Source organism: Ramlibacter sp. GS1-15 (genome assembly GCF_057785015.1).
Genome location: NZ_JBYNTU010000001.1, coordinates 2,199,779 through 2,253,895, shown reverse-complemented (window position 1 = coordinate 2,253,895; position 54,117 = coordinate 2,199,779). Strand labels below are relative to the sequence as shown.

The window sequence follows — 54,117 nt, the reverse complement described above, 5'->3', positions numbered from 1 at the left end:
GACAAGGCCTTCGACATTGTCTGGTGCCAGAACGTCACCATGAATATCTCCGACAAGGCGGGGTTTCTCGCGGAGGCTTTTCGAGTGCTCAGGCCGGGCGGATTGTTTACCTCTACCGAATTTTCGGTCGGTCCCGGTGGCGACATCCTCTACCCTTTGATGTGGGCTTATGACGCCTCAACCAATTTCCTCGTTTCCGAAGACGTTATGCGCGCCCAGTTTGAAACTGCGGGGTTCCGTATTCGCGACTGGACCAACTACAGTGACGTGGTGATCGAGCGAAGCAAGCTGGCGCGCGGAGCGCCGCCCAACAAGCTGGCCGACGAACTCGTCTTCGGCGAAGACGTGCCGGAACGCAAGCGCAACGGTCAACTCAATTTGACTGAAAGGCGGATCATCTACTGGATGATAACGGCCGAGCGCCCATGAACGATTGACTCACATGGGCCGATCTTCGCGGAGTGCGACACGTCGAGTACGTGTTGACCGAACAGGGAATGGCGCTGGCCACGCCCACTTCGACCCCGACAAAACGTGCCGCGATCCCGTGTGGCGCGGGGAAAGCCAGAATTCAAGGCCAACCGAGAACGGTTGCCCCTGAATTCTGGTGGCCTGGGGCGGAATCGAACCGCCGACGCGCGGATTTTCAATCACGAGTGACGCACAAAGCGAGCGTGCCCAGGTTCGCGGATGCCGGGTAGCCGGATCACGGAAGTAAAGGCGGAGCTCGCAAGGGCGGCGTAGGCCGGCCTTGCGGCGGGGGACATGGAGTGATCCGGCTATCCGGCGTCCGCGGACCCGCCCCGGGCTGACATAAATCAAGCGGGAGCAGCGGATGCTCCCGCAAGATGGGGAACGTGAAAGTCATCCCCATCGTCCCGATCGCCGCTGAAGCCGGCGAAACGCAGTCCCTCTACGAAGCGCAGAAGAAGATCTACCCGCGGGCCGTCACGGGCCGCTTCGCCCAATGGCGCTGGGCGTTCGTGTGGTTCACGCAAATCGTGTTCTACGGCCTGCCGTGGCTGCAGTGGGGCGAGCGGCAGGCCGTGCTGTTCGACCTGGCGTCGCGCCGGTTCTACATCTTCGGCTGGGTCCTGTACCCGCAGGATTTCATCTACCTCACGGGCCTGCTCGTGATCAGCGCCTTGTCACTGTTCCTCTTCACGGCGGTGGCGGGGCGCCTGTGGTGCGGCTTCTCGTGCCCGCAGACCGTGTACACGGAGATGTTCCTGTGGATCGAGCGCAAGGTCGAAGGCGACCGCACCGCGCGCATGAAGCTGGACGGCCAGCCGCTGTCGCTCGAAAAGCTCGTGAAGAAGTGGTTCAAGCACCTGCTGTGGGCGATGCTGGCGATGTGGACCGGCTTCTCCTTCGTCGGCTACTTCACGCCCATCCGCGACCTGATGTTCGAGTTCCTGCAGACGCGCATGGGCTCGTGGGAGGTGTTCTGGGTGTTCTTCTACGGCTTCGCCACCTACGGCAACGCGGGCTTCCTGCGCGAGCAGGTGTGCAAGTACATGTGCCCGTACGCGCGCTTCCAGAGTGCGATGTTCGACAAGGACACGCTGATCGTCAGCTACGACGCCGCCCGGGGCGACCCGCGCGGTTCGCGCTCGCGCCAGGCCGACTTCAAGGGCCTGGGCCTGGGCGAATGCGTGGACTGCAGCCTGTGCGTGCAGGTCTGTCCCACCGGCATCGACATCCGCAACGGCCTGCAGTACGAGTGCATCGGCTGCGCCGGCTGCATCGACGTGTGCAACGGCGTGATGGACAAGATGGGCTATCCGCGCGGGCTAATCCGCTTCACCACGCAGAACGCCATGAAGAAGGGCTGGGGCGAGCGCGAGATCCTTCGCCACATCCTGCGCCCGCGCGTGCTCATCTACACCACGGTGCTCGGTGCGCTGTGCTTCGCCGTCGCGTTGAGTCTCGCCCTGCGCACGCCGCTGAAAGTGGACGTGGTGCGCGACCGCGCCGCACTCTCGCGCATTGTCGAAGGCGGCAAGCTCGAGAACGTTTACCGGCTGCAGATCATGAATGCGACCGAGCGGAAGCAGGAATACCGCATCAGCGCGAGCGGCCTGCCGGGCCTGGAGGTCGCGTCCGACGACGAGGTCGAGGTCGGCCCCGCCGAATCGCGCTGGGTGCCGGTGCGCTTGCGCATCCCCTACGGATCGGCCGAGCCCGGCTCGCACACCATCCATTTCCGCGTCGCCGCCGAGCACGGCGGTGACCACGTCAGCGAGAAGTCGGCATTCCTCGTGCCGCGATGAAAGGAGAGAAGCGATGAAAGAGCAGATCGATGCGAAGCCGTGGTGGAAGCACGGCCACGTGTGGCTGCTGATCTCCGGGCCAGCCGCGGTGGTCGTCGCCGGCCTGGTGACGGCGTGGATCGCGGTCGTATCGCCCGACCCGGTGGTGGCGGAGGACTATTACCGCCGCGGCATCGAGATCAACAAGCAGCTCGCCCGCGAGCGCGCGCTGTTGCCGGCGCTGCAGGGCCGCAACCACGCGGCCACTCCCGTGCAACCGGGCAGGAACGCACCGTGAGGAGCACGCGATGTGGACCCAGCGCCTGATGGGTGTCGCCTGGCCGGCGTTCATGGCGGCGTGCCTGCTGGAAGTGATCGTGTTCGCGGTGGCCGACCCGCTGGAGCTGCACTGGGCCGGCCAGCCGCTCGGCTGGTCGCGCCAGGCGGTCTATACCGCTGCGTTCTTCGTCTTCTGGGCGGTGAGCTTCGCTGCCTGCGCCTTCACCATGCTGCTGCGCATGACGCCGGCAGAAATCAACGAATGTCCGTTCGACCCGGCCGAGCGGCCCGAAGGATGCCCGGGACGTTGAGGTAAATTCCCCCCAAGGAATTTACCGCCCGTGCCCACCCAGCTCACCCACGACCAGGTCACCACCGCACGACTGGCGGGTCTGCTCGACTCGGCGATGGACGCCATCATCACGGTGGATGAGGCGCAGCGCGTCGTGATGTACAACCGCGCGGCCGAGCGCATCTTCGGCTGGAGCCTGCAGGAAGTGCGCGGCCGGTCGCTGGACATGCTCCTGCCCGAGCGCTTCCGCGGCTCGCACGCCGATCACGTGCGCCGCTTCGGCGCCACGGGGGTCACCTCGCGCCGCATGAGCGGCAGCACCGTGGTGTTCGGGCTGCGCAAGAGCGGCGACGAGTTCCCGGTCGATGCGTCGATCTCGCAGCTCGACACGCCCGAGGGCAAGCTCTACACGGTGATCCTGCGCGACGTGACCGAGCGCGTGCGCGCCGAGAACGCGCAGGCGCGCCTGGCCGCGCGGCTGGCGGGGCTGCTCGATTCGGCGATGGACGGCATCATCACCGTGGACGAGGATCAGCGCGTCGTCATGTACAACCGCGCGGCCGAGAAGATCTTCGGCTGGCCGCAGCGGCAGGTGGTCGGCCAGCCGCTGGACATGCTGCTGCCGGCGCGCTTCCGGCCCGGCCACGGCAGCCACATGAAGCGCTTCGGCGCGACCGGCATCACCTCGCGGCGCATGGGCAGCGACATGGTGATCCGCGGGCTGCGCCGCAGCGGCGAGGAGTTCCCCATGGAGGCGTCGATCTCGCAGATCGCGACACCGGAGGAGGGCAAGCTCTACACGGTGATCCTGCGCGACGTGACCGAGCGGGTGCGCGCGCAGGAGGACCTCGCCGCCTTCGCCAAGCAGGCCAGCGCCATCCGCGAGCAGGAAAAGAGCCGCGTCGCGCGCGAGCTGCACGACGAGCTCGCGCAGTCGCTCACGGCGCTGAAGATGGACGCGATCTGGCTGAAGGACCAGCTCGCGGGCGATCCGCAGGGCGCGCGCGCGAAGATCGACGGCATGCTGGGCATGCTGGACGCCGCCGTCGCTTCGACCCGCCGCATCGCGGCCGACCTGCGCCCGCTGGTGCTGGACGACCTGGGCCTGATGCCCGCGATCGACTGGCTGGTACAGAACTTCCGGCAGCGCACCGGCATCGCCTGCACGCTCGATGCCGACGAGAATCTCGAGCTCGCCGAGCCGCACGCCACGGCCGTCTTCCGCATGGTGCAGGAATCGCTCGCGAACGTGGGCAAGCACGCGATGGCCCGTCAGGTCACGGTCTCGATCGCGCCCGTCGAGGGCGGGCTGCGCCTGAAGGTGCAGGACAACGGCATCGGCTTCGACGTGAATGCGGCGCGCAAGCCGGCGTCGATGGGCCTGGCGGGCCTGCGCGAGCGGGCGCAGCTGCTCAAGGGCAGCGTCGTCGTGCACAGCCAGCCGGGGCAGGGCACCACCATCGACGCCTTCATCCCCGTGCAAAAGGAGGGCGCATGATCCGGCTCGTGATCGCCGACGACCACGCGATCGTGCGTGAAGGCCTGAAGCGCATCGTCTCCGACGCACCGGGCCTGCAGGTCGAGGCCGAAGCGGCCGACGGGAGCGAGGTGATGAAGCTCGTGCGCGAGCGCGACTTCGACGTGCTGGTGCTCGATCTGTCGATGCCGGGCCGCAGCGGCATGGAGCTGATCAAGCTGGTGAAGGCCGAGAAGCCGAAGCTGCGCATCCTGGTCCTGTCGATGCACCAGGAGACGCAGTACGCGGTGCGCGCGATCAAGTCGGGCGCAAGCGGTTACCTCACGAAGGAAAGCGCGCCGGCGCAACTGGTGCAGGCGATCCAGAAGATCGCAGCCGGTGGGGCGTACATCAGTGCCGAAGTGGCGGAGCAACTCGCGCTGGGCGCCATGCCCGGCGGCGCCGCGGCGGCCCCGCACGAATCGCTGTCGGACCGCGAGTTCGAGGTGTTTCGCCAGCTCGTCGCGGGTTCTTCGGTGACCGAGATCGCCGCGGCGCTGAAGCTTTCGGTGAAGACCGTCAGCACGCACAAGGCGAACCTGATGCAAAAGCTGGGGATCGCGAACCAGAGCGAGCTGGTGCGCTATGCCATCCGCCACGGCCTGGCGGACGAAGACGTCTAGGAATATTCCTAGCCGCCAACCGGAGTCCACCGAGGGCCCGATTCAGCCGGCGCCGATGTCGCGGCGTCCGCGAAATTGCGACAGTTACGGCATGCCCAGCGCCGTATCCGCTCCCACCCTGAGGGTGTTCCTCGCCGACGACTCCGGCCCGATCCGGGCCCGCGTCGCCGGGATGCTCGCACCGGCCGCGACGGTGGTGGGCGAAGGCGAAACGCCGCAAGACTGCATAGCCGGCATCCTGGCCACGCATCCCGACGTCGTGGTGCTCGACGTGCAGCTCGACGGCGGCCAGGGCCTGCAGGTGTTGCGCGCCGTGCGATCGGCGCAGCCGGGCATCGCCTTCGTCGTGTTCTCCAACAACTCCCAGTCGGCCTACCGCAAGCGCTACATGGCCGCGGGCGCCAGCCGGTTCCTCGACAAGTCGACCGAGTTCGACCAGCTCGCCGCCGCCGTGCAGGCTGCGCCCCATGCCCTGAATCCCTGAAGACAAGGAAGAATCCCATGATCGCGACCGCCCAGCTTTCCGAGCGCACCATCCGCATCGCCCCGGTGCCGACGACCGCCCGCGCCACCGCGGTGGCGCCGCTGAAGACGCTGTGCTCCACCTGCCACCTGAAGGACCTGTGCCTGCCGTGCGGGCTGACGGGCTCCGAAGTCGAGCGCCTCGATGGCCTGATGTTCGGGCGGCGCAAGGTGGCGATGGGCGAGACGCTCTACCGTGAAGGCGACAAGTTCCAGTTCGTCTACGCGGTGCGCACCGGCACCTTCAAATCGTGCCTGACGCTGGCCGACGGCCGTGAACAGGTGACCGGCTTCCAGATCGCCGGCGAGCTGATGGGCCTGGACGGCGTCGCCGCCGGCAAGCACGCCAGCACGGCCGTCGCGCTCGAGGACACCGAGGTCTGCGCGATCCCCTATGCGCACCTGAACGAGCTGGCGCAGCACAGCGCCAACCTGCAGATGGTGATGGCGCGCCTGATGAGCCGCGAGATCGTGCGCGAGCACAGCCTGATGGTGCTCCTGGGCAGCATGAACGCCGACGAGCGCCTCGCGGCGTTCCTGCTGAACCTGTCGCAGCGCATGAAGGCGCGCGGCTACTCGGCCAACGAGTTCCACCTGCGCATGTCGCGCGCGGAGATCGGCAGCTACCTGGGCATGAAGCTCGAGACGGTGAGCCGCACCTTCTCCTCGTTCCAGCAGCAACGGCTGCTGGAAGTGGACAAGAAGCACATCCGCATCCTCGACCTCGACGGCCTCAAGCGGGTGTTCGATACCCCGATCCACTGACCGACAACGGAGGCGCCATGAAGCAGTCCGGGCACACCGCCCTGAAGACCATCGTCGAGGAACATGCCGCGCTCGCGGCCGTGCTGCGATCGTTGAAGCCGCTCGCCGAACAGGGCCCGGGTGACGAGCCGGAGCGCTTCTTCGACGTGCTGCGCGCGATGCTGTTCTACATCGACGAGTTTCCCGAGAAGCGGCACCACCCGAACGAGTCGAACCTGCTGTTCCCCAAGGTCGCGCGGCACGCGCCACAGGTGATGCCCGTCATCCGGCGGCTCGAGACGGAACACATGCACGGCGAAGCGCGCATCCGCGAGCTGCAGCACCAGCTGCTGGCGTGGGAGCTGCTCGGGGATTCGCGGCGCGACGATTTCCTCGCCAGCCTGCAGGACTACGTGCGCTTCTACCTGGAGCACATGCGCATCGAGGAGACCGAGGTGCTGCCCGTCGCAGCCGAAGTGCTGCACGAGGACGAGTGGATCGAGCTCGACCGTGCCTTCGAGGCCGAGCGCGACCCGCTCGCCGGCGGCCTGCGCCACCCGGCGTACGAGAGGCTCTTCACGCGCATCGTGCTCGCCGCGCCCGCGCCCATCGGGGTCGGCCCGGAGCTGCGCCACGCCGCCGAGGCCTAGGCGCCCCCGAGCGCGCGCTCGAGCCATTGGCGCTCGGACGCCCCGGCGCGGGACAGCCGGAAGCGGCACAGCTTGTAGGGCTCGATCTCGAGTCGCTCGAGCGTGCCGTCGGCATCCGCAAGCGTTCCGATGTAGAGGCAACCGACATCGCAGCGCAGGCTGCCGTGCCCGCCTATGCCTTCGTAGTCGTTCAGCAGGTCGCCGCAGCCGTAGAGGACAAGCTTGCCGCGATGCACCTCATACGGCAGCGGATGGTGCGACGAATGGCCATGGACCAGATCCACCAGGCCATCGTCGATCACGCCGTGCGCAAAGGCGCGGTGTTCGGCCGGGACCTGCAGTCCCCAGTTGCCGCCCCAATGGATCGAGAGCAGCACGATGTCGCCCGGCTGGCGATGCCGGGCGATTTCACGTTCGAGCGTGGCGCGCGCTGCCGCCGACAGATCGGGCAGTCGGGCGATGCCGGCGCGATCTTCGCCCGCGCCCCAGGCGGCGGGCACGCCGCTGCTGGCCAGCGCCACCGAGAAGACCAGCAGGCGCCGGTGCTTCGTCGTCGGCAGTTCGGCGGGACGCCAGGCCTGCGGCGCGTCCTGGCCCGCGCCCGCGGTGTGCAGCCCGGCCGCCTGCAGGGTGGTCAAGGTGTCGCGCAGGCCCGCGTGGCCCCAGTCGAGCACGTGGTTGTTCGCAAGCGCGCAGCAATCGATATGCGCCTGCGTGAGGCAATCGACGTTGGCCGGGTGCATGCGGTAGTTGATGCCCTTGCCGGGCCAGGCCTCGTCGCTGCAGGTCACGGCGGTTTCGAGATTGACGATGCGCCAGGCGATGTCCTCGCGCCTGAGCGTCGCGAGCGCGTCGCCCCAGGGGTACTCCGGTGCGACCGGCGCGGCGATCGGGCCGTTGGCCTGTTCGGCCAGGCGCACGTAATCGCGCGCGTCCTGCACGCACTGTTCGTACAGCCGCGGGTCGCACGGGTGCGGCAGCACCTGGTCGATGCCGCGGCCGGTCATCACGTCGCCGGCCAGCAGGATGCGCATGCGGCCATTCTCGCGCGCGGCGCGCGCCGGCGTTTCGCTTGAGCCAGGTCAAATGGCCAGCGGCTGCGCGGGTCCACCATGAACGCATGTTCAAGAACATCCTGCTTGCCACCGATGGATCCGCCGCGTCCGAGCAGGCGGCCCGGCTGGCCGTGTCGCTCGCCCGGCAGGGCGGCGCGCGGCTCACGGCCCTGTACGTCATCGATCCCTATCCCTACCTCGGCGTCGGCGAGGCCAGCGCCGTGGGCTTCCAGTCCTACATGGGCCACGCCTACGAACACGCCGCGCAGGCGCACGCCAGGATCACCGCCCTTTGCGCGAGCGCCGGCGGCAACGTCGACCTGCAGCTGCGCCGCGGGGAGGACGTCAGCGCTGCCGAGAGCATCGTGCGCACGGCGCTGGAGGAAGGCTCCGACCTGATCGTCGTCGGCTCGCACGGCCGCACCGGCATCTCGCGGCTGATGCTCGGCAGCGTCGCCGCGAAGGTCGTCGCCCAGTCGCCTCTGCCGGTGCTGGTCGCGCGCCAGCCCGCCTGAGGAAAGGCCTAGCGCTGCGGCGCCTTCACGCCGCGCCGTCCCGCCATGTCACGGCCCATCGCCGCCAGGCGCTCGGGCTGCATTGCGCCCTTCGCACGCGGGAAGGCGATCGATTCCTCGGCCTCCACATGGCCGGCGTAGACGTCGGCGAACGCATCGATCACCGCGTCGTCCGCTGCGTCGAACGATGATCGCTCGCCATTGGCGAGTTGTTCGAGCAGCGCCCGCGCGGGTTTCCAGCGCGCATCCATCTGGACATGATCCTGCTGCAGCCGCGCAACCAGCTCGGCGAGCTGCGGGTCCTGCAGGCCGGCCAGCGTGGGGAACACGTGCAGTTCCTCGTCGCGATGGTGCTGCGGCGCGGCCACGTCGAAGTAGCGCATCACGTCGCGCGCGGCCTGGCGCACCTGCTCGTCCGCCCCGTGCGCCCGCATCTGCTGGCGCAGCTTGCGCAGCAGCGCCAGCATCCGGCCGACGCGCTCGTGGCAGGCTTGCAGCATCTCGAAAGGCTCGTCGAAGCCCGGCCCGGGCGCGCCGCCGGGGGGTGTGATCTCGATGGGACGGCTCATGTTGTCTCCAGAACTTCCCGTGCGGTTCAACCGGGACGGCCATCCAGGCGCGGGCGTCCATACCAGCCACCATACCGCACGGCCCAGATGGTGAGCACGATTGCCCACAGCGCCGCCGCCGCGAGCGTCAGCCGCAGGGCGACGTCGGTCGGCGCCGCCGCGGCGATGCGGATCAGGACGGAGGCCTGCAGCACCCAAAACAGCACCCACACGAAGTTGTCCGCCACCAGCGGCCGGCCGCCATGGCCGCAGGACACGCGCGTGACCATGGCGACCATGAGCGAACCGAGGCAGCCCATTGTGACGGCATGCAGGCCGGCCAGCGGCAACCATTCCTCGCCCGTGAGCGCCTGCACGAGCTGCGACGCGCCCGACAACGCCAGGCCGACGCCCAGCCACGAGAAACCCAGGTGCAGCATCGACACGAGCCGCACCTTCAGGCTCTGCACGAGCCCCCATGCGAACGCGAGCCAGACGACCACGCCGCCGGCGGTGACTTCGATCGCGCCGCGGATGCCGTGCCAGGCGGGCGCATCGGTCACGAGCTCGATCCAGGGGCTCGCCGCCTCGAACACGCAGGCCGCGAGCAGCACGCGCAACACCCAGAACGGGCGCCACGCCTGCACCATCGGCAGCGCGCCCGAGGTGAAGAACGGGATCATGCGGTGCGCCACCACGACGTACACCGCGACGATGAAACCCCACAAGGCCGTGTGCACGAAGGTGCGGGCCGCCCCGGGATCGTCGGCCAGCACCGAACCGAGCACACCCGCGAGACTCGCCCAGCCCACGGCCAGCGCAGCGGCAATGCACTTCGCGTGGATGCGGTCCGGCACCGCGCTCGCGCGGACCAGGTGCCAGAAGCGGAGCGTGATCGACCCGAGACCCGCCAGCGGCAACAGCAGCGATGCGGCGGCGAGCATCGGGTGGACATGCGCGGCGATCGGCCACGCGAGCCAGCCCAGGGCGACGAGCAGCAGGGCGGGCCGCAACTCACGCGCCTGCGGAGCCGGCATGGCCAGCCATTTCGGCCCGGCGGTGAACAGGAAGCCGGCGAAGAACAGCGGCATGAAGCCGAAGGTCATCAGCGCCGCATGCACGACCGACGGCGACAGCTGGTACGGCAGCCCGAGGCCGACCACGCGGTCGGCCTGCAGCGTGGTCCACCACAGGCCGGACGCGACCAGCACCACCATCGCGAGGAAGAAGGCGAGGCGGTGCGGGGCTGCGTCGAGCCTGTCCCAGGACCAGCCGCCGGGCGGCTGCGGCGCGGGTCCGAGGGCGATCGACTTCATCCGCACGACCCGATGTGCCCGCAATTGGAGCACCAGTCGCAGCCGTCCTTGCGGATCAGCGCATGCGCACCGCATTCGGGGCACTTGCGCCCCGCCAGCACCTGCGGCGCGGTGCCCGTCGTCGCTTCCGGCATCGCGAGCTGCGCAACCGGCTCGCCCTTGCGGCGGGCGATGATGTTCTGGATCGCGTAGGCGATGGCGGATACCTCGGAGTCGTGCCACAGCGGCACCTGCGCGCCGTCGGCCTTCGTGTAGGTGCCCAGCCGAACCGGGCCGCGGTCCCACGCGACTTTGCGCATGTCGGCCAGCGCCCGCTCGAGGAAGCCGCCGCGCGCGGCCAGCGACAGCAGGCGCATGCTCGACGTGATCCACTGCTGCGATTCGCCGCTCTGGCCGACCGGCATGAAGAACTCGATCGCGCGCTCGCGCCCGTCCGCCAGCGGCAGGAACGAGACGACGAGGTACAGGTTCTGGCGGCCTTGCTGGGTCCAGTACTCGATCTTCTCGACCACGGCCGGCAGGTTGCCCTTGGGCCGGCTCTCGATGACGGCGCGCATCGGGTCCACCACGGCCCGGGCGGCCTGCACGCCCTCGGGCTCGCTCGCACCGGCAGCGGGCACCTCGAGCACCGCGCCGAGGATGTCGTTCGGCCGGTACGTCGCCAGGCCCTTTAATTGCGCGTGCCAGGCCTCCATGTAGAGGCTCTTGAAGTCCTCGTAGGGATAGTCGGCCGGTACGTTCACGGTCTTGGAGATCGCCGTGTCGACGAACGGCTGCACCGCTTCCATCATCGCGAGGTGGTCGGCCGCGCGCATTTCGAGCGCCGACACGAACGAGGCGGGCAGCCGGCTCGTGTCGCCGCCTTGCGAGCGGTACAGGCGCCAGGCGTGGTCCTCGACGTCGTACTCGGTGGTCGTGCCGTCGCTTTCGCGCTTCTTGCGGCGGTATGTCCACGAGAACGCGGGCTCGATGCCGTTGGAGGCGTTGTCCGCGAACGCGAGGCTCACCGTGCCCGTCGGCGCGATCGAAAGCAGGTGGCTGTTGCGGATGCCGTGCTCGCGGATCGCCTGCTTGAGCGGCTCGTCGAGGCGGCTCGCGAAGGTGCCCGCTTCGAGATAGCCGTTCGCGTCGAACACGGGGAAGGGACCTTTCTCCTTCGCGAGGTCCACGGAAGCGGCATAAGCGGTGTCGCGCAGGCAGCGCGCGATGCGCGCTGCCATCTCGCGGCCCTCGGGCGAGTCGTAGCGCAGGCCCAGCATCACCAGCGCGTCGCCGAGGCCCGTGAAGCCCACGCCGATGCGCCGCTTGGCCATCGCTTCCGCGCGCTGCTGGGGCAGTGGCCAGTGCGTGAGGTCCAGCACGTTGTCGAGCGCGCGCACCTGGATGGCGACGGCATGGGCGAAGCGTTCGAAGTCGAACTGCGGCGCGCCGCCGAAGCCGAAGGCATGACGCACGAAGCGCGTGAGGACCACCGGGCCGAGGTCGCAACAGCCGTACGGGGGCAGGGGCTGTTCGCCGCAGTTGTGGACATACAAGCCGTTCGCATCGAAAGCGTGGACATCCGCGACCGTCGCGTCGTAAACATCCTCCGTGCCGTCGTCCACTACGGATTCGATCGTGGCTGTGAACCGCTCACGATTCAGCGCGCGCTTGTAGGCGGACAAGGCATCGTCCAACCTGGCGGTCTTTGTCGTATCAGAGAAACCGATTCGTTCTGCGAATGAACGCAGGTTCTCCCCCGCGACGACGAGTTCGTGGACCTCCTTCGTCTCGTAGCTGCGTTGGCCACCTTTGCCATCGGGCATGGGACGCGCGAGCGCAGGCTTCCGCCCGCGGTAGACGCAGGACGCGATGCCCAGTCGCAGCAGCATGCGCTGCGCTGCGTGGAGGAGCTGGGGGTCGCTTTGCGTCAAGCGAACACTGATCCCCTTGTCCTGCGAGCCTTGGACCGAGCCGTCGGCATCGAACAATCCGCGCAGGAATCCGCAGCTTAAATCGCTGGACTGACGTTCGACCGCCGGAGTGATCGTCTTGTGGCCCGGACTCATGCCGAGCGACAGCGCGAGATCGCGCAGTGACGCAGACGCCAGTCGCGCTTCGCCGCGACCGCCCGCCACGGGGCGCTGGAAGCCGCGGAAGTCCGCGCGATGGGGCAGGGTGGCTGCGGCCGCTTCAGCGGCGGCGACGATGCCTGCAGCGCCCGTGAGTGCATATCTGGGCGCTCCTTGGGCGACCTGCTTGAGCTCGGGCGCCCAGACGGAAATGACTGCCTTGTCGCTCTTGAGGGTGCCGTCGCCGACCAGCAAGCCCAGCAAATAACCTTCGTCGCGCGTCCCGGCGCCTTGCCATCCCGCGAGGCCACGATGGTCGTGCAAGACGACTTCGTCACCCGCACGCAATTCGCCGGCCGGTGTCCATTCCACTTCGAGCGAATAGCGCGTCTTGCGGGATACCCGGCGCACGCGGTGGTCGGCCGTCATACGTAGCGTGTAGCCTTCCCTGGTCTGCAGCCGGACGACCGATTTGGTGCCCGTGGCGAAGAAGCCATTGCTCTCGACGCGGAAACCTTTTCCGTCGACGACCGCCACGAAGGGTCGATCAACCAGGTCACACACCTGCGCCGGCCCTTCGGTCGTCATGACCCAAGTGTCGGCCGTCACACAAGGGTTCGTCGCCGTGATCTTCTCGCAGTACCGCAGGTTGTTCTCGCGGTTGATCGTGTCGGCGAAGAGGATGCCGGGCTCGGCGAAGTCGTAGGCCGACTTCATGATCGTGTCCCACAGTTCGCGGGCCGCGATCGTGCGATAGACCCACAGGCCGTCCGGCCGCACGTGCGCCCCCTGCGCGATGATCGCCGCGCCGGGTTTCGCGCGATGCACCAGCGCCCACTCGCCGCCGGCCTGCACCGTGCGCATGAATTCGTCCGTCACCGCCACGGACACGTTGAAGTTGTTCCAGCGGCCCGGCTTGCGCTTGGCGGTGATGAACTCCAGCACGTCGGGATGGTCGATGCGCAGCACGCCCATCTGCGCGCCGCGGCGCGCGCCGGCGCTCTCGACCGTGGCGCAGGAGTGGTCGAACACGTCGATGTAGCTGCAGGGGCCGGAGGCCAGCGAATGCGTGGCCTTCACTTCGGCGCCGCGCGGGCGGATGCGCGAGAAGTCGTAGCCCACGCCGCCGCCGCGCCGCATCGTCTCGGCGGCCTCGCGCAGCGCCTCGTAGATGCCCGGGTAGCCTTCGTCGTCGACACCCTGGATGCAGTCGCCCACGGGCTGCACGAAACAGTTGATCAGCGTCGCTTCCAGCTCGGTGCCCGCGGCGCTCATGATGCGGCCCGCTCCGATCGCACCGGCCTTCAGGTTGTCCAGGAAGCGCTGCTCCCACTCGGCGCGCAGTTCGGGACGCTCCGTGCTGGCCAGCGCGCGCGCGACGCGCTGGAACAGCTGTTCCTCGCTCGATTCGCCCGGCTTGAAGTATTTTTCGCGCAGCACGTCCAGCCCGATCGGCTGGGCCGGCAAGGTGGGCGCAGCGCCCGGATCGGGTTCGCGTTTCATGCGATGGCTCCACTCATCGTGCCGCCCATCAACCACTGGATGAGGTCACGCACGGGCCGGATCTCGCTGCCGAACGGCAGCTTGCCGGCTCCTCTGAAGAATAGGCCCTTTCGGACGTCCCCGCTGGCAGCAAGGCCGAGCACCTTGTCGATGCAGAACTGGCCCCAATCGCGCTTGCCGTCGCGCAGGCCGCATTGCGCGAGGCAGTCGAACCACATATGGCAGTGCGACTTCACGTGCGCGACGCCTTGCAGCTTCGGGTAGATGCGCAGGTATTTGTCCAGCCAGGGCGTGCGCACGGCGCGCGCGGGCAGGCCCGCCACACTCGTGAATTCCACGATGTCCTCGGGTTTCGCGCCGGCCAGCACGCGCTTGAACTCGATGTCGGCGTCGCACTCCTGCGTGACGGCGAAAGCGGTGCCCAGCTGCGCGGCCGAAGCGCCGAGCGCCTGCAGCCGCAGGATGTCCGCCCGGCTGCCGATGCCGCCGGCGGCGATCAGCGGGACCTCCTTTTCGATTCCCGCGCTCTTGAAGAACGCGAGCACCTCGGGAAGGACCACATCGAAGTCGAAGCGGCGATCGTCGAGGTCGGCCACCTTCGCCGCACCCAGGTGTCCGCCGGCCAGGCGCGGATGTTCGATCACGATGGCGTCGGGCAGGCGTCCCTTCTTCTCCCACTTGCGCACGATCAGCTGCACGCCCCGCGCGTCCGACAGGATGGGTACCAGCGCGACATCGGGATGCTCGCGCGCGATGTCCGGCAGGTCCAGCGGCAGGCCCGCGCCGACGACGACGGCATCGACGCCGCATCGCATCGCCTGGCGCAGGTAGGGCTCGTATTCGCTCACGGCACGCATCACGTTCACCGCGATCGCGCCACGGCCCTGCGAAATCTTCCGCGCGCGCCCGATCTCGCGTTCCAGCGCGACGAGATTCGCTTCGTTGATCGCCTGCCTGGCCGCGGCGCCATGCAGCCGCTCGGTGCTTTCCATCAGGTCCGGATGCAGCCGCCGCAGATCGACGGACGAAATCGTGCCCATCGCGCCGAAAGAAGCCACCGTGCCCGCCAGTCCGCCGGCCGAGATCGCCACGCCCATGCCGCCTTGCACCAGCGGCAGCAGTTCACGGCCTTTGAGACGCCAGGGCTTCGGGCGCTCCATTGCCATCGAGTTGTCCAAATTTGCTCCGATTCGCCCGCGACCGGGCCTGCCCTCAGGCTACCGAATGCGTCGGCGCGATCGGTTGACGGGGCTCAACCTTTGTTGCCGGGATCGCCCACCAGGCGCTGCAGCGCGTCGTGATCCAGGATGCGCAGGTGCCGATGTCTCACCTGGATCCATCCGAGCTCGGCGAATTTCGAGAAGGTGCGGCTGATGGTTTCGAGCTTCAGGCCGAGATAGCTGCCGATCTCCTCGCGCGTCATGCGCAGCACGAGCTCCGTGCGCGAGAAGCCGCGCGCGTGCAGGCGCTGCACCAGGTTCAGCAGGAAGGCGGCGAGGCGCTCTTCGGCGCGCATGTTCACCAGCAGCAGCATCACGCCGTGTTCGCGCACGATCTCGCGGCTCATGATCCGGTGCACATGGTGCTGCAAGGCGGGCACGTCGCGCGAAAGTTCGGAGATGCTGGCGAAGGGCATGACGCAGACCTCCGCGTCCTCGAGCGCGATGGCGTCGCAGGTGTGGCGGTCCAGGGCGACGCCGTCCAGCCCGATGATCTCGCCGGCCATCTGGAAGCCCGTGACCTGGTCGCGCCCGTCTTCACTGGAGATGCAGGTCTTGAAGAAGCCGGTGCGGATCGCGTACAGCGAGCGGAAGGGCTCGCCGTTGCGGAACAGCGCCGCGCCGCGCTTGATCCTGCGGCGCGTGGCCACCAGCTGGTCGATGCGTTCGAGCTCGTGGGGGCGCAGGCCCACCGGCATGCACAGCTCGCGCAGGTTGCATTTCGAGCACGCGACGGAGAGCTGAGCCGCGAAGGGCTCGGGCCGCGGGAGGAGAGTGTTGGCGTTCATGACTTGCATCAAATTCTGCGGGCTGCTCCGCCCGGGCGATTGACTCATGTCAAGCCGTCCCGCATGCCGGGGCCGCAAAGTTGTCCCCATGATCCCGATCACCCCCGAGCTGCTGCGCCGTTTCGATGTTCCCGGCCCGCGCTACACCTCGTATCCCACGGCCGACCGGTTCGTCGAGGCTTTCGGCGCCCCGGAGTTGGCCCAGGCGCTCGAGCAGCGCCGCGGCGGACCGGCCGCACTCGCCTTGCCGCTGTCGCTGTACGTGCACATCCCGTTCTGCGAGCAGCTTTGCTACTACTGCGCGTGCAACAAGATCATCACCAGGAAGCACGAGCGCGGTGCGGACTACCTGCGGTTGCTCGCTCGCGAGGTGGACCTGTACACCCGGCAGATCGGCGTCGGCCAGACCGTGACGCAACTGCACCTGGGGGGCGGCTCGCCCACGTTCCTGTCCGACGAGGAGCTCACGGCGCTGGTGGCGATGCTGCGCCGCAGTTTCAACCTGGTGCCGGGGGGTGAACACTCCATCGAGATCGATCCGCGCACGGTGAATGCCGCGCGGCTCGAGCACATCGCGCAGCTCGGTTTCAACCGCATCAGCTTCGGCGTGCAGGACTTCGAGCCCGCGGTGCAGCAGGCCGTGCACCGGGTGCAGCCGTTCGAGCAGGTGGCGCAGCTGATGGAAGCGGCGCGGGTCGTGGGCTTCGACTCGGTGAATGTCGACCTGATCTACGGCCTGCCGCTGCAGACGCCCGAGAGCTTCCAGCGCACGCTGGACCGCGTCGTGCAGATCCGGCCCGACCGCATCGCGCTGTATGGCTATGCGCACCTGCCGGACCGCTTCAAGCCGCAGCGGCGCATCCACGCCGCCGACCTGCCGGGCGGCGCCAACAAGCTGGCGATGCTGTCGCTCGCGCTCGAGGCCTTCCAGAAGGCGGGCTACGTGTACATCGGCATGGACCACTTCGCGCTGCCGCACGATGCGCTGGCCATCGCCAAGCGCCAGGGCCGATTGCACCGCAACTTCCAGGGCTACAGCACGCAGCCGGACTGCGACCTGATCGGCCTGGGGGTGTCCGCGATCGGGCGCATCGGCGCGACCTACAGCCAGAACGCCAAGACGCTGGAGGAGTATTCCGACCACCTCGACCAGGGGCGGCTGCCGGTCGTGCGCGGCCTGGCGCTCTCGCGCGACGACCTCGCGCGGCGTGCGGTGATCATGGCGCTCATGTGCCAGGGCCAGGTGCTGTTCGAGTCCATCGAGCTCGGCTGGCTGCTGCAGTTCCGCGAGTACTTCGAGCCCGAGCTCGAACGCCTGCGCGATTACGAGGCCATGGGGCTCGTGGAGACCGACGAGAACTGCATCCAGGTCACGCCCCAGGGCTGGTATGTCGTGCGTGCCATTGCCATGGTCTTCGACCGCTATCTCCAGGCGGACCAGAACCGCGCGCGGTTCTCCCGCATCATCTGATGTCGTACGCGCTCGCCGCCACCGCGCTCGTCATGGGCCTGGCCGGCGGGCCGCATTGCACGGCGATGTGCGGGGCAGCCTGCGCGGGCGTGGTGCGAATCGGCCGTCAGCGCAAGCTCGCGCCCTGGGTGTTCCAGGCCGGGCGCCTGGCGGGGTATGCCACCGCCGGCGCCGTGGCCGCGCAAACCGTGGAAGGCCTCGCCTGGCTCGCGCAGCAGACCGCGGCCTTGCGGCCGGTGTGGACCATGTTCCATGTCGCCGTGCTGGGCTGGGGCCTGATGCTGCTGGCGCTGGCGCGCCAGCCGATGTGGGTCGCGAGCGCGGGCCGCACGGCGTGGACCAGGCTAAGACCCTGGATCGGCGCGCGCGGCGGCCTGTTCACCGCAGGAACGCTGTGGGCCTTCATGCCATGCGGGTTGCTGTATTCGGCACTGCTGGTCGCGTCGCTTTCCGGTGACCCGATGGATGGAGCGATCTCGATGGCGCTGTTCGCCATCGGCAGCGGCCTGTGGCTCGCCGCCGCGCCGACGCTCTTCGCGAAATTGCGCGACAAGGCCAGCCGCGCGCGCCAGGACTGGGGCGTGCGCGTTTCGGGATTGCTGCTCGTGATCGCCGCGCTGTTCGCTCTATGGGTCGATCTGGCGCACCGGGTGGCGCAGTGGTGCGGGCTAGCGTGAGCTTGGGGGGCTCGCGTCAGGCGGTGCCCGTCAGGCCGGGTGTCCCATGCCGCGCCCCCTGCGCGCACCCCTGTACGACTTAGAGCACTTCGCTCGCGAAATCCGCCAGCCGCGAACGCTCCCCGCGCGCCAGCGTGATGTGCCCGCTGTGCGGCCAGTTCTTGAACTTGTCGACCGCGAAGGTCAGGCCCGAGGAGCCTTCGGTGAGGTAAGGCGTGTCGATCTGCGCGAGGTTTCCCATGCAGATGATCTTGGTGCCGGGGCCCGCGCGCGTGACCAGCGACTTCATCTGCTTGGGCGTGAGGTTCTGCGCCTCGTCGATGATCACGTACTTGTTCAGGAACGTGCGGCCGCGCATGAAGTTCATGCTCTTGATCTTGATGCGACTGCGGATCAACTCGTTGGTCGCCGCGCGGCCCCATTCACCCGCGCTGGTCTCCGTCTTGGCGAGCACCTCGAGGTTGTCGTCCATGGCGCCCATCCAGGGACCCATCTTCTCTTCCTCGGTGCCCGGCAGGAAGCCGATGTCCTCGCCCATGCTCACGGTGGCGCGGGTCATGATGATCTCGGTGTAGCGGCGGTCGTCGAGCACCTGCGTCAGGCCCGCGGCCAGCGTGAGCAGCGTCTTGCCGGTGCCGGCCGTGCCCGTCAGCGTGACGAAGTCGACTTCCGGGTCCATCAGGAGGTTCATCGCGAAGTTCTGCTCGCGGTTGCGCGTCGTGACGCCCCAGACGGCGTTCTTGAGGTGCCCGTAATCCTTCAGCGTCTTGAGCACGGCGGTCTTGCCGCGGATCTCGGTCACTCGCGCGTAGAGGCTCGGCTCGCCCGGTGCCTCGAAGAACACGAACTGGTTGATCAACAGGCTGGGCACGATCGGCCCGCTGATGCGATAGAAGGTGTGGTGGCCGCTTTGCCAGCTCTCCACGGTCTTGCCGTGCTTGGTCCAGAAGTCGGCGGGCAGGGCCAGCGCGCCGGAGTAGAGCAGGTCGAGGTCGTCGAGGGTCTTGTCGTTCTGGTAGTCGTCGGTGTTCAGGCCCAACGCGCGCGCCTTGACGCGCATGTTGATGTCCTTGGACACCAGGACGACCTCGCGCGGCGCGTACTGCTCGCGCAGCGCCTGCACGACGCCCAGGATCTGGTTGTCGGCCTTGCCTTGCGGCAGGCTGGCGGGCAACTGGTTCTGCAGCGGCTGGGTCTGGAAGAACAGGCAGCCGCGCGCCTCCGGGTGGCCCGTGGTGTCCAGCCGCAGGCCCGAGGCGATGTCCGCGCCCTTGGCGGCGGCCAGCGCGTCCAGCGAGCGGCTCGCCTGGCGCGCGTTGCGCGCGACCTCGGTCGAGCCTTTCTTGTGGCCGTCGAGTTCCTCCAGCACGATCATCGGCAGGAAGATGTCGTGTTCCTCGAAGCGGAACAGGCTCATCGGGTCGTGCATCAGCACGTTCGTGTCGAGCACGAACAGCTTCTTGGGACCGGTGGATTTGGGCGACTTGCGCGCGGGCCGGGCGGCCGGCTGCATCGCGCGGCGCACGGCCGTCTCGGCTTGTTCCGTGTAGGTGTCGGTCGTTTCGCGCAGCAGCGCTTCCGGGTGCGAATCGCCGCCGCCGCTGCCGCCGCGCGGGTCGAACTCCAGGACCACGGCCCGTTCAGCGATCGGGCTGCCCTCTTGCGACCCTTCCGTTTTTCGCGCCTTGTGCAAGGGCCGGGCCGGAGCGTCGTAGGCTTGCGGCGGGAGCAGGGCAGCGCGTTTCGTCGGGGCGGGAGGCAGAGGCATGGAGGTGGGATTTCCCTGTTGAGGAGGCCAAGAAACGAAAAAGCCGCCCGATGAGCGCGGCGGCTTGATCAACTTCAGCAGTGACGGCGCGTGGCGCCTGGATCAACAGCATGGACCCATTATGCACAGGCGGTGCTGCGCAGCAATGTCAGAGTCCGCCCTGTTGCAACCAAGCGTCAAAGCGCAGCGGCGACGCGGCTCAGGCGGCCTTCTTCAGCAGCTTGACGGCCTTGAGGACGTCATCGACGTGGCCCGGCACCTTGAGGCCGCGCCATTCCTGTTTCAGCACGCCGTCGGGGCCGATCAGGAAGGTGGAGCGCTCGATGCCCTTCACCTTCTTGCCGTACATGATCTTGTTCTTGACCACGCCGAACATGTGGCACATCTTTTCCTCGGTGTCGGCGATGAGCTCGAAGGGAAGCTCGAGCTTGGACTTGAACTCTTCGTGCGACTTCATGTTGTCGCGCGACACGCCGAACACGGTCGCGCCGGCCTTCACGAAGTCCTTGTACTTGTCGCGGAACTGCATGGCCTCGGTCGTGCAGCCGGGTGTGTTGTCCTTGGGGTAGAAGTACAGCACCAGCACCTGGCCGAGATGCGATGTGTTCGTGACCTTGATGCCGCCCGTGGCGTTGGCTTCGAATTCGGGGATGGGCTTGTTGACAACGATCGCCATGGGAATTGTTTCTCGTGTGACAGGGGTGCTCGCTGCCGGCTCTTCTGGGGGTGATGGCCCCCGGCCGCAGCAGAAGATTTTACCCCGAAACGCCTTACCGGCGCTGCTCAGTCACCGGTGGTTTCGAGCAGAAGTGCTACTGCCACCCGGCGTCCTTCCTGGGCGAGGATGTTGTAGGTGCGGCAGGCCGCAGCCGTGTCCATCGTCTCGAGCCCGACGCTGACGTCGATCAGCGGCTTCAGCCACGCGGGCCGGGGGAAACGGATGCGCGAGCCGCTGCCGAAGAGCGCCACTTCGATGCCGAGTCGGGCCAGCTGCGCGAAATGTTCGGGTCCGAGGTCCTCGAAACGTGACGCATGCCAGTCGATGCGCTCGCCGGTGGACGCGACGATCACGCTGTGTGTGATCTTTTCACCATTGACGCCGACCCAGCCCGGGCCGTAGCCGCTGATCGCCTGGACGTCGAACTGGTCGGGTTGCAGCTTCATGTTCGGGAGCTTGTTGCGCTGCGGAAAGCCCAGCGGAACTATGGTCAAATTGTAGCTTTCGCACTCGATCCGCCCTTGCAGGAGGGGCTTTGAAGACCGTCCACAAATCCGCCAAGCTGGCCAACGTCCTCTACGACATCCGCGGACCCATCATGGACGCCGCCCGCCGGATGGAAGAGGAAGGGCACAAGATCATCCGCCTGAACATCGGCAACCTGGCCGTGTTCGGGTTCGACGCTCCCGAAGAGATCCAGCAGGACATGGCGCGCAACCTGCCCAACTCGGCCGGTTATTCGGACAGCAAGGGCATCTTCGCGGCGCGCAAGGCGGTGATGCACGAGACGCAGAAGCAGGGCATCAAGGGCGTCACGCTCGACGACATCTACCTCGGCAACGGCGCCAGCGAACTCATCGCGATGGCCACCAACGCGCTGCTCGACGACGGCGACGAACTGCTGCTGCCCGCGCCGGATTACCCGCTGTGGACGGCCGCCACGAGCCTGTCGGGCGGAACGCCCGTGCACTACTGGTGCGAAGAGGGCAACGGCTGGATGCCCGACCTCGACGACATCCGCAGGAAGATCACGCCGCGTACCAAGGGCATCGTCGTCATCAACCCGAACAACCCGACCGGTGCGCTCTATTCGCGCGAGCTGCTCGTGCAGATCGTCGCCATCGCGCGCCAGCACGGGCTCGTGATCTTCGCCGACGAGGTGTACGACAAGGTGCTCTACGAGGACGTGAAGCACGTGCCGATCGCGAGCCTGTCGGAAGACGTGCTGACGCTCACCTTCAATTCGCTGTCGAAGAGCTACCGCTCGTGCGGCTACCGCGCGGGCTGGGTCGTGGTCTCGGGCGACAAGAAGCTGGCCGCCGATTACATCGAAGGCCTGAACATGCTCACGAACATGCGGCTGTGCGCGAACGTGCCGGGGCAGTACGCGATCCAGACCGCATTGGGCGGCTACCAGAGCATCAACGACCTGGTGCGCGAAGGCGGGCGCCTGCGCCGCCAGCGCGACCTGGCCTACGAGCTGATCACGCAGATCCCCGGTGTGAGCTGCATCAAGCCGAGCGCGGCGCTGTACATGTTCCCGCGGCTCGACCCCAAGGTTTACCCGATCGCCGACGACCGCCAGTTCTTCCTCGAGATGCTCGAGGAAACGCGGGTCATGCTGGTGCAAGGCACCGGCTTCAACTGGCATTCGCCCGACCATTTCCGCATCGTGTTCCTGCCGCACGAGGACGACCTGCGCGAGGCCATCGCCCGCATGGCCAGGTTCCTCGAGAGCTATCGCAAGCGCGTCTCACAATAAAGCGCCATGTCCGCCCATCTGAAACCCATCCAGGCCGGCCTGCTCGGCATCGGCACCGTCGGCAGCGGCGTGTACCACGTCCTTCAACGCAACCACGAAGAGATCAAGCGGCGCGCCGGCCGCGGCATCGAGATCACCATGGTGGCGGACCTCGACACGGCCCGTGCCCAGTCCATCGTCGGCGACGGCGTGAAGGTCGTGAACGACGCGCGCGCCGTCATCGCCAATCCCGACATCGACATCGTCATCGAGCTGATCGGCGGCTATGGCATCGCCAAGCAGCTCGTCATGGAAGCGATCGCGGCCGGCAAGCACGTGGTCACCGCGAACAAGGCGCTGCTCGCGGTGCACGGCACCGAGATCTTCGCCGCGGCCCACCAGCGCGGCGTGATGGTCGCGTTCGAGGCAGCGGTGGCCGGCGGCATCCCGATCATCAAGGCACTGCGCGAGGGCCTGACGGCCAACAGCATCGAGTGGATCGCCGGCATCATCAACGGCACGACCAACTTCATCCTCTCGGAGATGCGCGACAAGGGCCTGGACTTCGACGCGGCCCTGAAGGACGCGCAGAAGCTCGGCTACGCCGAGGCCGATCCGACCTTCGACATCGAAGGCGTGGACGCCGCGCACAAGGCCACGATCATGAGCGCGATCGCGTTCGGCATCCCGGTGCAGTTCGACAAGGCCTACGTCGAGGGCATCACGAAGCTCGCCGCGCAGGACATCCGCTACGCCGAGCAGCTGGGCTACCGCATCAAGCTGCTGGGCATCACCAAGCGCACGCCCAAGGGCATCGAGCTGCGCGTGCATCCGTCGCTGGTCCCGGCCAAGCGCCTGATCGCGAACGTCGAGGGCGCGATGAACGCGGTGGTGGTGCAGGGCGATGCCGTGGGCACGACGCTGTATTACGGCAAGGGCGCGGGCAGCGAGCCCACCGCCAGCGCCGTCATCGCGGACCTGGTGGACATCACGCGGCTGCACACGGCCGATGCCGCGCATCGCGTGCCGCATCTCGCCTTCCAGCCCGACCAGATGAGCGACGCCCCCGTGCTGCCCATGAGCGAGGTCGTCACCAGCTACTACCTGCGCCTGCGCGTGGCCGATCAGGCCGGTGTGCTCGCGAAGGTCACGGGGCTGCTGGCCGCCGCCGGCATCAGCATCGATGCCATGCTGCAGCGGCCCACGGGCGAGGCGCCGGCCAGCGACGCCGAGGCCGTGCCGCAGACCGACCTGATCATCCTCACCCACAGTGTGCGCGAGGGCGCCATGAACGAGGTGCTCGCGCAGATGCAGGGCCTGCCGACGGTCCTTGCGCCCATCGTGCGCATCCGCAAGGAAGAACTCGCGTAAAGACGATGCTGTACGTTTCCACGCGCGGCCATGCGGACCGCAAGCATTTCTGCGAGATCCTGCTGGAGGGCCTGGCGCCCGACGGCGGCCTGTACCTGCCGGAAAGCTATCCGCGCATCGATGACGCGACGCTCACGAAGTGGCGCGGGCTGCCGTATCCCGAACTCGCGTTCGAGGTCCTGTCGCTCTACATCGACGACATACCCGCCGGCGACCTGAAGGCGATCTGCGCGAAGACCTACACGCCCGAGGTGTTCGGCACGAGGGAGATCGTGCCGCTCAAGCGCCTGGAGGAGGGCGTGTACCTCGAGGCGCTGTCGAACGGCCCGACGCTCGCCTTCAAGGACATGGCGATGCAGCTGCTGGGCAACCTGTTCGAGTACGAGCTCGGTCGCCGGCACGAGCAGCTGAACATCCTCGGCGCCACCTCGGGCGACACCGGCAGCGCCGCCGAATACGCGATGCGCGGCAAGAAGGGCGTTCGCGTCTTCATGACGTCGCCGCACGGCCGCATGAGCCCGTTCCAGCAGGCGCAGATGTTCAGCCTGCAGGACGCGAACATCTTCAACCTCGCGATCGAAGGCGTGTTCGATGACTGCCAGGACATCGTGAAGGCGGTGTCGAACGATCTCGAGTTCAAGCGCAGGTACAAGATCGGCACGGTGAACTCGATCAACTGGGCCCGGCTGGTGGCCCAGGTCGTCTACTACTTCGCGGGCTATTTCCAGGCCACGACGAGCAACTCGCAGAAGGTCAGCTTCACGGTGCCCTCGGGCAACTTCGGCAACGTCTGTGCCGGCCATGTCGCGCGCATGATGGGCTTGCCGATCGACAAGCTGGTGGTCGCGACCAACGAGAACGACGTGCTGGACGAGTTCTTCCGCACCGGCGTGTACCGCGTGCGCGCGGCGGCCGACACGCACGAGACCTCGAGCCCGTCGATGGACATCAGCAAGGCGAGCAACTTCGAGCGCTTCGTGTTCGACCTGGTCGGCCGCGATGCCGCGAAGGTGAAGCAGCTGTTCGCCGGGGACCTGGCCGCGAAGGGCCGGTTCGAGCTGGCGCGCGACCCGAAGTTCGGCTTCGTCTCGGGCCGGAGCACGCATGCCGACCGCATCGCGACCATCCGCGCCACCTGGGAGAACTTCGGTGTGATGATCGACACGCACACGGCCGATGGCCTGAAGGTCGCCCGGCATCACGTCGAGCCGGGCGTCCCCATGATCGTGCTGGAGACGGCGCTGCCGATCAAGTTCGCCGACACGATCGTGGAGGCGCTCGGCCGCGAGCCCGACAGGCCGGCGAAGTACGCGGGCATCGAGCAGCTGCCCAAGCGCGTCACCGTGCTGCCGGCGGACGCGAAGCGGGTCAAGGACTTCATCGCGGCGCACTGCGCCTGAGCACACGATGAAAGTAGTCGGTTTCGCGGGTTACTCCGGGTCGGGCAAGACCACCCTCGTCGAGCGCCTGATCCCGGCGCTGAAGATGCGCGGCCTGCGCGTGTCGGTGGTCAAGCACGCGCATCACAATTTCGACATCGATCATCCGGGCAAGGACACCTTCCGGCACCGCCAGGCCGGCGCTTTCGAGGTGGTGGTCGCGTCGCCGAAGCGCCTCGCGCTGATGCGTGAGTTCGAGCAGCCCGCCCAACTGAACGTCCACCACATGCTGGCGGAGCTGTGGGACGGCGTGGACTGGGTGCTGGTCGAAGGCTTCAAGCAAAGCAACCTGCTCAAGGTCGAGGTCTGGCGGGCGGAATCGGACCAGCCGGTGCGCTATCCCGAGGACGATTTCGTCGTGGCCATCGCGACCGATTCGCCCGCCCGGCTCCCCGTCGAAACCCTGAGGCCGGTGCTCGATCTCAACGACGCCGATGCAGTCGCGCAGTGGCTGGTGGACAATGGCCACCGGTTCGACTACGAGGCCGACAAGTACCTATGAGACCGCCGCTGCGTCCGCTGGAGGACGCGCTCGCGCAACTGCTCGCGCAAGCGCGGCCGCTGGGCGGCACCGACACCGTTTCCACCTTCGACGCGGATGGCCGCGTGCTCGCGCGCGAGCTCGTCTCGCCCTTGCAGGTGCCGCCGCAGGACAACAGTTCCATGGACGGCTACGCGGTGCGCGTGGCCGAAATCCCCGACGAGGGCGTGAGCTTCCCGGTGAGCCAGCGCATCCCGGCCGGCAGTGCCGCGCAGGCGCTCCTGCCGGGGACGATCGCGCGCATCTTCACCGGCGCGCCGGTGCCCGAAGGCGCCGATGCCATCGTCATGCAGGAGGACACGGAGCAGGCGGGCGACCACGTGCGCATCCTGCGCGTGCCGAAGCAGGGCCAGTGGATCCGCCGCAGCGGCGAGGACGTGCAGAAGGGCGCGGTGACCCTCGCTGCCGGCGACCGCCTCACGCCCGCCTCGCTGGGCCTCGCGGCGGGCATCGGTTGCGACAGCCTCGTGGTCGCGCGCCGGCCCCGCGTGGCGCTGTTCTCCACCGGCGACGAGCTCGTGATGCCGGGCGAAGTGGCGCCCGCCGACATGAAGCCCGGCGCGATCTACAACAGCAATCGCTTCTTCCTGCGCGCGCTGCTGCTTCGGCTCGGCTGCGAGGTCGGCGACTTGGGCATCGTGCCCGACCGGCGCGACGCGACGATCGCCGCGCTCTCGCAGGCGGCGCAGGACCACGACCTGATCCTCACGAGCGGCGGCGTGTCCGTCGGCGAGGAGGACCACATCAAACCCGCGGTGGAATCGCTCGGCTCGCTCGACCTGTGGCAGATCGCGATGAAGCCCGGCAAACCGTTCGCTTACGGCAAGGTGAAGCAAGCGCATTTCATCGGCCTGCCGGGCAACCCGGTGTCGAGCTTCGTCACCTTCCTGCTGCTCGTGCGGCCGTTCCTGCTCAAGCTGCAGGGCGCGACACAACTGGCCCCCAGGCCCATCGAACTGCCGGCGCACTTCGATTTGCCGCGCGCGGACAAGCGCCGCGAGTTCCTGCGTGCGCGCCGCACGGCGGAAGGCGGCGTGGAGCTCTTCGCCAACCAGAGCTCGGGCGTGCTCACCTCCACCGTGTGGGCCGATGGCCTGGTCGACAACCCGCCGGGCCGCACCATCGCGCGCGGCGAGAAGGTGTCCTTCATTCCGCTGGCGGAGTTGCTCGCATGAAAGTGCAGGTGAAGTACTTCGCCTCGATCCGGGAAGCGATCGGGCAGGGAGCGGAAACGGTGCAGACCGCCGCGCGCACCAGCGGTGCGCTGCGCGACGAGCTGATCGCGCGCGGCGGCGCCTATGCGCAGGCCCTCGTGCGCGGCAAGGCCGTGCGGGTCGCCGTCGCGCAAGTCATGGTCGATGACAGCGCGCCTCTGGAAGAGGGCTGCGAAGTCGCCTTCTTCCCGCCCGTCACCGGAGGCTGAGCATGGCCGCGCGCGTCTCGATCCAGCACGAGGACTTCGACCTCGCGAAGGAGTGCGCGCGACTGCGGGAAGGCGATGCGCGCGTCGGCGCCGTGTGCAGTTTCGTCGGCACCGTCCGCGGCTCGGGCGACATCACCGCGATGGAGCTCGAGCACTATCCGGGCATGACGGAAAGTTCGATCGAATCCATGATCGACGAGGCGCACCGGCGCTTCGACATCTTCGGCGTGCGGGTGATCCATCGGGTCGGCGAACTGAACCCCGGCGACCAGATCGTGATGGTGGCCGTCACCTCGGCGCACCGGCACGAGAGCTTCCAGGCCTGCGAGTTCCTGATGGACTACCTGAAGACGCAGGCGCCGTTCTGGAAGAAGGAACACACGCCGCAGGGCGCGCAATGGGTCGATGCGCGCTCGAGCGATGACGAGGCGCTCAAGCGCTGGGGCATCGAAGCGCGCAACGCGTGAGGTTCACTGCTGGCCCGGCGGCACGAACGCCGCGCGCGCCTCCTCCTCGAGCTCGCCCGTGAGCAATTGCAGGAGTTCGATGAGTTGCTCCTGCTGGCCGCGGTTCAATGGCGCGAGCAGGCGCCGGTAAGCCCTCTCGGCGGGGCGCTGTGCCTGCTGCAGCACGTCGAGCCCCTCCTGCGTGAGGCTCACGCACATGTTGCGCTTGTTGTCGGGGGCCGGGCCGCGTTCCACGAGGCCCCGGCTTTCCAGTCCCCGAAGGACGCGCAGCACCGTCACCTTGTCGAAGCCCAGCGCGCGGGCGAGGCTCGACTGGCCCAGGCCGGGGTGCGACTTGAGCACCGTGAGCACGCCGAACTGCGCGGGCGTGAGCCCGACGTCACGGCATTCATCCTCGAACACGGCGGCGGAAATCTGGTGGGCGCGGCGCAGCAGGAAGCCCGGCCGTGCATACAGGCGCGAGAGGCTGGCGGGCAGTTTGGCGGTCGAGGACACGATCACTGACGTTTTCAGGGAATCCATGGATTGTGCCTCGGCCGCGGGTCGGGATAATGGTTAGCATACACACTTGACGCGCCTTGACGCGAAATCGCATGCCCTTCCTGCGGCGCCGCGCCGCGGCCGTCCTGCTGGCCGCAGCCTCGACCTTTCCGGCGTTCGCCCCGGCGCAGCCCGCCGCGGGGTCCGGGCCGCTGAGGCTCATCGTGCCCTTCACGCCCGGCACCGGCATCGACCTGATCGCCCGCACGGTCGGGCCCAAGCTCGGTGAGCGGCTGGGGCGTCCCGTGGTCATCGACAACCGCCCTGGCGCTTCGGGCAACATCGGCACGGAGGCGGTGGTGCATGCGCCGCCGAACGGTTCGACGCTGCTGGTTTCGGTGAACACCCTGGTGATGAACCGCAGCCTGTACCCCAACCTGCCGTTCGACCCGGTGAAGGACCTCGTGCCCGTGTCTCTCACCAGTTGGGGGCAGCTCGTGCTGGTCGCGAGTCCGCGCTCCGGCTTCAAGACCGCGGCCCAGCTCATCGAGGCGGCGAAGAGCCATCCCGGCGCCATCAACTACGCGAGCCCGGGCGTGGGAACGCCCCATCACCTGTCGATGGAGCTGTTCAAGGCCACCAACCACGTCTTCATCACGCACATCCCGTACCGGGGCACGGCCCCGGCGGTGACGGACCTGATCGGCGGGCAGGTCGACGTGGGCTTCCTGCCGATCCACGTCGCGCTGGCGCAGATCAAGGCCGGTCGCCTGGTGCCGCTGGCGATCGGCAGCGACAAGCGCCACCGGCTGCTGCCGCAGGTCCCCACGCTGGCCGAGGCGCATGCCGGCCAGGTGAACGTGGACATGTGGTACGGCGTGTTCGCACCGCCGGGCACGCCGCGCGATGACGTGGCGCGCCTCAATCGCGAACTGCGCGACATCCTGGCCGCGCCCGACGTGCGCACCGCGTTCGAGACGCAAGGCATGGATCCGGCCTCGAGCACGCCCGAGGAATTCAGCAGGATGGTCGAGCAGGATGCGCAGCGGTGGGCGCGCGTGATCAAGGCGCAGGGCATCACGGCGGAGTAAGGCTTCATGACCACGCGAATCGCCATCGTCGGCGGAGGGATCGGCGGCCTGGCCCTTGCGCTGTCCCTGCATCGGCTCGGCCTGCAATGCGACGTGTACGAAACGGCGCCCGCAATCCGTGAGATCGGTGTCGGCATCACGCTGCTGCCGCATGCGATGCGCGAGCTCGCAGTGCTCGGCCTTCAGGAGAAGCTCGAGGCCGCGGGCATCGAGAACCTCGAGAGCGTCTTCTGCAATCGCTGGGGGCAGTTCATCTACCGTGAGCAGCGCGGCCGCCATGCGGGTTACAGCCTGCCCGAGGTCGGGCTGCACCGCGGCAAATTGCACGGCATCATGTACCGCGCCGCGCTCGAGCGGCTCGGCGCGGCGCGCATCCATCTCGACCGTCGCTGCATGGGCGTGACGCAGGAGGCTGGCAAGGTGGTCGTGCATTTCCAGGGTGGCTCGGTGGACGCCGATGTCGTCATCGCCTGCGACGGCGTCAATTCGACGGTGCGGCGCGCGTTCTATCCCGACGAGAAGCTCGCCTTCGGCGGCATCAACACCTGGCGCGGCGTCACGGTGCATCCGCCGATCCTGTCGGGCAAGAGTTACCTGCGAATCGGCTCCATCGATACCGGCAAGATGGTGATCTATCCGATCGCCGACAACGTGGACGGGCGGGGCAGCCAGCTGGTGAACTGGGTGGCGGAGATCCGCCGCGAGGGCGCGGCGATGAACGACTGGAACCAGCCCGGCCGGCCCGAGGACTTCATCTCCATCTTCGAGGACTGGAAGTTCGACTGGCTCGACGTGCCGCAGCTGATTCGCGGCGCCCAGAGCATCTTCGAGTACCCGATGGTCGACAAGGACCCAGTGCCGCGCTGGACCTTCGGGCGCGTCACGCTTCTGGGCGACGCGGCGCATCCGATGTACCCGCGCGGCTCCAATGGCTCGGCCCAGGCGCTGATCGATGCGCGCACGCTGGCCGAGCTGCTCGCCTCGCGCGAGCCGCTCGAAGCCCTCCAGGAATACGAGCGCCTGCGCCTGCCGCCGACGGCGCGCATCGTCGAGACCAACCGCACCGTCCCCCCCGACTTCATCATCATGAAGGTGGACGAGCTCACGGGCGGGCGCCCCTTCGACAAGCTCGAGGACGTGATCAGCCAGGAAGAGCTGCGCCAGCTTTCCGACGAGTACAAGAAGATCGCCGGCTTCTCGCTGGATGCGCTGAAAGGCTAGTTCAGGTACCGCGGCTTGCGGCTTTCGTCCGCACTCTCGTCCGCCCCGGTCGGCGGATGGAAGGACTCCTGCCATTGCGAGCGCGAGAGGGCCTGTTCGAGCAGGTGCATCATGCCTTGCATCAACTTGGGGTCGAGCTCCACCTGGAAGCTGCGCGGCTCGGCCGATCGGGGCAGCCGCTCGTTGAAACTCAGGCGCAAGCGCCCGCTCGGCAGGGGCGAGGCGTCGACGTCGGTGACGAGCACCGGCTCGGGGCCCAGCGGCAGCACGGCCTGGTTGGCGTCGTAAGGCGTTTCGAAGTCGGCTTCCTGCAGGAACTGCTCCTTGCGGAAGTCGGCCAGCATCTTCTTGAGGTCGTCGTCCGCAGCCTCCAGCGAGGTGCCGGCGGCCTCCAGCTTGAGCAGGTGCTGCGTCAGCAACCGGGAGAGCAGGGGCCACAGGCCGAGCATCAGCCGCCGGGTGAGCCACAGGCGCACCTCCTCCGAGGCGGCCGTGTTGATCCGCACGAGGATGCGGTCCTGTTCTGCCAGGTAGTTGACCGACAGCTGGTGAATCTTCATCCTTGTCGATTCTAGTGTTGCATTCCCCTTGAAATGGCGGGGGAAAGCCTAAGCTTTCGATGCATACGGAGCACAAACCCATGCGTCTCGACAAACTCACGACCAAATTCCAGGAAGCCCTGGCCGAAGCGCAGACCCTCGCGCTCGGCAACGACCACGCCTACATCGAGCCGCCCCACCTGCTCGCGGCCATGCTGCGCCAGGAGGACGGCCCGCAGGCGCTGCTGCAGCGCGCGGGCGTCAACGTGCCCGGCCTGCTGGCCGGTGCCGAAGCGGCCATGCACAAATTGCCGCAGGTCGAAGGCCAGGAGCAGGTGCAGGTCGGCCGCGACCTCGTCACCCTCCTGCAGGCTGCGGAGAAGGAATCGATCAAGCGCGGCGACCAGTACATCGCGAGCGAGCTGTTCCTGCTGGCCGTCGCCGACAGCAAGCAGGACATCGGCCGCATCGCGCGCGAGAACGGCCTCACGCGCAAGTCGCTCGAATCGGCGATCGACGCCGTGCGCGGCGGGCAGAACGTCAATGATCCGCAGGCCGAAGGCAAGCGCCAGGCCCTCGAGAAATACACCATCGACCTCACCGAGCGCGCCCGCCAGGGCAAGCTCGACCCGGTGATCGGCCGCGACGACGAGATCCGCCGCGCCATCCAGGTCCTGCAGCGCCGCACCAAGAACAACCCCGTGCTGATCGGCGAGCCGGGCGTGGGCAAGACGGCCATCGTCGAAGGCCTGGCCCAGCGCATCATCGCGGGCGAAGTGCCCGAGTCGCTGAAGGGCAAGCGCGTCCTGTCGCTCGACATGGCGGCCCTGCTCGCGGGCGCCAAGTACCGTGGCGAGTTCGAGGAACGCCTGAAGAACGTGCTCAACGAACTGGCCAAGGACCAGGGCCAGACCATCGTCTTCATCGACGAGCTGCACACCATGGTGGGCGCCGGCAAGGCCGAAGGCGCGATGGATGCCGGCAATATGCTCAAGCCGGCGCTGGCGCGCGGCGAGCTGCATTGCGTCGGCGCGACCACGCTGGACGAATACCGCAAGTACATCGAGAAGGACGCGGCCCTGGAGCGGCGCTTCCAGAAGATCCTCGTGGACGAGCCGAGCGTGGAGGCGACCATCGCCATCCTGCGCGGCCTGCAGGAGAAGTACGAGGTACACCACGGCGTGGAGATCACCGACCCGGCCATCGTCGCCGCGGCCGAACTCTCGCATCGCTACATCACCGACCGCTTCCTGCCGGACAAGGCCATCGACCTGATCGACGAGGCGGCCTCCAAGATCAAGATCGAGATCGACTCCAAGCCGGAGGAGATCGACCGGCTCGACCGGCGCCTGATCCAGCTGCAGATCGAGCGCGAGGCCGTGAAGAAGGAGAAGGACGAGGCGTCGCAGAAGCGCTTCGGCCTGATCGAGGACGAGATCCGGAACCTGCAGAAGCAGATCGCGGACCTCGAGGAGATCTGGAAGTCCGAGAAGGCCACCGCGCAGGGCTCGGCCGACATCAAGGAGCAGATCGACAAGCTGCGCACGCAGATCGAGGAGTTCACCCGCAAGGGCGACTTCAACAAAGTCGCCGAGCTGCAGTACGGCAAGCTGCCCGAGCTGGAGAAGAAGCTCAAGGAAGCGCAGGCCAAGGAAAGCGGCAAGGCCAAGGCCGGCAAGCCGCAGCTGTTGCGCACGCAGGTCGGCGCCGAGGAGATCGCCGAGGTCGTCGCGCGTGCCACCGGCATCCCGGTGTCGAAGCTGATGCAGGGCGAGCGCGAGAAGCTGCTGCTGATGGAAGACCGCCTGCACCAGCGTGTGGTCGGCCAGGACGAAGCGATCAGCGCGGTGGCCAACGCCATCCGCCGCTCGCGCTCGGGCCTCGCGGACCCGAACCGGCCCACCGGCTCGTTCCTGTTCCTCGGCCCCACCGGCGTCGGCAAGACCGAGCTGTGCAAGGCGCTGGCGAACTTCCTGTTCGACAGCGAGGAGCACCTCATCCGCATCGACATGAGCGAGTTCATGGAGAAGCACTCGGTCGCGCGACTGATCGGCGCGCCTCCGGGCTATGTGGGCTACGAGGAGGGCGGCTACCTCACGGAAGCCGTGCGGCGCAAGCCCTACAGTGTGATCCTGCTCGACGAGGTCGAGAAGGCGCACCACGACGTCTTCAACGTGCTGCTGCAGGTGCTCGACGATGGGCGCCTCACGGACGGCCAGGGCCGTACCGTGGACTTCAAGAACACGGTGATCGTGATGACGAGCAACATCGGTTCGCATCGCATCCAGGCCATGGCGGGCAAGCCATACGAAGACGTGAAGGAAGCGGTGTGGGAGGAGCTCAAGGAGCATTTCCGCCCCGAGTTCCTCAACCGCATCGATGAGACGGTGGTGTTCCACGGACTCGACGCGAAGCACATCGCGCAGATCGCGGAGATCCAGCTCAAGGTGCTGGAGCAGCGGCTCGCGAAGATGGACCTGGTGCTGCAGGTCTCGCCGGCGGCGCTGGAGGAGCTGGCGAAGGTCGGTTTCGATCCGGTGTTCGGTGCGCGGCCGCTGAAGCGCGCGATCCAGCAGCGCATCGAGAACCCGCTGTCGAAACTGATCCTCGAAGGGCGCTTCCCGCCCAAGAGCACGATCAAGGTCGAAGTCGACCCGGTGCGCGAGCCGGGCGTCTTCAAGTTCGGCGGCACGAAGGCGCCGGCGCGGGAGGCCGAGACGGCCTAGCATCAACCGTCGCCGGCACGAGCCAGCGCGTCGATCTCCACCCGCGCGCCGAGCGGCAGGCGTGACACCTGAACGCATGAACGCGCGGGATAGTCGCCTTCGAAATGGCGCGAATACACCTGGTTGACCGCGGCGAAGTCGTCCATGTCGGTCAGGTACACGGTGACGCGTACCACGCGGCTGAAGCTCGAGCCTGCGGCGGCAAGGATTGCGGCGATGTTCATCAGGGCCCGTTCCGCCTGGCTGGCGGCGTCCTCGCCCACTAGGCGACCGGTGCGGGAGTCGAGCGCGACCTGCCCGGACGTCCACACCCAGCCATCCAGGATCACGCCCTGCGAATAGGGTCCGACCGGCGCCGGGGCCCCGCCGCATGCCACGATTGTCTTGGTCATGTCGCCACTCCTTCACCGTATCCGAGCGTCGAGCTCGGGCGTCATCGCCACGCTCTCGTTGGCGGTCGGCTCGTTGCGCGCGCCGATGAACACGGCGGGCACGGCGCCCCGGTTCACCGCGACGTGGGGCACGCCGGCGGGGATGAACAGGTAATCGCCGGGATGCGCCACGCAGCAGTCTTCGAGTCCCGGCCCGCTCCAGAGCTCGACCTCGTCGCCGCTCAGCAGGTAGAAGGCCGACTCGTGCCGCTCGTGAACGTGCGCCCGGGTGCGCTGGCCGGCAGGCAAGGTCACCATCCCGAAGAACAGGGCGCGCGCGCCTACCGTCTCGGCACTGATGCCGGGCGCGTAGACGGTCCCTTGGGCGCTGGTGTACGGGTCCGAGCCGCTCACGACACGGGCCGTGGGCGTTTTCGTTTGCGGTAAGGCGGTCATCACGGTCTCCTGGGTATCGAGGTGACGAGCTTAGGAAGCGGCGCTCGCGAAGTCCCCAAGCCGCGCCGAAATATCCCGAAAGATCGCATCGATAGAATTTCGGCGATGCAGGAACAGCGATTCCTCTTCGCCGGGTTCGTGCTGGACGCGCTGCGAGGAACGCTGCTGCGCGAGGGCGTGCTGCTGCCGGCCGGCCGGCGCGCGATCGCACTGCTGGCGGCCTTGGTCCGCGCCAACGGCAAGGTCGTCACGAAGGCCGAACTCATCGATGCCGCCTGGCCGGGGCTCGTCGTCGAAGAGAGCAATCTCTCGGTGCAGATCGCCCTCCTGCGCAAGCTGCTGGGCCAAGCGCCCGAAGCCGGCGAGGCGATCGCCACAGTGTCGCGCGTCGGCTACCGCTTCTGCCTGCCGGTCACGATCGAATCCCTTCCGCAAGCCACGGGCCCGGTGCCGGCCTTGCGCCCCGCCGCCTCCATCGCCGTGCTGCCGCTCGTCAACCTCAGCGGGGATCCCGCCCACGACTATTTCGCCGACGCCGTCACCGAGGACATCATCATGGCGTTGTCGCGGTTCCGCTGGTTCCGTGTGGTGGGCCGCGGCGGCAGCTTCGCATTCAAAGGCCACACGGGGTCGGCCAGGGAAGTTGCCGCCAGGCTTGCGGTGCGTTACGTGCTCGGTGGCAGCGTGCGCAGATCGGGTGGGAGCGTCCGCGTCACGCTGGAACTGCTTGATGCGCAAAGCGAAACGCAGTTGTGGAGCGATCGGTACCAGTTCGGCGAGCGGGAGATGTTCGCTCTCCAGGACGGCATCGCCGAGCAGGTCGCGGGTGCGATCGAGCCGGAACTACTGAAGATGGTGGCGTCGCAGGCTGGCAGTAGCGCCTGGACTGCTTCGGACGCGACCGTCCAGGATCTCGTCCATCGCGGGATTCACCTGTTCCATCGCGTCCGCCGCGATACCCACCTCGAAGCGCGCGAGCTGTTCCGGCAGGCTTGTGCGCGCGAGGCCTCGTCGGGCCAGGCTCATTTCTGGCTCGCGCGCGTCAGCGCCGGGCTCGTCGCGTACGGCTGGAGCACGGGCGCGGATGCGGACCTGCGTGAAGGGTACGCAGCGGCGATCCGCGCCATCGATGCGGACGAGAAGAACCCGTACGGTCACTATGCCCTCGCGATCGTCAGCGTGTACGCCTGCGAGTTCGGCCAGGCGCAGCATGCGGCGCGACGCGCAATCGAACTAGCGCCGGGGTTCGCGCTCGGTCATCTCGTGCTCGGCATGGCACTCCTCTTTTCCGGCGACGCCGCGGGTGCCGTCGAGCCGCTCGTTCACGGCTTGAAATTGAATGCCTTCGATCCCCAGAATTTCGTTTGGCACAACACGCTGGCGCATGCCTGGCTGTTCGCCGGCCGTCCGGAGATGGCGCTGGCCAGTTCGCGGAGCGCCCAGGAGATCCGGCCCGATTGGGCGCCTGCACTCGAATCGGCGCTCTGCGCGTGCCGCGCATTGGGTGACGACGCGGCTGCGGCGAATTGCATCGCACGGCTTCAGTCGACCGCGAGGCCCGGCGCCGACCCGATGTGGCCGCTGCGCCAGCACAACCCAAAGTGGCGGGAGCAGATCGACGCGTGGCTGGCGGGCTCGCGCTGAGACACCGCGGCAGCCGTGTCGAATTCGCCTGGACTCGATCGTCGTACAGTCAGAGGGTTGTCCTCTGCACTTGACGAAAGCTGATCAATGGCCGCGAACACTGTCCGACTTCACCGGGTCCTGAAAGCCACCCCCGAGCGCCTCTACCGCGCGTTCCTCGAGCCCGACGCGATGGCCAAATGGCTGCCGCCCTACGGCTTCACCTGCAAGGTCCACCAGATGGACGCGAAGGTGGGCGGCACCTTCCGGATGTCCTTCACGAATTTCTCGACCGGCAACGGCCATTCGTTCGGCGGCGAATACCTCGAGCTGGTGCCGAACGAGCGCATCCGCTATACGGACAAGTTCGACGACCCGAACCTCAAAGGCCAGATGGTCACGACGGTGTCGCTCAAGGCCGTGTCGGTGGGCACCGAAGTCTCCATCGTGCAGGAAGGCATCCCGGAAATGATCCCGGTGGAGATGTGCTACCTGGGCTGGCAGGAGTCGCTCGAACAGCTGGCCAGGCTGGTCGAGCCGGTGATTCCGGACTGACTCGGGTGACTTACTGAGGCGCCTTCGTGATGCGCAGGTAAGGCCTGGGCGCCTTCCAGCCTTGCGGGAAGAGCGTCTTGGCTTCTTCGTCCGAGACCGAGCCGGCGATGATCACGTCTTCGCCCGGCTTCCAGTTGGCGGGCGTGGCGACGCGGTACTTGGCGGTCATCTGCATCGAGTCGAGCACGCGCAGGATCTCGTCGAAGTTGCGCCCGGTGGTCATCGGATAGGTCAGCATCAGCTTGATCTTCTTGTCCGGGCCGATCACGAAAACGGAGCGCACCGTCTGGTTCGTGGCGGCGGTGCGGCCGTCGCTCGCCGTTTCCTCGGCCGGGAGCATGTTGTAGAGCTTGGAGACCTGCAGGTCGCGGTCGCCGATGATCGGGTAGTTCACCTTCGCGCCCTGCGTCTCCTCGATGTCGCCCAGCCATTTCGTGTGGCTGTCGATGGGGTCGACCGACAGGCCGATGAGCTTCGCGTTGCGCTTCGTGAATTCGGGCTCGATCTTCGCCATGTAGCCGAGCTCCGTCGTGCACACCGGCGTGAAGTCCTTCGGGTGCGAGAACAGGATTGCCCACTGGTTGTCGATCCACTCGTGGAAGTCGATCGGGCCCTTGGTCGTGTCGGCCTTGAAATTCGGTGCGGTGTCGTTGATTCGAAGGGACATGTGAGGCCTCCTGGTAGCTGGGATCGCGAGCGTAGGACGAACGCGGCCCGCGGTCAAACGGCCGGGCCGTTGCCTCGATCGGCGCTGGGGTATGAAGATATGACCGCCATGTCTTTGGCCGTTATCCTTCGCGCCGGACCCGAAAGGATTTTCCATGGCATCGATCCGCAAGGAAATCGTCGTCGCAGTTCCGGTGGCACAGGTGTGGGACGCCGTGCGCGACGTGGGCGCGATCCACAAGCGCCTGGTTCCCGGCTTCGTCACCGATTGCCAGCTGGAGGGCGACGCGCGCATCGTGACGTTCGCCAACGGCATCACCGTGCGCGAGCTGATCGTGGACCTCGACGATACCCAGCACCGCCTGGCCTGGTCGGCCCGCGGCGGGCGCCTCACGCATCACAACGCGTCGCTGCAGGTGTTCGACGAAGGCGGCGCGAGCCGGCTTGTGTGGATCGCCGACCTGTTGCCCAACGAGATGGCACCGGCGATCGCCGGGATGATCGACCAGGGCCTCGCCGCGATGAAGCGCACGCTCGAGCGGGGCGCCTCGTGATCCGGCGGCTCTTCGTCTTGTTTTTCCTCCTCGGCGCCGTGCCGGCCGCGTTCTGCGCCGACGCCACGTTCAGCCTGCAGCACGACGGGCTCGAACGCGTCTATCGCGTCCACGTGCCGGCGAAGTACGACCCGTCGCGGCCGGCGCCGCTGCTGGTCGCGATGCATGGCGGCGGCGGCAACATGGACCTGCAGGCCGACGACCGCTACTACGGCCTGGTCGCGAAGTCGGACAGCGAAGGCGCGATCGTCGTCTTCCCGAATGGCTCCAGCCGTTTCGCCTCGGGCAAGTTCGCGACCTGGAACGCCGGTGACTGCTGCGCGGGCGCCGTGCGGCGCGGCACCGACGACGTCGGCTTCATCCGCGCCGTGGTGGCGCAGGTCGAATCGCGCTGGACCATCGACCGGCGGCGCGTCTATGCGACCGGCATGTCCAACGGCGGCATGATGGCCTACCGGCTCGCTTGCGAAGCGGCCGACGTCTTCACCGCGATCGCCGCCGTGGCCGGCACCGACGCCACACGCGAGTGCAGTCCGTCGCGGCCCGTGGCCGTGCTGCACATCCAGGCGAAGGACGATCCGCGCGTGCTGTTCGACGGCGGACAGGGGAAGGGCGCGACCCCTCATGCGTCAGTGCCCGCGACCATCGCCAAATGGGTGAAGCAGGACCGCTGCACCGCCGCGCCGCAGCGCGTGCTCGACAAGCCGGGCGCCTGGTGCGAACTGCACGCATCCTGCGAAGGCGGCTCGCAGGTGCAGCTGTGCGTGACCGAAACCGGCGGCCATTCGTGGCCCGGTGGCACCAAGCCGCGCGGCGGTCCTGCACCCTCCCAAGCGATCTCCGCCAATGACATCATGTGGGACTTCTTTCACCGGCTCGCACCATGAACACCTTCCCGGCCCTCGTCCTCGACAAGACGCCCGACTTCAGCGCGCAGGTGCGCGAGGTCGCAGACGATTTCCTGCGCGAAGGGGACGTCACCGTCGACATCGAGTACTCGACCCTGAACTTCAAGGACGGCCTGGCGATCACGAACCGATCTCCGGTCGTGCGCAACTGGCCCATGATCGCTGGCATCGACGGGGCCGGTGTCGTGGCCGCGAGTTCGTCGCCCAAATGGAAGCCGGGCGACCGTGTGGTGCTCAACGGCTTCGGCGTCGGCGAGGTCCACAAAGGCTGCCTGGCCGGCCGCGCGCGCCTGGATTCCGGGTGGCTGGTGCGCGTGCCCGATGCCTTCACGACGAAGCAGGCGATGGCGATCGGCACCGCCGGCTACACCGCGATGCTGTCCGTGCTGGCGCTCGAGCGGCACGGGCTGAAACCGGGCGAAGGCGAAGTGCTCGTGACGGGCGCGACCGGCGGCGTCGGCTCGATCGCGATCGCGCTGCTGGCCCGGCTCGGTCATCGCGTCGTCGCAGCCACCGGCAAGGCGTCGGAAGAGGGCTACCTCAAGTCGCTCGGAGCGGCATCCATCATCGACCGCGGCGAACTGGGCTCGCCCGGCAAGCCGCTGCAGAAGGAACGCTGGAGCGGTGTGGTGGAGGCGCTGGGCAGCCACACGCTGGCCAACGCCGCAGCCCAGACGGTGCGGGGTGGCGCCGTCGCCGTGTGCGGCAATGCGCAGGGCATGGACCTGCCCGCGACGGTGGCGCCGCTCATCCTGCGCGGAGTGGCATTGCTGGGCATCGACAGCAATTACGCGCCGCTCGCGTTGCGCGAGCAGGCGTGGTCACGGCTCGCGCGCGACCTGGACAAGGCCAGGCTCGATGCGATGGCGACCGAGATCCCGTTGTCCGCCGCCATCGAGCACGCACAGCGCCTCATGGCTGGGCAGGCGCACGGGCGCACCGTCGTCAGGACGCGCGGCTGAAGGAAAGTTCCGCCCGGCCCCTACGCGGTTTCCCTCGTCGTCCTTTTGGGCGCCCATGCGTTGAGGGAGCATGCTGGTTCATCGTGCCGACATGTCCGCCGTCGAAAGGAAGGATTTCGAGCAGGCCATCCGCGCCAGCGGGAAGGACCCGCAGGCGTTTCGTGCCGAGCTGTTCGAAACCACCTTGTCAGCCGGACCGCTGCTGCGCCGGGTGCACGTCTACGCCGTCCATTCGAGTGCGGCCGCGCAATACGACGCGAGCGGCGACGCGAGCTGGACGGGACGCTTCGCCCTGCACCTCGCGCTCGGCGTCTTCGGCTGAGCAGGAGAACGGGGCATACTGGACTCTCCTCGTTAGGGAGCACCAAAAATGAATCTCGTCCCGCACATCGGACCGGTGGCCGCGCTCGTGGCCGGCATCCTGATCCTGCTGATGCCGCGCCTGCTGAACTTCATCGTCGCGATCTACCTGATCATCATCGGCGCCGTGGGCCTGTTCGGAAAATAGGGCTAGGGCGCGCTCAGCCCTTGCCCGTCATGTGCTGGGCATAGAGCTTCTGCATGCCGCCCAGCCAGCGCTCGTAGTCCTGGCCCTTGGCCTGGAAGTACTTCGCGACTTCCGGGTGGGGCAGGATCAGGAACTTCTCGTCGCGCATGACCGAGACGACGCCGTCCGCGACCTGTGCGGGCGTGAGCACGCCGTCCAGGCCCGCGGACCCGGTGCCTTGCTTGGTCATGTCGGTTTCGACCGATTGCGGGCACAGGCAGGAAACGCGCAGGCCCTTGCGGCCATAGGCGATGCGCAGCCACTCGGCAATCGCGACGGCCGCATGCTTGGTCACCCCGTAAGGCGCGGACTCCACGATGTTCAGGAGCCCCGCGGCCGAAGCGGTGACGATGAAATAGCCCTCGCCGCGCGCGACCATGTCCGGCACCACGGCCCGCGCCGCCCATACGTGGGCCATGCCGTGCACTTCCCACATCTTCTGCCACAGGTCATTGTCGAGCTCGACCCCGCCCAGCGGACCGAGGATGCCGGCGTTCGACATGAAGATGTCCACCTGCCCGAAGCGCTCCTTCGCCTGGGCGACCAGGGCCTGGATCTCGGATTCGCGGCTGACGTCGCAGCGTACGGCCAGGGCGCCGATTTCGCTGGCCACGCCCCGTGCGCGCTCGAGGTTCATGTCCGCCACGACCACGCCGCGCGCGCCTTCCTGCACGAAACGCCGGGCCACGCCGGCGCCGATGCCGCTCGCGCCACCGGTGACGATGGCGACCTTTCCACGAATGTCCATGTGATTTCTCCGCTGTGCGAAGCCGCAGTATCGACCCGCGGCGGGCCCGCGCGAAGCCACGCAGGCGACAGCGCCACAGGAGCCTGGGCGGCTCCTACGCCCCGGGCACGTAGTTCTTGTAGACCGTGACGGCGATCGTCAGCGTGCAGAACGTGATGGTCGCGAAAAGCAGGAACCAGGGCCAGGCCGCACCCGGGTCCTCCAGCCGCGCGAGGAAGCTCTCGCGCGCCTGCCGCCTCGATCGCAGCGGTTGGCCGATGCACTCGTCGTAGCGGGCGCGCTGCTGGGGATCGGAGAGCACCGCGTACGCCTGGTTGAGCGCGGCCATGACCTGCTGGGCATTCGCATTGCCGGGCATCTTGTCCGGATGGTATTGCTGCGCGAGGCGCCGGTAGGCCGCGCGAACACTGTCGGGCCGCGCGCGGCGGCTCACACCGAGGAGTTCGTAGTACGTGGCGGCTGGTGCGCTCATGCGTGTCGGGCAGTGCTACGGAAAGTATAGCGATGGAGGGCGCGTTCACCGCCACTTGGGGCGCATCGCGGTCCCTGACTGTGGCGCCCGTCCTACACCAGCGCCTGCAACCGGTCGATGAACGCGGCCTGCGCGGGGTTGATGCGCCGGCGTGCTTCGTCCGGGCCGAACCACTGCACGCGATCGATCTCGGGAAAGCTTTGCCGCCGGCCGGACTTCGGCGGCCATTCCATGTCGAAGCTGTTGCACTTGAGGGCCCGCGGATCGCAGTCGCCTTCGAACGCCCAGGCCGCGATGCGCTTGCCGCTGGCCTGCTTCACCTCGCCGAGCGGGATGAAAGGCGGTACGGCCTCGAAGCCCGTTTCCTCGCCCCACTCGCGCAGGGCCGCGGCGAGCGGCTCCTCCGGTGGCTCGTACTCGCCCTTGGGAAGGCTCCAGGCGCCGGCGTCCTTGCGTTGCCAGAACGGCCCGCCCGGATGGGCGAGCAGGACCTCCAGGCCGCCGCCGCTGCGGCGGTACATGAGGAGGCCGGCGCTTCTTTTCACATCAACTCAGCTGCCTCGGCCAGCCCGGCGGCGCGGCGCACTTCGATGCGGATCTCCTCGGTCAGGCGGGCCTTGAGCTCGACGAACTCGGGCTGCGTCTTCACCGAATAATGGCGCGGATGCGCGATCGGCACCGGCAGGTCGCACTTGATACGGCCCGGCCGCGCGCTCATCACCACGACCCGCGTGCCCATGAAGATCGCCTCGTCGATGTCGTGCGTGACGAAGAGGACGGTCTTGCGCTCCGCCTCCCAGATGCCCCGCAGCAGCTCCTGCATCAGCTCGCGCGTCTGGTGATCGAGCGCGCCGAAGGGCTCGTCCATCAGCAGGATGCGCGGGTCGTTCGCCAGGGCCCGCGCGAGTGCGGTGCGCTGCTGCATGCCGCCCGAGAGCTGCTTGGGGTAATGGTTCTCGAACCCCTTGAGGCCCACCTTGCCGATGAATTCCATCGCGATCGCCTGCTGCTGCGCAAGCTGCATGCCGCGCTCGCGCAGGCCGAAGCACACGTTCTGCAGCACGGTGAGCCACGGGAACAGCGTGTAGCTCTGGAAGACCATGCCGCGATCGGCGCCCGGGCCGACGACGGGATGACCATCGAGTTCGATGGTGCCGCCGGTCGGCGTGTCCAATCCCGCGACCATGCGCAACAAGGTGCTCTTGCCGCAGCCCGAAGGGCCGAGGATGGTGATGAAGTCGTTCTCGTCGACCTTCAGGTCGGTCGACTGCAGGGCGACCGTGCCGCCAGGGAAGGTTTTCGAGACGCGGGCGATGTCGAGGATGGTCACAGGCGGGCCCAGGGAAACAGGTGGCGGTTCAGCGCCTTGAAGGCGAAGTCGCTGGTCAGGCCGATCAGGCCGATCACGATGATGCCGAAGATGATCTGGTCGGTCGCCAGCAGCGCCTGGCTGTCGGTGATCATGTGCCCGATGCCGCTGGAGGCGCCGATCAGCTCCGCGACGATGACGTAGGTCCAGGCCCAGCCCAGCACCATGCGCAGCGTCTCGGCGATCTCCGGCGCGGCCGAAGGCAGGAGCACGCGCGCGACGATGCCGCGGTCGCCCGCGCCCAGCGTGTACGCCGCCTCGACCAGGTCGCGCCGCGTGTTGCCCACGCTGACGGCGATCATCAGCACCAGCTGGAAGAACGAGCCGATGAAGATCACCGCGAGCTTCTGCGCCTCGCCGATGCCGGCCCACAGGATCAGCAAGGGGATGAAGGCGGACGCCGGCAGGTAGCGCGCGAAGCTCACGAAGGGTTCGAAGAACGCTTCGACGGGCTTGTACGCGCCCATCGCGACGCCCAGCGGCACGGCGACGATCGCCGCGATGACGAAGCCGCCCACCACCCGCCACACCGTCATGCCGATGTCCCTGGCGAAGCCCTGGTTCGCGAGCAGGTCCCAGCCGGAGCGGACCATCGTCAGCGGGTCGGCGAGGAAGGTCTTGGAGACGAAGCCGCCGAGGGTGGCGACGGCCCAGACGGCGACGAACAGGACGAAGAACGCGATGCCGAGGACGATTCGCACGCGCGGCGCGAGCGGGGTTAAGGGCTTCATGCGGAAGCCGTCGTTCGAGCGCCCGCGATCCCGGCCCGCGCCGGGATGACGCACGCGCTCGTGGCGTCGCGCCAATGCATGCGTCACTTGATGAACCTCGTGTCCGCCAGCTTCGACATGTCCGGCAGCTGCTTGATGATCCCGATCTCCATCAGCAGGTCGGCGGCTTCCTTGCTGAACTGCGCGTGCTCGCCGGCGAAGAACTTCTGGTTGGCGGCGCGGTCCTGCCAGCGCAGGTACTTGGCGCTGGATGCGAACTGCTCGCCCGTCTGCTTCACGTCCGCACCCATGATCTCGTAGCTCCTCTTGGGTTCCTTGTCGATCATCTCCACGGCTTCGAAGTAGCTGTCGGCCAGCGCCTTGGCCGCCGCCGGGTGTTCCGCAAGGAACTTGGGCGTGCAGCCGAAGGTGTCCATCACCATGGGGTAGTCGAGCGTGGTCGCGATGATCTTGCCGGCCTCGGGCTTGGCGCGCACGGCGGAGAGATAAGGCTCGTATGTCATCGCGGCATCGATGTCGTTGTTGCCGGCGATCATCGCGTTGGCGGCGGGCTGCGGGCCCATGTTCACGACCTTCACGTCCTTCACGGACAGGCCGTTCTTCTTCAGGATCCAGGCGAGGCCGAAGTAGCCGGCGGTGCCGGGCGCATCGGCGGCCACGGTCTTGCCCTTGAGGTCGGCGATCTTCGCGATGGCGGGCTTCGCCACCATGCCGTCGGCCCCGTAGCTCTTGTCGAGCTGGAAGATCTGCGTCGTCGCGACGCCATTCGCGTTCCACACGACCCAGGTCTCCACCGTTGTGGCGGCGCATTGCACGTCACCCGAAGCGATGGCCAGGTGCCGGTCCTTCTGCGGGATCTTCTTGATCGTCACATCCAGGCCGTGCTTCTTGAAGATGCCGGCTTCCTTGGCGAGCGTGAGCGGCGCGAAGCCGGTCCAGCCCGAGATGCCGATGGCGACCTTGGTGTCCTGGGCGTGCGCCGTGATGGCCGCCGCCGCGATGAGGGTGAGGGCGAATAGCTTTTTCATCGTCTTCTCCTGGTTGAGATCAATGGCTCAATGCAACTTCAATGCCTGCAGTTCCGGAATCTGCGCTTCGATCGCGTGTCCGACGTCGCCGGCGGCGACGAGGTGGTGCACCGCCTCGATGTCGCGCGCGAGGCTGCGGTCCTGCATCATCGCGGGCGAGCAGCTGCGCACGAGGCGCAGCACGTTTTCCAGCGCGGGCGCACTTTTCAGCGGCCGCAGGAATTCGATGCCCTGTGCGGCCGCGAGCAGCTCGATGGCGACGATGTGCGCCGTGTTCTTCAGCATCGCGGACAGGCGGCGCGCCGCGAAGGTCGCCATGCTCACATGGTCCTCCTGGTTGGCGGAGGTCGGCAGGCTGTCCACGCTGGCCGGGTGCGCGAGCGACTTGTTCTCGGAGGCGAGCGCCGCCGCCGTCACGTGCACGATCATGAAACCGGAGTTCAGTCCCGGCTCGGGCGTGAGAAAGGGCGGCAGGCGCGAGATGACGGTATCGATCAGCATCGCGATGCGCCGCTCGGAGATCGCGCCGATCTCGGCGATCGCCACGGCCAGCGCGTCGGCCGCGAGCGCCACCGGCTCCGCGTGGAAATTGCCGCCCGAAATGAGGCCCTGGTCCTCGGGGAAGGCGAGCGGGTTGTCCGTGACGGCGTTGGCCTCGCGCACCAGCACCTGGGCGGCGTAGCGCATCTGGTCCAGGCACGCGCCCATCACCTGCGGCTGGCAGCGCAGGCAGTACGGGTCCTGCACGCGGTCGTCGTTCTCCAGGTGCGACGCGCGAATGTCGCTGCCGACCATCAGCGCACGATAAGCTGCCGCGCAATCGATCTGCCCCGGCTGGCCGCGCACCGCGTGGATGCGCGGATCGAAGGGCGCGTCGCTCCCGCGCGCGGCATCGAGCGTGAGGCTGCCCGCGACGACGGCCGATTCGAACAGGCGGTCGGCCGCGAGCAGGGCATCGAGCGCCAGCGCCGCCGAGACCTGTGTGCCGTTGATGAGGGCCAAGCCCTCCTTGGCGCCGAGCTGCACCGGCGCGATGCCGCATTGCTTCAGCGCGGAAGCCGCCGGCATGCGCTCGCCGCGGAAGAACACCTCGCCTTCGCCGACCAGCGGCAGCGACATGTGCGAGAGGGGCGCCAGGTCGCCCGACGCGCCGACCGAGCCCTGGCAAGGAATCACCGGTGTGATTCCGGCGTTGTGCAATGCGATCAGCGTGTCGATCACTGCCTCGCGCACGCCGGAGAAGCCGCGCGCCAGGCTGGCCGCCTTGAGCAGCATCACCAGGCGCACGACGGGCTCGGACAGCGGCTCGCCGACGCCCACCGCGTGGGAGCGCAGGAGTTTCAGTTGCAGCAGCGCGAGGTCGGCGCGCGGGATGCGCTTTGTCGCGAGCTTGCCGAAGCCGGTGTTCACGCCGTAGACGGGCGCATCGCTCTGCGCGGCGCGTGCGACCAGGTCCGCGCTCGCGCGGATGTTGCCGCGACAGGCCGGGTCGAGCTCGACCTGCACGCGCTCGGCGCCGCACAGGCGCTGCAGTTGCGCGAGCGTCAGCTCGCCGGGGCAGATGCGCTCCATCGTCATCCGAGCATCGGCAGCTTCAGGCCGTGTTCGCGCGCGCAGTCGACGGCGATGTCGTAACCCGCATCGGCGTGGCGCATCACGCCCGTCGCCGGGTCGTTCCACAGCACGCGTTCGATCTTCTGCGCGGCTTCGGGCGTGCCGTCGCACACGATGACCACGCCGGCATGTTGCGAGTACCCCATGCCGACGCCGCCGCCGTGGTGGAAGCTCACCCAGGTCGCGCCGCTCGCCGTATTGAGCAGGGCGTTGAGCAGCGGCCAGTCGCTGATGGCGTCGCTGCCGTCCTTCATCGCTTCGGTCTCGCGGTTGGGCGAGGCGACGGAGCCGCTGTCCAGGTGGTCGCGGCCGATCACGATCGGGCCCTTGAGCTCGCCGTTCTTCACCATCTCGTTGAAAGCGAGCCCCGCCTTGTGCCGCTCGCCCAGGCCGATCCAGCAGATGCGCGCGGGCAGGCCCTGGTAGGCGATGCGGCTTTCGGCCATGTCGATCCAGCGGTGCAGGTGCGTGTTGCCGGGGAACAGTTCCTTCATCTTGGCGTCGGTCTTGCGGATGTCTTCCGGATCGCCCGAGAGCGCGACCCAGCGGAATGGCCCGATGCCCCGGCAGAAGAGCGGGCGGATGTAGGCGGGCACGAAGCCGGGATAGTCGAAAGCGTTCGCCACGCCGAAGTCCTTCGCGACCTGGCGCAGGTTGTTGCCGTAATCGACCGTGGGAATGCCCATCGCGTGGAACTCGAGCATCGCGCGCACGTGCGTGGCGCACGACTCGCCGGCCGCCTGCTTCAGCCGCGCGTGCTGCGACGGGTCCTTCTGCGCGGCTTGCCACTGCTCGACGCTCCAGCCGATCGGCAGGTAGCCGTTGATGATGTCGTGGGCGGACGTCTGGTCGGTGACGATGTCGGGCCGGATGCCGCCGGCCTTCGCACGTTCGACCAGCTGCGGCACGAGTTCCGCCGCATTGCCGCACAGGCCGATCGACACCGCTTCCTTGCGCGAGGTATGGTGCCGCATCAGTTGCAGCGCCTCATCGAGGTCCCTGGCCTGCTTGTCGAGGTACTTCGTGCGCAGGCGGAAGTCGATGCGGCTTTGTTGGCATTCGATGTTGAGCGAACATGCGCCAGCGAACGAGGCCGCGAGCGGTTGCGCGCCGCCCATGCCGCCCAGCCCCGCGGTGAGCACCCATCGGCCGGCGAGGTCGCCGTTGAAATGCTGGCGGCCCGCTTCGGCGAAGGTCTCGTACGTGCCTTGCACGATGCCTTGCGTGCCGATGTAGATCCAGCTGCCGGCGGTCATCTGGCCGAACATCATCAGGCCCGCGCGATCGAGCTCGTTGAAGTGCTCCCACGTCGCCCATTTCGGCACGAGGTTGGAGTTGGCGATCAGCACGCGCGGCGCGCCCCCATGCGTGCGGAACACGCCGACCGGCTTGCCCGACTGGATGAGCAGGGTTTCGTCGGGCCGGAGCTTCTTCAGCGAATCGAGGATCGCGTCGAAGCAGGGCCAGTTGCGCGCGGCCTTGCCGATGCCGCCATAGACCACCAGCTCGCCCGGGTTCTCCGCCACGGCCGGGTCCAGGTTGTTCTGGATCATGCGGTAAGCCGCCTCGATCTGCCAGTCGGCGCAGGAGAGCTGCGGGCCTTGCGGCGCGCGCACCGTGCGCGGCTTGCTGTCGAGGAAGCGGGATCGAGACAGGTCGGACATGACGGCTCCTGGCCTTGAAATTGGGCGCATCGTAGTTGTCTATACAACTTGTGTCAACTGGGGTATGCTCGCCTCCCATGGGCAACAACGACCTGCCTGCCTACGAGCAGGTGAAAGCGTGGATCCGGGGGCACATCGCGAGCGGCGAGTGGCGCCCTGGCGACCCGGTGCCGAGCGAGGCCGCGCTGATGGAGCAGTTCGGCGTGAGCCGCATGACCGTGAACCGCGCCTTGCGCGAGCTAGCCACCGAAGGGCTCGTGCACCGCGTGCAGGGCTCGGGCACGACGGTGGCGCAATTGCACCGCATCTCGTCGCGCCTGACGATCCGCGACATCCACGAGGAGGTCGAGGAGCGCGGGCACGTCCATACCGCGCGTGTGCTCCATGTCGGCAAACTGAAAGCCGATGCTCAGCTCGCGCGTGCCTTCGAGCTGCGCACGGGCTCCACGCTGTTCCATACCGTGCTGATCCATATGGAGAACGGCGTTCCCATCCAGTACGAGGAGCGCTACGTCAACCCGGCGGCTGCGCCGACCTACCTGGACACCGATTTCACCCAGACCTCGCCGACGCTGCACCTGTTGCGCCACGCGCCGCTGACGGAGGCGAGCTACTCGATCGAAGCGTGCCTGCCCACGGCCGAGGAGGCCAGGCAGCTCGGCATCAAGCGCAGCGATCCCTGCCTGGTGATGCGACGCAGGACCGTGAGCGGTGCGCATGTGGCGAGCGTGGCGCGGCTCGTCTATCCCGGGTCGCGCTACAGTTTCGCAGGGCAGTTTCAGGCATGAACTGGCACGAAGTCCGTCTCGATGAAGTCTTTCCGATGCCGTGGCGCAACGGCGGCGGCACGACGCGCGAGCTGCTCGCGTGGCCGCACAAGGACGACTGGAGCGTGCGCGTGTCCGTCGCGGAGATCGCGCAGGACGGGCCGTTCTCGGCCTATTCGGGCATCGCGCGCTGGTTCGCGGTGTTGTCGGGTGAAGGCGTGACCTTGCGCGTGGACGGGCAAGGGCATCGGCTCGGGAAAGTGGACGAGCCGCTTCGCTTCGACGGCGGCGCGCGGGTCGAATGCGAACGGGTCGGCGGGACCACGCAGGATTTCAACCTGATGCTGCGCGGCCGCGAGGGTGCGCTGCGGCGGATCGCGGGGCGCAACGAGGTCGCCTGCCGCAAGGGCTCGCTGGTCGGCGTCTATTCGCATGACCACGAGATTGCCTTTCTGGCCGTGGAAGTGCGGATCGTCGTGCCGCCGCGCACGCTGGCCTGGAACGTCGTGCCGCAGGACGAGCGCATCGATCTCGATACGCCAGGCGCGCTGTGGATCGAGGCTGCGCCATGACCGTCCAGATCTGGACCCACCTGCGCGCCGCAACGATGCAGGGCGAGGGCTACGGCCTGGTCGACGACGCCGCCATCGTGGTGGACGGCGCGCACATCGCCTGGGTCGGGCGCGATCGCGACATTCCGCGCGAGTGGCGCGAGCTTTCCGAATTCACGCACGAATGCGACGGGGCGCTCGTCACGCCGGGGCTGATCGACTGCCACACGCACCTCGTGTACGGCGGCGATCGCGCGAGCGAATTCGAGATGCGGCTGAACGGCGCAAGCTACGAAGAGATCGCACGCAGCGGTGGCGGGATCGCGTCGACCGTCTCGGCGACGCGCGCGGCGAACGAAGACGCGCTGCTCGTGCAAAGCGGCAGGCGTCTGCGTGATCTCATGGCCGAGGGCGTGACGACGGTCGAGATCAAGTCGGGCTACGGCCTTGCGCTCGAGTACGAACGCAAGTGCCTGCGGGTGGCGCGGGTGCTGGGCGAGAAGCACCGGGTCGAAGTCCACACCACCTTCCTGGGTGCGCATGCGCTGCCCCCCGAGTTCGCCGGCCGCGGCGACGATTACATCGACGAGGTGATCCGCATGCTGCGGGAGCTGTATCGCGAGGGCCTCGTCGATGCGGTCGATGCCTTCTGCGAGCGCATCGCATTCACGCCGCAGCAGACGGACAAGGTGTTCGCTGAAGCCCACTCGCTCGGCTTGCCGGTGAAGCTGCATGCGGAGCAGTTGAGCGACAGCGGGGGCGCGCGGCTGGCGGCGAAATACGGTGCGCTCAGCTGCGACCACCTCGAGTGGCTGGGCGAGGACGGCGCGGCGGCGATGGCGCAGGCGGGCAGCGTCGCGGTGCTGCTGCCGGGCGCGTTCTATTTCCTGCGCGAAACGCGCCTGCCGCCGGTCGATCTGCTGCGCCGCCATCGTGTGCCGGTCGCGATCTCCACGGACTGCAATCCGGGCAGCTCGCCCTGCACCTCGCTCCTACTGATGTTGAACATGGCTTGCACCCTTTTCCGGTTGACACCCGTCGAGGCCTTGGCCGGCGTGACGCGCAACGCGGCTCGTGCACTGGGTGCGCCCGACCGCGGGATGCTGGCACCCGGCCAGCGCGCGAACTTCGTCCTGTGGGATGCGGATCATCCCGCCCAGCTGGCCTATGCCCTGGGCGCGAACCCGTGCCGGCAGGTGATTTTCGAAGGAGAAGCGCGATGAACTACACGCTTCATCAGGGCACCACGGCGCTGCTGGTGAGCATGCCGCACCTGGGCACGGAGATTCCCCAGGACCTGCGCGACCGTTACGTGCCGCGCGCGCTGCAGGTGGAAGACACGGATTGGCACCTCGATCGGCTGTACGACTGGTTGCCCGCCATGGGCGCGAGCGTGATCCAGCCGCGCTGGTCACGCTACGTCATCGACCTGAACCGCCCGCCGGACGACGCGCCGATGTACCCCGGTGCGTCGAACACGGAGCTGTGCCCCACGCGCTTCTTCACGGGCGATCCCTTGTACCGTCCCGGACGCGAGCCGGATGCATCCGAGCGGGCGCGGCGGCTGGCCGCGTACTGGCGCCCGTACCACGATGCGCTCGCAGCCGAACTGGAGCGAATCTGCGCGCGGCACGGATTCGTATTGCTGTGGGACGCGCACAGCATCCGCTCGCGCATCCCGTGGCTCTTCGATGGGGAGCTGCCCGGCCTGAACATCGGCACGGCCGCCGAGGCGAGTGCGCACGAAAAGATCACGAGAGCGGTGGCGCTGGCGGCGGCCCGGAACCCGCATGTGACGCACGCGGTGAACGGGCGCTTCAAGGGCGGCTACATCACGCGGCATTACGGCCGGCCGGCCCAGGACGTGCACGCCGTTCAGCTCGAGATGTGCCAGAGCCTCTACATGCGCGAAAGCGCGCCGTTCGATTACGACGAGAAGCTCGCAGCCGCGATCCAGCCCGTGGTGCGCGAGATGGTGCTGGCCGCGCTGGTCACGGGCGAGGCGCTGTATGGCCGCTGACCGGCCCGAGGTGCATCGGCGGTATTTCGCGCCTCTTGCCTGGGTGCGCGGCAACTGGGCGCGGGACGTGCTGCTCGAGGCGGACACGCAGGGCCACTGGACCCGCATCCTTCCTGGTGCAAGCGTGGCGGAGCACTTCGGTGCGACCCGGCTGCATGGCCCGGTGCTGCCCGGCCTCGTCGATGCGCACAGCCACGCGTTCCAGCGCGCGATGGCGGGGCTGGCGGAGCGCAGTCCGGGCGGCGAGGACGATTTCTGGAGCTGGCGCGACCGCATGTACCGCGCGGCGAACCGGATCACGCCCGAACAGCTCGAAGCCGTGGCGGCGTTCCTCTACGCGGAACTATTGCAGGCGGGCTACACGCAGGTCTGCGAGTTCCACTACGTGCACAACGATATCGCCGGCAAGCCCTACGCCGATCCGGTCGAGCTGTCGCGCGCGCTCGCGCGTGCGGCGCAGCGAACCGGCATCGGCCTCACGCTGCTGCCCACGCTTTACATGCGTTCGGGCTTCTCGGCGAAAGGATTGCGCGAGGACCAGCGGCGCTTCGCGTCCACGCCGTCATCGGTGATGCGGATCGCAACCGCTGTGCGTGAAGGAGCGATCAGCCCGCGCATCACGCCGGGCATCGCGCTGCACTCGCTGCGTGCCGTCGATGCGGGAGCATTGCGCGAGGTCGCGACCGCCGCGAAACACATGCCTGTGCACATCCACATCGCCGAGCAGCGGCGCGAGGTGGAGGACTGCGTCGCGGAACACGGGAAGTCCCCCGTGGAGTTCCTGCTGTCGCAGGTCGCGGTCGATCCGCGCTGGAACCTGGTGCATGCGACGCAATGCACGGCCCAGGAACTTTCGGACCTGCGGCGCACCGGTGCGGCCATCGTGCTGTGCCCGAGCACCGAGGCGAACCTGGGGGACGGCATCTTCGACCTGCCGTCGTGGATGGGGCAGAGCGGCAGCTGGTCCATCGGCTCCGACAGCCACGTCACGCGCAGCTGGCGAGAGGAGCTGCGCCTGCTCGAATATTCGCAACGGCTGAATCTCCGCCGGCGCAACGTGGCGGCGACATCGGCCGTCACCGAAAGCAGTGCGGCCGCCTTGTTCCAGGGCGCGCTCGAGGGAGGCAGCGCCGCGGCGGGCCTGCCGCTGGCGGGTCTCGCGGTCGGCCAGCGGGCGGACTTCATCGTGGTCGACAGCGATGCGCCCGAACTCGCAGGCGTGCGGGATGACCATCTGCTCGATGCACTGGTGTTCTCGTCGCCCGAATCGAGGTTCAGGCAGGTGTATGTCGGAGGCGAACCGGCGCCTGCCGGTGGCGCACTCGCCGAACTCGCGCGCGGCATGCGCGAGGCGATGAAAGAGCTCTGGTCCTAGCCGCGCCCCAGGAACTGGCTGGGCGGCTGTCCCATCGCCGCCTTGAACATCGCGGTGAACGCACTGTCGCTCGCATAACCGCTCGCGGCGGCGACATGGCTCACGGGCGTGCCGCGCGCGAGCAGGGGCAGGGCGTGCGCGAGGACCGCCTGCTGGCGCCATTGCTGGTAGGTGATGCCGAGCTCTTCGCGGAACAGGCGCGCCATCGTGCGCTCGCTGGCGCCGAACGCCGCTGACCAGCCGGCCAGGGTCGAGCGTTGCGCCGGCGCACGCAGCACCGCATCGCACAAGGCACGCAGCCGCTTGTCGCCGGATTGCGCGTTCGGCATCGGCACGCCCAGCGCGTGGATGTCGGCGTGGGTGATCTCGTCGAGCACGAGATGCGTGAGGCGCTCTTCGCGTTCGCGGGACATGGCCTGCGCATCCAGCGCGCCGACCAGTTCACGCAGGAGCGGCGACACGACGATCACGCGGCAACCGCTCCAGCCGGCGGGCGTGGCCGAGGCGTCGATGTAGAGCGTGCGGAACTGCGCATCCTCCAGCACGTGCACCGAATGGCGGGCGCCCGGCGCGATCCACACGGCGCGCGATGGCGGGACGATGTAGGTGACCTCGTCCTCGCCCTGGCCCGAGCGCTGCGCCGTCACCTGCAGGATGCCCGCCGCGCAGTACGCGAGCTGCGACCAGGCGTGGCGGTGCGGGTCGAAGTGCGAATCGGCGATCAGGCTGCGCGCGCGCACGCGCACCGGTCGGGCCCGCGTGGGGCGGAACGCGTCGGTGTCGCCGAGCGGCGTGGCGCGGAAGGGTCTGGGAGGCACTTGGCGGATTTTCGCAAAAAGCTGGCGTTCTGTCGCAATTCGGAAATGGCCGGCGCACTTAGGATGGCCGGCATGAGCACGACAACCGCGAACGCGCTGCCGCCTGCGGGCCTGCGCCGGGACGCCGGCGTGATCGGCCTGGTGGGCCTCGCGCACATGATCAGCCACTTCAACCAACTGCTGCTGGCGCCGCTTTTTCCGTGGCTGAAGGACGCGTTCAGCGCGAGCTACACCGAACTGGGCTTCCTGATGACGGTGTTCTTCGTCGTCTCATGCTCGGTGCAGGCGATGTCGGGGTTCCTCGTCGATCGCTTCGGGCCGCGGCCCATCCTGTTCGGCGGGCTGGCGTGCCTGGGTCTGGCGGCTTTCGGCTACTCGCTCAGCCACGACTACCTGTCGATGGTGTTCTGCGCCGTCATCGCCGGCGTGGGCAACGGTGTTTTCCATCCGGTCGACTACACGCTCATCAATCGCAAGGTGAGCGCGACCCGCCTGGGCCACGCCTACAGCGTGCACGGCATCACGGGCAGCCTGGGCTGGGCGCTGGCACCTGCGGTGGTCGTGCCGCTGGCGATCGCCTATTCGTGGCGTGTGGCCCTGGGCGCCGCGGGCGGGTTGGCCTTCGTCGTGCTCGCCGTGCTGTGGCTCAATCGCGCGACGCTCGACCTGCCGGCGAGCGCGCCCAGGACGCAGGACGCACCGGCCGCGGCCACGCTCGATTTCCTGCGCATTCCCGCCGTATGGATGTGCTTCGCGTTTTTCTTCTTCTAT

58 protein-coding genes (2 of these 58 only partly in view) are annotated in these 54,117 nt (G+C 67.8%); 35 read left to right on the top strand and 23 right to left on the bottom strand.

The window, feature by feature from the left end:
• The 9 genes from AC3EF3_RS11305 to AC3EF3_RS11265 all read left to right on the top strand — a co-directional run.
• Window positions 1-429, top strand: partial view of a methyltransferase domain-containing protein gene (locus tag AC3EF3_RS11305; RefSeq protein WP_488532249.1) — the 3' portion only. It extends 390 nt beyond the left edge of the window; only the last 429 of its 819 coding nucleotides appear in the window; its start codon lies beyond the left edge, outside the window; the stop codon is at window positions 427-429.
• Between the two features lie 428 nt (window positions 430-857).
• The gene (gene ccoG / locus AC3EF3_RS11300; RefSeq protein ID WP_488532248.1) at window positions 858-2,273 is read left to right on the top strand and encodes a cytochrome c oxidase accessory protein CcoG; all 1,416 of its coding nucleotides are present in this window, start codon (window positions 858-860) and stop codon (window positions 2,271-2,273) included.
• 13 nt (window positions 2,274-2,286) lie between these two features.
• Entirely contained in the window at window positions 2,287-2,550 is a 264-nt protein-coding gene (locus AC3EF3_RS11295) for a FixH family protein (protein ID WP_488532247.1), read from the top strand.
• A 10-nt stretch (window positions 2,551-2,560) separates the two neighbouring features.
• Window positions 2,561-2,842, top strand: a complete 282-nt coding sequence (locus tag AC3EF3_RS11290) for a hypothetical protein (protein ID WP_488532246.1) — start codon at window positions 2,561-2,563, stop codon at window positions 2,840-2,842.
• Between the two features lie 30 nt (window positions 2,843-2,872).
• Window positions 2,873-4,321 (top strand): PAS domain-containing sensor histidine kinase, encoded by a 1,449-nt coding sequence (locus AC3EF3_RS11285; RefSeq protein WP_488532245.1) that lies wholly within the window; start codon window positions 2,873-2,875, stop codon window positions 4,319-4,321.
• Complete coding sequence (locus AC3EF3_RS11280; protein WP_488532244.1) at window positions 4,318-4,962, top strand: response regulator; 645 nt, start codon at window positions 4,318-4,320, stop codon at window positions 4,960-4,962. Before AC3EF3_RS11285 ends, AC3EF3_RS11280 begins: the two co-directional genes overlap by 4 nt.
• A 91-nt stretch (window positions 4,963-5,053) precedes the next feature.
• Window positions 5,054-5,446, top strand: a complete 393-nt coding sequence (locus AC3EF3_RS11275; RefSeq protein ID WP_488532243.1) for a response regulator — start codon at window positions 5,054-5,056, stop codon at window positions 5,444-5,446.
• A 17-nt stretch (window positions 5,447-5,463) separates the two neighbouring features.
• Window positions 5,464-6,249: a fumarate/nitrate reduction transcriptional regulator Fnr gene (gene fnr, locus AC3EF3_RS11270; protein WP_488532242.1), complete on the top strand. Its 786-nt coding sequence runs from the start codon at window positions 5,464-5,466 to the stop codon at window positions 6,247-6,249.
• A gap of 17 nt (window positions 6,250-6,266) precedes the next feature.
• Window positions 6,267-6,878, top strand: a complete 612-nt coding sequence (locus AC3EF3_RS11265; RefSeq protein WP_488532241.1) for a hemerythrin domain-containing protein — start codon at window positions 6,267-6,269, stop codon at window positions 6,876-6,878.
• Here AC3EF3_RS11265 and AC3EF3_RS11260 read toward each other — a convergent pair.
• The gene (locus AC3EF3_RS11260; RefSeq protein ID WP_488532240.1) at window positions 6,875-7,912 is read right to left on the bottom strand and encodes a CapA family protein; all 1,038 of its coding nucleotides are present in this window, start codon (window positions 7,910-7,912) and stop codon (window positions 6,875-6,877) included. The two genes, AC3EF3_RS11265 and AC3EF3_RS11260, sit on opposite strands and share 4 nt — an antisense overlap.
• A gap of 86 nt (window positions 7,913-7,998) precedes the next feature.
• On the opposite strand from AC3EF3_RS11260, the gene AC3EF3_RS11255 reads away from it, so the two are divergent.
• Window positions 7,999-8,448 carry a universal stress protein gene (locus AC3EF3_RS11255; protein ID WP_488532239.1) on the top strand — a complete coding sequence of 150 codons (450 nt, stop codon included), beginning with the start codon at window positions 7,999-8,001 and terminating at the stop codon, window positions 8,446-8,448.
• Between the two features lie 8 nt (window positions 8,449-8,456).
• Here AC3EF3_RS11255 and AC3EF3_RS11250 read toward each other — a convergent pair whose 3' ends face one another.
• The 5 genes from AC3EF3_RS11250 to fnr (AC3EF3_RS11230) form a co-directional block, all read right to left on the bottom strand.
• Complete coding sequence (locus AC3EF3_RS11250; RefSeq protein WP_488532238.1) at window positions 8,457-9,017, bottom strand: hemerythrin domain-containing protein; 561 nt, start codon at window positions 9,015-9,017, stop codon at window positions 8,457-8,459.
• Between the two features lie 26 nt (window positions 9,018-9,043).
• Window positions 9,044-10,312 (bottom strand): NnrS family protein, encoded by a 1,269-nt coding sequence (locus AC3EF3_RS11245; protein ID WP_488532237.1) that lies wholly within the window; start codon window positions 10,310-10,312, stop codon window positions 9,044-9,046.
• Window positions 10,309-13,866: an LAGLIDADG family homing endonuclease gene (locus AC3EF3_RS11240; protein ID WP_488532236.1), complete on the bottom strand. Its 3,558-nt coding sequence runs from the start codon at window positions 13,864-13,866 to the stop codon at window positions 10,309-10,311. Before AC3EF3_RS11240 ends, AC3EF3_RS11245 begins: the two co-directional genes overlap by 4 nt.
• Window positions 13,863-15,026, bottom strand: a complete 1,164-nt coding sequence (locus tag AC3EF3_RS11235; protein ID WP_488532235.1) for an NAD(P)H-dependent flavin oxidoreductase — start codon at window positions 15,024-15,026, stop codon at window positions 13,863-13,865. Before AC3EF3_RS11235 ends, AC3EF3_RS11240 begins: the two co-directional genes overlap by 4 nt.
• A gap of 92 nt (window positions 15,027-15,118) precedes the next feature.
• On the bottom strand, window positions 15,119-15,874 hold the full coding sequence (gene fnr, locus AC3EF3_RS11230) for a fumarate/nitrate reduction transcriptional regulator Fnr (RefSeq protein ID WP_488532234.1): 756 nt from the start codon (window positions 15,872-15,874) through the stop codon (window positions 15,119-15,121).
• An 88-nt stretch (window positions 15,875-15,962) separates the two neighbouring features.
• Between fnr (AC3EF3_RS11230) and hemN the strand changes: the two genes are divergently transcribed.
• Window positions 15,963-17,345, top strand: coding sequence for an oxygen-independent coproporphyrinogen III oxidase (gene hemN / locus AC3EF3_RS11225; protein WP_488532233.1), 1,383 nt, complete (start codon window positions 15,963-15,965; stop codon window positions 17,343-17,345).
• On the top strand, window positions 17,345-18,022 hold the full coding sequence (locus tag AC3EF3_RS11220; RefSeq protein ID WP_488532232.1) for a sulfite exporter TauE/SafE family protein: 678 nt from the start codon (window positions 17,345-17,347) through the stop codon (window positions 18,020-18,022). The genes hemN and AC3EF3_RS11220 overlap by 1 nt, the downstream gene beginning before the upstream one ends.
• Window positions 18,023-18,101: 79 nt before the next feature.
• Here AC3EF3_RS11220 and AC3EF3_RS11215 read toward each other — a convergent pair whose 3' ends face one another.
• The 3 genes from AC3EF3_RS11215 to AC3EF3_RS11205 form a co-directional block, all read right to left on the bottom strand.
• Window positions 18,102-19,790 carry a PhoH family protein gene (locus AC3EF3_RS11215; protein WP_488532231.1) on the bottom strand — a complete coding sequence of 563 codons (1,689 nt, stop codon included), beginning with the start codon at window positions 19,788-19,790 and terminating at the stop codon, window positions 18,102-18,104.
• A gap of 199 nt (window positions 19,791-19,989) precedes the next feature.
• Window positions 19,990-20,466, bottom strand: a complete 477-nt coding sequence (locus tag AC3EF3_RS11210) for a peroxiredoxin (RefSeq protein WP_488532230.1) — start codon at window positions 20,464-20,466, stop codon at window positions 19,990-19,992.
• Window positions 20,467-20,573: 107 nt separating this feature from the next.
• Window positions 20,574-20,954, bottom strand: coding sequence for an Mth938-like domain-containing protein (locus AC3EF3_RS11205; RefSeq protein ID WP_488532229.1), 381 nt, complete (start codon window positions 20,952-20,954; stop codon window positions 20,574-20,576).
• 89 nt (window positions 20,955-21,043) lie between these two features.
• On the opposite strand from AC3EF3_RS11205, the gene AC3EF3_RS11200 reads away from it, so the two are divergent.
• The 7 genes from AC3EF3_RS11200 to AC3EF3_RS11170 are packed head-to-tail and all read left to right on the top strand — an operon-like array spanning window position 21,044 to window position 27,490.
• Entirely contained in the window at window positions 21,044-22,270 is a 1,227-nt protein-coding gene (locus AC3EF3_RS11200) for a pyridoxal phosphate-dependent aminotransferase (RefSeq protein WP_488532228.1), read from the top strand.
• 18 nt (window positions 22,271-22,288) lie between these two features.
• Window positions 22,289-23,620 (top strand): homoserine dehydrogenase, encoded by a 1,332-nt coding sequence (locus AC3EF3_RS11195; protein WP_488533776.1) that lies wholly within the window; start codon window positions 22,289-22,291, stop codon window positions 23,618-23,620.
• A 5-nt stretch (window positions 23,621-23,625) separates the two neighbouring features.
• Window positions 23,626-25,020 carry a threonine synthase gene (gene thrC, locus AC3EF3_RS11190; protein WP_488532227.1) on the top strand — a complete coding sequence of 465 codons (1,395 nt, stop codon included), beginning with the start codon at window positions 23,626-23,628 and terminating at the stop codon, window positions 25,018-25,020.
• Between the two features lie 7 nt (window positions 25,021-25,027).
• Window positions 25,028-25,561: a molybdopterin-guanine dinucleotide biosynthesis protein B gene (gene mobB, locus AC3EF3_RS11185; protein WP_488532226.1), complete on the top strand. Its 534-nt coding sequence runs from the start codon at window positions 25,028-25,030 to the stop codon at window positions 25,559-25,561.
• Window positions 25,558-26,775, top strand: coding sequence for a molybdopterin molybdotransferase MoeA (locus tag AC3EF3_RS11180; RefSeq protein WP_488532225.1), 1,218 nt, complete (start codon window positions 25,558-25,560; stop codon window positions 26,773-26,775). The genes mobB and AC3EF3_RS11180 overlap by 4 nt, the downstream gene beginning before the upstream one ends.
• A complete protein-coding gene (gene moaD / locus AC3EF3_RS11175) occupies window positions 26,772-27,023 on the top strand; it encodes a molybdopterin converting factor subunit 1 (RefSeq protein WP_488532224.1) in 252 nt (83 codons plus the stop codon). The genes AC3EF3_RS11180 and moaD overlap by 4 nt, the downstream gene beginning before the upstream one ends.
• Before the next feature lie 2 nt (window positions 27,024-27,025).
• On the top strand, window positions 27,026-27,490 hold the full coding sequence (locus AC3EF3_RS11170) for a molybdenum cofactor biosynthesis protein MoaE (RefSeq protein ID WP_488532223.1): 465 nt from the start codon (window positions 27,026-27,028) through the stop codon (window positions 27,488-27,490).
• A gap of 3 nt (window positions 27,491-27,493) precedes the next feature.
• Here AC3EF3_RS11170 and AC3EF3_RS11165 read toward each other — a convergent pair whose 3' ends face one another.
• Window positions 27,494-28,012 carry a MarR family winged helix-turn-helix transcriptional regulator gene (locus AC3EF3_RS11165; RefSeq protein WP_488532222.1) on the bottom strand — a complete coding sequence of 173 codons (519 nt, stop codon included), beginning with the start codon at window positions 28,010-28,012 and terminating at the stop codon, window positions 27,494-27,496.
• 71 nt (window positions 28,013-28,083) lie between these two features.
• On the opposite strand from AC3EF3_RS11165, the gene AC3EF3_RS11160 reads away from it, so the two are divergent.
• Window positions 28,084-29,061, top strand: a complete 978-nt coding sequence (locus AC3EF3_RS11160) for a tripartite tricarboxylate transporter substrate binding protein (protein ID WP_488533775.1) — start codon at window positions 28,084-28,086, stop codon at window positions 29,059-29,061.
• A gap of 6 nt (window positions 29,062-29,067) precedes the next feature.
• Window positions 29,068-30,282, top strand: coding sequence for a flavin-dependent oxidoreductase (locus tag AC3EF3_RS11155; RefSeq protein WP_488532221.1), 1,215 nt, complete (start codon window positions 29,068-29,070; stop codon window positions 30,280-30,282).
• Here the strand turns inward: AC3EF3_RS11155 and AC3EF3_RS11150 are convergent.
• Entirely contained in the window at window positions 30,279-30,842 is a 564-nt protein-coding gene (locus tag AC3EF3_RS11150) for a hypothetical protein (RefSeq protein ID WP_488532220.1), read from the bottom strand. The two genes, AC3EF3_RS11155 and AC3EF3_RS11150, sit on opposite strands and share 4 nt — an antisense overlap.
• Before the next feature lie 80 nt (window positions 30,843-30,922).
• Here AC3EF3_RS11150 and clpB point away from each other — a divergent pair, with 80 nt between their 5' ends.
• The gene (clpB, locus tag AC3EF3_RS11145) at window positions 30,923-33,547 is read left to right on the top strand and encodes an ATP-dependent chaperone ClpB (RefSeq protein ID WP_488532219.1); all 2,625 of its coding nucleotides are present in this window, start codon (window positions 30,923-30,925) and stop codon (window positions 33,545-33,547) included.
• Window positions 33,548-33,549: 2 nt separating this feature from the next.
• Here clpB and AC3EF3_RS11140 read toward each other — a convergent pair whose 3' ends face one another.
• Both AC3EF3_RS11140 and AC3EF3_RS11135 read right to left on the bottom strand, forming a co-directional pair.
• Window positions 33,550-33,939, bottom strand: coding sequence for a RidA family protein (locus AC3EF3_RS11140; protein WP_488532218.1), 390 nt, complete (start codon window positions 33,937-33,939; stop codon window positions 33,550-33,552).
• Window positions 33,940-33,951: 12 nt separating this feature from the next.
• Window positions 33,952-34,374 (bottom strand): cupin domain-containing protein, encoded by a 423-nt coding sequence (locus AC3EF3_RS11135; protein ID WP_488532217.1) that lies wholly within the window; start codon window positions 34,372-34,374, stop codon window positions 33,952-33,954.
• A gap of 138 nt (window positions 34,375-34,512) precedes the next feature.
• Here AC3EF3_RS11135 and AC3EF3_RS11130 point away from each other — a divergent pair, with 138 nt between their 5' ends.
• Window positions 34,513-36,018 carry a winged helix-turn-helix domain-containing protein gene (locus tag AC3EF3_RS11130; protein ID WP_488532216.1) on the top strand — a complete coding sequence of 502 codons (1,506 nt, stop codon included), beginning with the start codon at window positions 34,513-34,515 and terminating at the stop codon, window positions 36,016-36,018.
• An 87-nt stretch (window positions 36,019-36,105) separates the two neighbouring features.
• On the top strand, window positions 36,106-36,552 hold the full coding sequence (locus AC3EF3_RS11125; RefSeq protein ID WP_488532215.1) for an SRPBCC family protein: 447 nt from the start codon (window positions 36,106-36,108) through the stop codon (window positions 36,550-36,552).
• A 10-nt stretch (window positions 36,553-36,562) separates the two neighbouring features.
• Here the strand turns inward: AC3EF3_RS11125 and AC3EF3_RS11120 are convergent, their stop codons facing one another.
• Window positions 36,563-37,219, bottom strand: coding sequence for a peroxiredoxin (locus tag AC3EF3_RS11120; protein ID WP_488532214.1), 657 nt, complete (start codon window positions 37,217-37,219; stop codon window positions 36,563-36,565).
• A 154-nt stretch (window positions 37,220-37,373) separates the two neighbouring features.
• Between AC3EF3_RS11120 and AC3EF3_RS11115 the strand changes: the two genes are divergently transcribed.
• From AC3EF3_RS11115 to AC3EF3_RS11095, 5 genes are all read left to right on the top strand, one after another.
• On the top strand, window positions 37,374-37,772 hold the full coding sequence (locus AC3EF3_RS11115; RefSeq protein ID WP_488532213.1) for an SRPBCC family protein: 399 nt from the start codon (window positions 37,374-37,376) through the stop codon (window positions 37,770-37,772).
• 17 nt (window positions 37,773-37,789) lie between these two features.
• Window positions 37,790-38,659: an extracellular catalytic domain type 1 short-chain-length polyhydroxyalkanoate depolymerase gene (locus tag AC3EF3_RS11110; protein WP_488532212.1), complete on the top strand. Its 870-nt coding sequence runs from the start codon at window positions 37,790-37,792 to the stop codon at window positions 38,657-38,659.
• Complete coding sequence (gene acuI / locus AC3EF3_RS11105) at window positions 38,656-39,642, top strand: acrylyl-CoA reductase (NADPH) (protein WP_488532211.1); 987 nt, start codon at window positions 38,656-38,658, stop codon at window positions 39,640-39,642. Before AC3EF3_RS11110 ends, acuI begins: the two co-directional genes overlap by 4 nt.
• A 91-nt stretch (window positions 39,643-39,733) precedes the next feature.
• Window positions 39,734-39,964 carry a hypothetical protein gene (locus tag AC3EF3_RS11100; RefSeq protein ID WP_488532210.1) on the top strand — a complete coding sequence of 77 codons (231 nt, stop codon included), beginning with the start codon at window positions 39,734-39,736 and terminating at the stop codon, window positions 39,962-39,964.
• A 48-nt stretch (window positions 39,965-40,012) separates the two neighbouring features.
• Window positions 40,013-40,150, top strand: coding sequence for a DUF3096 domain-containing protein (locus tag AC3EF3_RS11095; RefSeq protein WP_488532209.1), 138 nt, complete (start codon window positions 40,013-40,015; stop codon window positions 40,148-40,150).
• A 13-nt stretch (window positions 40,151-40,163) separates the two neighbouring features.
• Here the strand turns inward: AC3EF3_RS11095 and AC3EF3_RS11090 are convergent, their stop codons facing one another.
• The 8 genes from AC3EF3_RS11090 to hutU all read right to left on the bottom strand — a co-directional run bounded on the left by AC3EF3_RS11090 (window position 40,164) and on the right by hutU (window position 47,815).
• Window positions 40,164-40,937: an SDR family oxidoreductase gene (locus AC3EF3_RS11090; protein WP_488532208.1), complete on the bottom strand. Its 774-nt coding sequence runs from the start codon at window positions 40,935-40,937 to the stop codon at window positions 40,164-40,166.
• 94 nt (window positions 40,938-41,031) lie between these two features.
• The gene (locus AC3EF3_RS11085; protein WP_488532207.1) at window positions 41,032-41,409 is read right to left on the bottom strand and encodes a J domain-containing protein; all 378 of its coding nucleotides are present in this window, start codon (window positions 41,407-41,409) and stop codon (window positions 41,032-41,034) included.
• 92 nt (window positions 41,410-41,501) lie between these two features.
• Window positions 41,502-41,954, bottom strand: a complete 453-nt coding sequence (locus AC3EF3_RS11080) for an NUDIX hydrolase (protein ID WP_488532206.1) — start codon at window positions 41,952-41,954, stop codon at window positions 41,502-41,504.
• Window positions 41,951-42,739 (bottom strand): ABC transporter ATP-binding protein, encoded by a 789-nt coding sequence (locus AC3EF3_RS11075; RefSeq protein ID WP_488532205.1) that lies wholly within the window; start codon window positions 42,737-42,739, stop codon window positions 41,951-41,953. The genes AC3EF3_RS11080 and AC3EF3_RS11075 overlap by 4 nt, the downstream gene beginning before the upstream one ends.
• Window positions 42,736-43,509 carry an ABC transporter permease gene (locus AC3EF3_RS11070; RefSeq protein ID WP_488532204.1) on the bottom strand — a complete coding sequence of 258 codons (774 nt, stop codon included), beginning with the start codon at window positions 43,507-43,509 and terminating at the stop codon, window positions 42,736-42,738. Before AC3EF3_RS11070 ends, AC3EF3_RS11075 begins: the two co-directional genes overlap by 4 nt.
• A gap of 83 nt (window positions 43,510-43,592) precedes the next feature.
• Window positions 43,593-44,537 carry an ABC transporter substrate-binding protein gene (locus AC3EF3_RS11065; protein WP_488532203.1) on the bottom strand — a complete coding sequence of 315 codons (945 nt, stop codon included), beginning with the start codon at window positions 44,535-44,537 and terminating at the stop codon, window positions 43,593-43,595.
• Window positions 44,538-44,564: 27 nt separating this feature from the next.
• Window positions 44,565-46,115, bottom strand: a complete 1,551-nt coding sequence (gene hutH, locus AC3EF3_RS11060; protein ID WP_488532202.1) for a histidine ammonia-lyase — start codon at window positions 46,113-46,115, stop codon at window positions 44,565-44,567.
• Window positions 46,112-47,815, bottom strand: a complete 1,704-nt coding sequence (gene hutU / locus AC3EF3_RS11055; RefSeq protein ID WP_488532201.1) for a urocanate hydratase — start codon at window positions 47,813-47,815, stop codon at window positions 46,112-46,114. The genes hutH and hutU overlap by 4 nt, the downstream gene beginning before the upstream one ends.
• A 77-nt stretch (window positions 47,816-47,892) precedes the next feature.
• Here hutU and hutC point away from each other — a divergent pair, with 77 nt between their 5' ends.
• From hutC to AC3EF3_RS11030, 5 genes are read left to right on the top strand one after another with little or no spacing between them, the layout of a single operon-like run.
• Window positions 47,893-48,603, top strand: a complete 711-nt coding sequence (hutC, locus tag AC3EF3_RS11050; RefSeq protein ID WP_488532200.1) for a histidine utilization transcriptional repressor HutC — start codon at window positions 47,893-47,895, stop codon at window positions 48,601-48,603.
• Window positions 48,600-49,154: a HutD/Ves family protein gene (locus tag AC3EF3_RS11045; protein ID WP_488532199.1), complete on the top strand. Its 555-nt coding sequence runs from the start codon at window positions 48,600-48,602 to the stop codon at window positions 49,152-49,154. The genes hutC and AC3EF3_RS11045 overlap by 4 nt, the downstream gene beginning before the upstream one ends.
• Complete coding sequence (gene hutI, locus AC3EF3_RS11040; RefSeq protein WP_488532198.1) at window positions 49,151-50,356, top strand: imidazolonepropionase; 1,206 nt, start codon at window positions 49,151-49,153, stop codon at window positions 50,354-50,356. The genes AC3EF3_RS11045 and hutI overlap by 4 nt, the downstream gene beginning before the upstream one ends.
• The gene (hutG, locus tag AC3EF3_RS11035; protein ID WP_488532197.1) at window positions 50,353-51,153 is read left to right on the top strand and encodes an N-formylglutamate deformylase; all 801 of its coding nucleotides are present in this window, start codon (window positions 50,353-50,355) and stop codon (window positions 51,151-51,153) included. The genes hutI and hutG overlap by 4 nt, the downstream gene beginning before the upstream one ends.
• Complete coding sequence (locus AC3EF3_RS11030) at window positions 51,143-52,528, top strand: formimidoylglutamate deiminase (protein ID WP_488532196.1); 1,386 nt, start codon at window positions 51,143-51,145, stop codon at window positions 52,526-52,528. The genes hutG and AC3EF3_RS11030 overlap by 11 nt, the downstream gene beginning before the upstream one ends.
• Here AC3EF3_RS11030 and AC3EF3_RS11025 read toward each other — a convergent pair.
• Window positions 52,525-53,346, bottom strand: a complete 822-nt coding sequence (locus tag AC3EF3_RS11025) for an AraC family transcriptional regulator (RefSeq protein ID WP_488532195.1) — start codon at window positions 53,344-53,346, stop codon at window positions 52,525-52,527. The two genes, AC3EF3_RS11030 and AC3EF3_RS11025, sit on opposite strands and share 4 nt — an antisense overlap.
• Window positions 53,347-53,418: 72 nt before the next feature.
• Between AC3EF3_RS11025 and AC3EF3_RS11020 the strand changes: the two genes are divergently transcribed.
• Window positions 53,419-54,117: the 5' portion of an MFS transporter gene (locus AC3EF3_RS11020; RefSeq protein WP_488532194.1), read on the top strand. The gene runs 531 nt beyond the window's last position; only the first 699 of its 1,230 coding nucleotides appear in the window; its start codon is at window positions 53,419-53,421; the stop codon falls past the right edge of the window.

What these genes read in the sequence shown, in the direction of transcription:
- AC3EF3_RS11295 (WP_488532247.1), top strand. Translation starts at nt 2,287, where the DNA reads ATGAAAGAGCAGATCGATGCGAAGCCGTGGTGGAAGCACGGCCACGTG.
- AC3EF3_RS11290 (WP_488532246.1), top strand. Translation starts at nt 2,561, where the DNA reads ATGTGGACCCAGCGCCTGATGGGTGTCGCCTGGCCGGCGTTCATGGCG.
- AC3EF3_RS11280 (WP_488532244.1), top strand. Translation starts at nt 4,318, where the DNA reads ATGATCCGGCTCGTGATCGCCGACGACCACGCGATCGTGCGTGAAGGC.
- AC3EF3_RS11275 (WP_488532243.1), top strand. Translation starts at nt 5,054, where the DNA reads ATGCCCAGCGCCGTATCCGCTCCCACCCTGAGGGTGTTCCTCGCCGAC.
- fnr (WP_488532242.1), top strand. Translation starts at nt 5,464, where the DNA reads ATGATCGCGACCGCCCAGCTTTCCGAGCGCACCATCCGCATCGCCCCG.
- AC3EF3_RS11265 (WP_488532241.1), top strand. Translation starts at nt 6,267, where the DNA reads ATGAAGCAGTCCGGGCACACCGCCCTGAAGACCATCGTCGAGGAACAT.
- AC3EF3_RS11260 (WP_488532240.1), bottom strand. Translation starts at nt 7,912, where the DNA reads ATGCGCATCCTGCTGGCCGGCGACGTGATGACCGGCCGCGGCATCGAC.
- AC3EF3_RS11255 (WP_488532239.1), top strand. Translation starts at nt 7,999, where the DNA reads ATGTTCAAGAACATCCTGCTTGCCACCGATGGATCCGCCGCGTCCGAG.
- AC3EF3_RS11250 (WP_488532238.1), bottom strand. Translation starts at nt 9,017, where the DNA reads ATGAGCCGTCCCATCGAGATCACACCCCCCGGCGGCGCGCCCGGGCCG.
- AC3EF3_RS11245 (WP_488532237.1), bottom strand. Translation starts at nt 10,312, where the DNA reads ATGAAGTCGATCGCCCTCGGACCCGCGCCGCAGCCGCCCGGCGGCTGG.
- AC3EF3_RS11240 (WP_488532236.1), bottom strand. Translation starts at nt 13,866, where the DNA reads ATGAAACGCGAACCCGATCCGGGCGCTGCGCCCACCTTGCCGGCCCAG.
- AC3EF3_RS11235 (WP_488532235.1), bottom strand. Translation starts at nt 15,026, where the DNA reads ATGGAGCGCCCGAAGCCCTGGCGTCTCAAAGGCCGTGAACTGCTGCCG.
- fnr (WP_488532234.1), bottom strand. Translation starts at nt 15,874, where the DNA reads ATGAACGCCAACACTCTCCTCCCGCGGCCCGAGCCCTTCGCGGCTCAG.
- hemN (WP_488532233.1), top strand. Translation starts at nt 15,963, where the DNA reads ATGATCCCGATCACCCCCGAGCTGCTGCGCCGTTTCGATGTTCCCGGC.
- AC3EF3_RS11220 (WP_488532232.1), top strand. Translation starts at nt 17,345, where the DNA reads ATGTCGTACGCGCTCGCCGCCACCGCGCTCGTCATGGGCCTGGCCGGC.
- AC3EF3_RS11215 (WP_488532231.1), bottom strand. Translation starts at nt 19,790, where the DNA reads ATGCCTCTGCCTCCCGCCCCGACGAAACGCGCTGCCCTGCTCCCGCCG.
- AC3EF3_RS11210 (WP_488532230.1), bottom strand. Translation starts at nt 20,466, where the DNA reads ATGGCGATCGTTGTCAACAAGCCCATCCCCGAATTCGAAGCCAACGCC.
- AC3EF3_RS11205 (WP_488532229.1), bottom strand. Translation starts at nt 20,954, where the DNA reads ATGAAGCTGCAACCCGACCAGTTCGACGTCCAGGCGATCAGCGGCTAC.
- thrC (WP_488532227.1), top strand. Translation starts at nt 23,626, where the DNA reads ATGCTGTACGTTTCCACGCGCGGCCATGCGGACCGCAAGCATTTCTGC.
- mobB (WP_488532226.1), top strand. Translation starts at nt 25,028, where the DNA reads ATGAAAGTAGTCGGTTTCGCGGGTTACTCCGGGTCGGGCAAGACCACC.
- AC3EF3_RS11180 (WP_488532225.1), top strand. Translation starts at nt 25,558, where the DNA reads ATGAGACCGCCGCTGCGTCCGCTGGAGGACGCGCTCGCGCAACTGCTC.
- moaD (WP_488532224.1), top strand. Translation starts at nt 26,772, where the DNA reads ATGAAAGTGCAGGTGAAGTACTTCGCCTCGATCCGGGAAGCGATCGGG.
- AC3EF3_RS11170 (WP_488532223.1), top strand. Translation starts at nt 27,026, where the DNA reads ATGGCCGCGCGCGTCTCGATCCAGCACGAGGACTTCGACCTCGCGAAG.
- AC3EF3_RS11165 (WP_488532222.1), bottom strand. Translation starts at nt 28,012, where the DNA reads ATGGATTCCCTGAAAACGTCAGTGATCGTGTCCTCGACCGCCAAACTG.
- AC3EF3_RS11160 (WP_488533775.1), top strand. Translation starts at nt 28,084, where the DNA reads ATGCCCTTCCTGCGGCGCCGCGCCGCGGCCGTCCTGCTGGCCGCAGCC.
- AC3EF3_RS11155 (WP_488532221.1), top strand. Translation starts at nt 29,068, where the DNA reads ATGACCACGCGAATCGCCATCGTCGGCGGAGGGATCGGCGGCCTGGCC.
- AC3EF3_RS11150 (WP_488532220.1), bottom strand. Translation starts at nt 30,842, where the DNA reads ATGAAGATTCACCAGCTGTCGGTCAACTACCTGGCAGAACAGGACCGC.
- clpB (WP_488532219.1), top strand. Translation starts at nt 30,923, where the DNA reads ATGCGTCTCGACAAACTCACGACCAAATTCCAGGAAGCCCTGGCCGAA.
- AC3EF3_RS11140 (WP_488532218.1), bottom strand. Translation starts at nt 33,939, where the DNA reads ATGACCAAGACAATCGTGGCATGCGGCGGGGCCCCGGCGCCGGTCGGA.
- AC3EF3_RS11135 (WP_488532217.1), bottom strand. Translation starts at nt 34,374, where the DNA reads ATGACCGCCTTACCGCAAACGAAAACGCCCACGGCCCGTGTCGTGAGC.
- AC3EF3_RS11125 (WP_488532215.1), top strand. Translation starts at nt 36,106, where the DNA reads ATGGCCGCGAACACTGTCCGACTTCACCGGGTCCTGAAAGCCACCCCC.
- AC3EF3_RS11120 (WP_488532214.1), bottom strand. Translation starts at nt 37,219, where the DNA reads ATGTCCCTTCGAATCAACGACACCGCACCGAATTTCAAGGCCGACACG.
- AC3EF3_RS11115 (WP_488532213.1), top strand. Translation starts at nt 37,374, where the DNA reads ATGGCATCGATCCGCAAGGAAATCGTCGTCGCAGTTCCGGTGGCACAG.
- acuI (WP_488532211.1), top strand. Translation starts at nt 38,656, where the DNA reads ATGAACACCTTCCCGGCCCTCGTCCTCGACAAGACGCCCGACTTCAGC.
- AC3EF3_RS11100 (WP_488532210.1), top strand. Translation starts at nt 39,734, where the DNA reads ATGTCCGCCGTCGAAAGGAAGGATTTCGAGCAGGCCATCCGCGCCAGC.
- AC3EF3_RS11095 (WP_488532209.1), top strand. Translation starts at nt 40,013, where the DNA reads ATGAATCTCGTCCCGCACATCGGACCGGTGGCCGCGCTCGTGGCCGGC.
- AC3EF3_RS11090 (WP_488532208.1), bottom strand. Translation starts at nt 40,937, where the DNA reads ATGGACATTCGTGGAAAGGTCGCCATCGTCACCGGTGGCGCGAGCGGC.
- AC3EF3_RS11085 (WP_488532207.1), bottom strand. Translation starts at nt 41,409, where the DNA reads ATGAGCGCACCAGCCGCCACGTACTACGAACTCCTCGGTGTGAGCCGC.
- AC3EF3_RS11070 (WP_488532204.1), bottom strand. Translation starts at nt 43,509, where the DNA reads ATGAAGCCCTTAACCCCGCTCGCGCCGCGCGTGCGAATCGTCCTCGGC.
- AC3EF3_RS11065 (WP_488532203.1), bottom strand. Translation starts at nt 44,537, where the DNA reads ATGAAAAAGCTATTCGCCCTCACCCTCATCGCGGCGGCGGCCATCACG.
- hutH (WP_488532202.1), bottom strand. Translation starts at nt 46,115, where the DNA reads ATGACGATGGAGCGCATCTGCCCCGGCGAGCTGACGCTCGCGCAACTG.
- hutU (WP_488532201.1), bottom strand. Translation starts at nt 47,815, where the DNA reads ATGTCCGACCTGTCTCGATCCCGCTTCCTCGACAGCAAGCCGCGCACG.
- hutC (WP_488532200.1), top strand. Translation starts at nt 47,893, where the DNA reads ATGGGCAACAACGACCTGCCTGCCTACGAGCAGGTGAAAGCGTGGATC.
- AC3EF3_RS11045 (WP_488532199.1), top strand. Translation starts at nt 48,600, where the DNA reads ATGAACTGGCACGAAGTCCGTCTCGATGAAGTCTTTCCGATGCCGTGG.
- hutI (WP_488532198.1), top strand. Translation starts at nt 49,151, where the DNA reads ATGACCGTCCAGATCTGGACCCACCTGCGCGCCGCAACGATGCAGGGC.
- hutG (WP_488532197.1), top strand. Translation starts at nt 50,353, where the DNA reads ATGAACTACACGCTTCATCAGGGCACCACGGCGCTGCTGGTGAGCATG.
- AC3EF3_RS11030 (WP_488532196.1), top strand. Translation starts at nt 51,143, where the DNA reads ATGGCCGCTGACCGGCCCGAGGTGCATCGGCGGTATTTCGCGCCTCTT.